The sequence below is a fragment of the Tardiphaga sp. 866_E4_N1_4 genome (assembly GCF_052076075.1).
In the GTDB taxonomy this organism is placed as follows: Bacteria; Pseudomonadota; Alphaproteobacteria; order Rhizobiales; family Xanthobacteraceae; genus Tardiphaga; species Tardiphaga robiniae.
This window is the reverse complement of sequence record NZ_CP197242.1, coordinates 3,270,640-3,327,744: the sequence shown is the minus strand read 5'-3', so window position 1 is coordinate 3,327,744 and position 57,105 is coordinate 3,270,640. Positions and strand designations below refer to the sequence as shown.

General features: G+C 58.7%; 53 protein-coding genes and 4 pseudogenes (2 of these 57 cut by a window edge). 37 read left to right on the top strand and 20 right to left on the bottom strand.

The annotated features are described in order from the left end of the window. The 3 genes from AB8B20_RS16230 to AB8B20_RS16220 form a co-directional block, all read left to right on the top strand. A protein-coding gene (locus tag AB8B20_RS16230; RefSeq protein ID WP_439074645.1) for an NAD(P)H-quinone oxidoreductase crosses the window boundary here: on the top strand, window positions 1-584 show its 3' portion. The gene continues 418 nt to the left of window position 1, outside the view; only the last 584 of its 1,002 coding nucleotides appear in the window; its start codon lies beyond the left edge, outside the window; the stop codon is at window positions 582-584. 86 nt (window positions 585-670) lie between these two features. After that, on the top strand, window positions 671-2,041 hold the full coding sequence (locus tag AB8B20_RS16225; protein WP_439074646.1) for a carotenoid oxygenase family protein: 1,371 nt from the start codon (window positions 671-673) through the stop codon (window positions 2,039-2,041). A 17-nt stretch (window positions 2,042-2,058) separates the two neighbouring features. After that, complete coding sequence (locus AB8B20_RS16220) at window positions 2,059-3,072, top strand: NADP-dependent oxidoreductase (RefSeq protein WP_439074647.1); 1,014 nt, start codon at window positions 2,059-2,061, stop codon at window positions 3,070-3,072. Between the two features lie 219 nt (window positions 3,073-3,291). On the opposite strand, the gene AB8B20_RS16215 is transcribed toward AB8B20_RS16220, so the two are convergent. Next, window positions 3,292-3,516 carry a winged helix-turn-helix transcriptional regulator gene (locus tag AB8B20_RS16215; RefSeq protein ID WP_439074648.1) on the bottom strand — a complete coding sequence of 75 codons (225 nt, stop codon included), beginning with the start codon at window positions 3,514-3,516 and terminating at the stop codon, window positions 3,292-3,294. Between the two features lie 293 nt (window positions 3,517-3,809). Between AB8B20_RS16215 and AB8B20_RS16210 the strand changes: the two genes are divergently transcribed. Beyond that, entirely contained in the window at window positions 3,810-4,658 is an 849-nt protein-coding gene (locus AB8B20_RS16210; RefSeq protein ID WP_439074649.1) for an NAD(P)H-binding protein, read from the top strand. A 168-nt stretch (window positions 4,659-4,826) separates the two neighbouring features. On the opposite strand, the gene AB8B20_RS16205 is transcribed toward AB8B20_RS16210, so the two are convergent. The 4 genes from AB8B20_RS16205 to AB8B20_RS16190 all read right to left on the bottom strand — a co-directional run bounded on the left by AB8B20_RS16205 (window position 4,827) and on the right by AB8B20_RS16190 (window position 7,612). Beyond that, window positions 4,827-5,111, bottom strand: a complete 285-nt coding sequence (locus AB8B20_RS16205; RefSeq protein ID WP_439074650.1) for a hypothetical protein — start codon at window positions 5,109-5,111, stop codon at window positions 4,827-4,829. A 12-nt stretch (window positions 5,112-5,123) separates the two neighbouring features. Then, the gene (locus tag AB8B20_RS16200; protein WP_439074651.1) at window positions 5,124-6,350 is read right to left on the bottom strand and encodes an FAD-dependent monooxygenase; all 1,227 of its coding nucleotides are present in this window, start codon (window positions 6,348-6,350) and stop codon (window positions 5,124-5,126) included. A 247-nt stretch (window positions 6,351-6,597) separates the two neighbouring features. Then, window positions 6,598-6,969: an FAD-dependent monooxygenase gene (locus AB8B20_RS16195; RefSeq protein ID WP_439074652.1), complete on the bottom strand. Its 372-nt coding sequence runs from the start codon at window positions 6,967-6,969 to the stop codon at window positions 6,598-6,600. A 52-nt stretch (window positions 6,970-7,021) separates the two neighbouring features. Further along, a complete protein-coding gene (locus AB8B20_RS16190; protein ID WP_439074653.1) occupies window positions 7,022-7,612 on the bottom strand; it encodes a hypothetical protein in 591 nt (196 codons plus the stop codon). A gap of 243 nt (window positions 7,613-7,855) precedes the next feature. Between AB8B20_RS16190 and AB8B20_RS16185 the strand changes: the two are divergent. Then, window positions 7,856-8,110: pseudogene (locus tag AB8B20_RS16185) on the top strand (helix-turn-helix domain-containing protein); the annotation flags it as partial. Window positions 8,111-8,122: 12 nt separating this feature from the next. Then, window positions 8,123-8,332: pseudogene (locus tag AB8B20_RS16180) on the top strand (MmyB family transcriptional regulator); the annotation flags it as partial. Window positions 8,333-8,355: 23 nt separating this feature from the next. Here AB8B20_RS16180 and AB8B20_RS16175 read toward each other — a convergent pair. The 4 genes and pseudogenes from AB8B20_RS16175 to AB8B20_RS16160 all read right to left on the bottom strand — a co-directional run bounded on the left by AB8B20_RS16175 (window position 8,356) and on the right by AB8B20_RS16160 (window position 11,394). Further along, on the bottom strand, window positions 8,356-8,754 hold the full coding sequence (locus AB8B20_RS16175; RefSeq protein WP_439074654.1) for a hypothetical protein: 399 nt from the start codon (window positions 8,752-8,754) through the stop codon (window positions 8,356-8,358). Between the two features lie 587 nt (window positions 8,755-9,341). Further along, window positions 9,342-9,962 carry a MarR family winged helix-turn-helix transcriptional regulator gene (locus AB8B20_RS16170; RefSeq protein WP_439074655.1) on the bottom strand — a complete coding sequence of 207 codons (621 nt, stop codon included), beginning with the start codon at window positions 9,960-9,962 and terminating at the stop codon, window positions 9,342-9,344. A 221-nt stretch (window positions 9,963-10,183) separates the two neighbouring features. Beyond that, window positions 10,184-11,200: pseudogene (locus AB8B20_RS16165) on the bottom strand (IS630 family transposase); the annotation flags it as partial. After that, window positions 11,146-11,394 (bottom strand): hypothetical protein, encoded by a 249-nt coding sequence (locus AB8B20_RS16160; RefSeq protein WP_439074656.1) that lies wholly within the window; start codon window positions 11,392-11,394, stop codon window positions 11,146-11,148. The pseudogene AB8B20_RS16165 and the gene AB8B20_RS16160, both read right to left, overlap by 55 nt. Window positions 11,395-12,050: 656 nt before the next feature. Between AB8B20_RS16160 and AB8B20_RS16155 the strand changes: the two genes are divergently transcribed. The 11 genes and pseudogenes from AB8B20_RS16155 to AB8B20_RS16105 all read left to right on the top strand — a co-directional run bounded on the left by AB8B20_RS16155 (window position 12,051) and on the right by AB8B20_RS16105 (window position 27,768). Then, window positions 12,051-13,028 (top strand): TAXI family TRAP transporter solute-binding subunit, encoded by a 978-nt coding sequence (locus AB8B20_RS16155; RefSeq protein ID WP_439074657.1) that lies wholly within the window; start codon window positions 12,051-12,053, stop codon window positions 13,026-13,028. Between the two features lie 1,114 nt (window positions 13,029-14,142). Continuing rightward, complete coding sequence (locus AB8B20_RS16150) at window positions 14,143-15,279, top strand: ABC transporter substrate-binding protein (protein ID WP_439074658.1); 1,137 nt, start codon at window positions 14,143-14,145, stop codon at window positions 15,277-15,279. 1,075 nt (window positions 15,280-16,354) lie between these two features. Then, the gene (locus AB8B20_RS16145; RefSeq protein ID WP_439074659.1) at window positions 16,355-17,227 is read left to right on the top strand and encodes a branched-chain amino acid ABC transporter permease; all 873 of its coding nucleotides are present in this window, start codon (window positions 16,355-16,357) and stop codon (window positions 17,225-17,227) included. Next, window positions 17,224-18,213: a branched-chain amino acid ABC transporter permease gene (locus AB8B20_RS16140; protein WP_439074660.1), complete on the top strand. Its 990-nt coding sequence runs from the start codon at window positions 17,224-17,226 to the stop codon at window positions 18,211-18,213. Before AB8B20_RS16145 ends, AB8B20_RS16140 begins: the two co-directional genes overlap by 4 nt. Continuing rightward, window positions 18,204-18,992 (top strand): ABC transporter ATP-binding protein, encoded by a 789-nt coding sequence (locus AB8B20_RS16135; protein WP_439074661.1) that lies wholly within the window; start codon window positions 18,204-18,206, stop codon window positions 18,990-18,992. The genes AB8B20_RS16140 and AB8B20_RS16135 overlap by 10 nt, the downstream gene beginning before the upstream one ends. Then, entirely contained in the window at window positions 18,979-19,704 is a 726-nt protein-coding gene (locus AB8B20_RS16130) for an ABC transporter ATP-binding protein (protein WP_439074662.1), read from the top strand. The genes AB8B20_RS16135 and AB8B20_RS16130 overlap by 14 nt, the downstream gene beginning before the upstream one ends. 2,820 nt (window positions 19,705-22,524) lie before the next feature. Further along, window positions 22,525-22,746: pseudogene (locus tag AB8B20_RS16125) on the top strand (IS21 family transposase); the annotation flags it as partial. 331 nt (window positions 22,747-23,077) lie between these two features. After that, window positions 23,078-24,781, top strand: a complete 1,704-nt coding sequence (locus AB8B20_RS16120; RefSeq protein ID WP_439074663.1) for a thiamine pyrophosphate-binding protein — start codon at window positions 23,078-23,080, stop codon at window positions 24,779-24,781. A 28-nt stretch (window positions 24,782-24,809) separates the two neighbouring features. Next, on the top strand, window positions 24,810-25,766 hold the full coding sequence (locus AB8B20_RS16115; protein WP_439074664.1) for a Bug family tripartite tricarboxylate transporter substrate binding protein: 957 nt from the start codon (window positions 24,810-24,812) through the stop codon (window positions 25,764-25,766). A gap of 1 nt (window position 25,767) precedes the next feature. Beyond that, window positions 25,768-27,135, top strand: a complete 1,368-nt coding sequence (locus tag AB8B20_RS16110; RefSeq protein ID WP_439074665.1) for an FAD-dependent oxidoreductase — start codon at window positions 25,768-25,770, stop codon at window positions 27,133-27,135. Window positions 27,136-27,306: 171 nt separating this feature from the next. Beyond that, window positions 27,307-27,768: a cupin domain-containing protein gene (locus tag AB8B20_RS16105; protein ID WP_439074666.1), complete on the top strand. Its 462-nt coding sequence runs from the start codon at window positions 27,307-27,309 to the stop codon at window positions 27,766-27,768. A gap of 851 nt (window positions 27,769-28,619) precedes the next feature. Here the strand turns inward: AB8B20_RS16105 and AB8B20_RS16100 are convergent. The 10 genes from AB8B20_RS16100 to AB8B20_RS16055 form a co-directional block, all read right to left on the bottom strand. Next, window positions 28,620-28,913 (bottom strand): helix-turn-helix domain-containing protein, encoded by a 294-nt coding sequence (locus AB8B20_RS16100; protein WP_439075041.1) that lies wholly within the window; start codon window positions 28,911-28,913, stop codon window positions 28,620-28,622. A 96-nt stretch (window positions 28,914-29,009) separates the two neighbouring features. After that, on the bottom strand, window positions 29,010-29,318 hold the full coding sequence (locus AB8B20_RS16095; protein WP_439074667.1) for a DUF1330 domain-containing protein: 309 nt from the start codon (window positions 29,316-29,318) through the stop codon (window positions 29,010-29,012). A gap of 28 nt (window positions 29,319-29,346) precedes the next feature. Further along, window positions 29,347-30,276, bottom strand: a complete 930-nt coding sequence (locus AB8B20_RS16090; protein WP_439074668.1) for a Bug family tripartite tricarboxylate transporter substrate binding protein — start codon at window positions 30,274-30,276, stop codon at window positions 29,347-29,349. 183 nt (window positions 30,277-30,459) lie between these two features. Next, entirely contained in the window at window positions 30,460-32,139 is a 1,680-nt protein-coding gene (locus AB8B20_RS16085; protein WP_439074669.1) for a methyl-accepting chemotaxis protein, read from the bottom strand. A 203-nt stretch (window positions 32,140-32,342) separates the two neighbouring features. Then, entirely contained in the window at window positions 32,343-32,612 is a 270-nt protein-coding gene (locus tag AB8B20_RS16080) for a hypothetical protein (RefSeq protein WP_439074670.1), read from the bottom strand. A 214-nt stretch (window positions 32,613-32,826) separates the two neighbouring features. Next, window positions 32,827-33,339 carry a flavin reductase family protein gene (locus tag AB8B20_RS16075; protein ID WP_439075043.1) on the bottom strand — a complete coding sequence of 171 codons (513 nt, stop codon included), beginning with the start codon at window positions 33,337-33,339 and terminating at the stop codon, window positions 32,827-32,829. Window positions 33,340-33,344: 5 nt separating this feature from the next. Further along, complete coding sequence (locus AB8B20_RS16070; protein WP_439074671.1) at window positions 33,345-34,823, bottom strand: 4-hydroxyphenylacetate 3-hydroxylase family protein; 1,479 nt, start codon at window positions 34,821-34,823, stop codon at window positions 33,345-33,347. Window positions 34,824-34,908: 85 nt separating this feature from the next. Continuing rightward, window positions 34,909-35,454: a MarR family winged helix-turn-helix transcriptional regulator gene (locus AB8B20_RS16065; protein ID WP_439074672.1), complete on the bottom strand. Its 546-nt coding sequence runs from the start codon at window positions 35,452-35,454 to the stop codon at window positions 34,909-34,911. A gap of 137 nt (window positions 35,455-35,591) precedes the next feature. Beyond that, entirely contained in the window at window positions 35,592-36,359 is a 768-nt protein-coding gene (locus tag AB8B20_RS16060) for a maleate cis-trans isomerase family protein (protein WP_439074673.1), read from the bottom strand. Between the two features lies 1 nt (window position 36,360). Beyond that, entirely contained in the window at window positions 36,361-37,047 is a 687-nt protein-coding gene (locus tag AB8B20_RS16055) for an isochorismatase family protein (protein WP_439074674.1), read from the bottom strand. Window positions 37,048-37,178: 131 nt separating this feature from the next. Between AB8B20_RS16055 and AB8B20_RS16050 the strand changes: the two genes are divergently transcribed. From AB8B20_RS16050 to AB8B20_RS16030, 5 genes are all read left to right on the top strand, one after another. Continuing rightward, a complete protein-coding gene (locus AB8B20_RS16050; protein WP_439074675.1) occupies window positions 37,179-38,168 on the top strand; it encodes a Bug family tripartite tricarboxylate transporter substrate binding protein in 990 nt (329 codons plus the stop codon). An 18-nt stretch (window positions 38,169-38,186) separates the two neighbouring features. Next, entirely contained in the window at window positions 38,187-38,669 is a 483-nt protein-coding gene (locus AB8B20_RS16045; protein WP_439074676.1) for a tripartite tricarboxylate transporter TctB family protein, read from the top strand. Further along, entirely contained in the window at window positions 38,660-40,159 is a 1,500-nt protein-coding gene (locus AB8B20_RS16040; protein ID WP_439074677.1) for a tripartite tricarboxylate transporter permease, read from the top strand. Before AB8B20_RS16045 ends, AB8B20_RS16040 begins: the two co-directional genes overlap by 10 nt. Before the next feature lie 39 nt (window positions 40,160-40,198). Then, window positions 40,199-41,101: a polysaccharide deacetylase family protein gene (locus tag AB8B20_RS16035; RefSeq protein WP_439074678.1), complete on the top strand. Its 903-nt coding sequence runs from the start codon at window positions 40,199-40,201 to the stop codon at window positions 41,099-41,101. Window positions 41,102-42,053: 952 nt separating this feature from the next. Next, the gene (locus AB8B20_RS16030; protein WP_439074679.1) at window positions 42,054-42,323 is read left to right on the top strand and encodes a hypothetical protein; all 270 of its coding nucleotides are present in this window, start codon (window positions 42,054-42,056) and stop codon (window positions 42,321-42,323) included. A 124-nt stretch (window positions 42,324-42,447) separates the two neighbouring features. Here the strand turns inward: AB8B20_RS16030 and AB8B20_RS16025 are convergent, their stop codons facing one another. Next, entirely contained in the window at window positions 42,448-43,818 is a 1,371-nt protein-coding gene (locus AB8B20_RS16025) for a PLP-dependent aminotransferase family protein (protein ID WP_439074680.1), read from the bottom strand. Window positions 43,819-44,136: 318 nt separating this feature from the next. On the opposite strand from AB8B20_RS16025, the gene AB8B20_RS16020 reads away from it, so the two are divergent. The 15 genes from AB8B20_RS16020 to AB8B20_RS15950 all read left to right on the top strand — a co-directional run. Then, entirely contained in the window at window positions 44,137-44,463 is a 327-nt protein-coding gene (locus AB8B20_RS16020; RefSeq protein ID WP_439074681.1) for an NIPSNAP family protein, read from the top strand. A 7-nt stretch (window positions 44,464-44,470) separates the two neighbouring features. Continuing rightward, window positions 44,471-45,355: an FAD binding domain-containing protein gene (locus AB8B20_RS16015; protein WP_439074682.1), complete on the top strand. Its 885-nt coding sequence runs from the start codon at window positions 44,471-44,473 to the stop codon at window positions 45,353-45,355. After that, window positions 45,355-45,933: a (2Fe-2S)-binding protein gene (locus tag AB8B20_RS16010; protein WP_439074683.1), complete on the top strand. Its 579-nt coding sequence runs from the start codon at window positions 45,355-45,357 to the stop codon at window positions 45,931-45,933. Before AB8B20_RS16015 ends, AB8B20_RS16010 begins: the two co-directional genes overlap by 1 nt. Then, entirely contained in the window at window positions 45,933-48,341 is a 2,409-nt protein-coding gene (locus AB8B20_RS16005; protein WP_439074684.1) for a xanthine dehydrogenase family protein molybdopterin-binding subunit, read from the top strand. The genes AB8B20_RS16010 and AB8B20_RS16005 overlap by 1 nt, the downstream gene beginning before the upstream one ends. Beyond that, the gene (locus tag AB8B20_RS16000) at window positions 48,338-49,312 is read left to right on the top strand and encodes an amidohydrolase family protein (protein ID WP_439074685.1); all 975 of its coding nucleotides are present in this window, start codon (window positions 48,338-48,340) and stop codon (window positions 49,310-49,312) included. The genes AB8B20_RS16005 and AB8B20_RS16000 overlap by 4 nt, the downstream gene beginning before the upstream one ends. Before the next feature lie 12 nt (window positions 49,313-49,324). Then, a complete protein-coding gene (locus AB8B20_RS15995; RefSeq protein ID WP_439074686.1) occupies window positions 49,325-49,789 on the top strand; it encodes an SRPBCC family protein in 465 nt (154 codons plus the stop codon). Between the two features lie 27 nt (window positions 49,790-49,816). Continuing rightward, on the top strand, window positions 49,817-50,785 hold the full coding sequence (locus AB8B20_RS15990) for an ABC transporter substrate-binding protein (RefSeq protein ID WP_439074687.1): 969 nt from the start codon (window positions 49,817-49,819) through the stop codon (window positions 50,783-50,785). Next, the gene (locus AB8B20_RS15985; protein WP_439074688.1) at window positions 50,782-51,594 is read left to right on the top strand and encodes an ABC transporter permease; all 813 of its coding nucleotides are present in this window, start codon (window positions 50,782-50,784) and stop codon (window positions 51,592-51,594) included. The genes AB8B20_RS15990 and AB8B20_RS15985 overlap by 4 nt, the downstream gene beginning before the upstream one ends. Next, complete coding sequence (locus AB8B20_RS15980; protein ID WP_441253329.1) at window positions 51,591-52,397, top strand: ABC transporter ATP-binding protein; 807 nt, start codon at window positions 51,591-51,593, stop codon at window positions 52,395-52,397. Before AB8B20_RS15985 ends, AB8B20_RS15980 begins: the two co-directional genes overlap by 4 nt. 28 nt (window positions 52,398-52,425) lie before the next feature. Beyond that, a complete protein-coding gene (locus tag AB8B20_RS15975; protein ID WP_439074689.1) occupies window positions 52,426-53,229 on the top strand; it encodes an alpha/beta fold hydrolase in 804 nt (267 codons plus the stop codon). Between the two features lie 545 nt (window positions 53,230-53,774). After that, window positions 53,775-54,305, top strand: a complete 531-nt coding sequence (locus tag AB8B20_RS15970) for a flavin reductase family protein (RefSeq protein ID WP_439074690.1) — start codon at window positions 53,775-53,777, stop codon at window positions 54,303-54,305. A 24-nt stretch (window positions 54,306-54,329) separates the two neighbouring features. After that, window positions 54,330-55,820, top strand: a complete 1,491-nt coding sequence (locus tag AB8B20_RS15965) for a 4-hydroxyphenylacetate 3-hydroxylase family protein (protein ID WP_439074691.1) — start codon at window positions 54,330-54,332, stop codon at window positions 55,818-55,820. Between the two features lie 23 nt (window positions 55,821-55,843). Then, window positions 55,844-56,224: a cupin gene (locus tag AB8B20_RS15960; protein ID WP_439074692.1), complete on the top strand. Its 381-nt coding sequence runs from the start codon at window positions 55,844-55,846 to the stop codon at window positions 56,222-56,224. Window position 56,225: 1 nt separating this feature from the next. Further along, window positions 56,226-56,813 carry a UbiX family flavin prenyltransferase gene (locus AB8B20_RS15955; protein WP_439075047.1) on the top strand — a complete coding sequence of 196 codons (588 nt, stop codon included), beginning with the start codon at window positions 56,226-56,228 and terminating at the stop codon, window positions 56,811-56,813. 37 nt (window positions 56,814-56,850) lie between these two features. Then, window positions 56,851-57,105, top strand: the 5' portion of a protein-coding gene (locus AB8B20_RS15950; protein ID WP_439074693.1) for a TIGR02444 family protein. The gene runs 27 nt beyond the window's last position; 255 of the gene's 282 nt are visible here — the first part of the coding sequence; it begins with the start codon at window positions 56,851-56,853; its stop codon lies beyond the right edge, outside the window.

Below are 57,105 nucleotides of genomic sequence, written 5' to 3'. Positions count from 1 at the left end.
AACGGGGAAATCTCAGGGCGGGCGAGACCCTCCTGGTGCATGGCGGATCGTCGGGGATCGGGACAATGGCCATTCAACTGGGAAAGGCGTTCGGCGCCACCGTGCTGACGACGGTCGGCAGCGAAGAGAAGGCCGAAGCCTGCCGCAACCTCGGAGCGGATCTTGCAATCAACTACAGGAACCAGGACTTCGTTAGAGAGGTCGCAAGCTTCACTTCGGGCAGGGGTGCAAACGTCATCCTGGATATGGTAGGCGGCGACTATATTGAACGCAATTACAGTGCTGCGGCGGTGGATGGCCGCATCGTCCAGATCGCCTTCATGCGCGCGCCCCGTACCGAGGTGAATTTCCTTCTGTTGATGGCCAAACGGCTCGTTCACACGGGATCTTTTCTCCGGCCGCGCTCGGTGGACGACAAGGCGCTGATGGTCCGGGCGATCATCGACCAGGTTCTGCCCCTCCTTCGTTCGGGAGAGATCAAGCCCGTCATCGACAGCACGTTCCCGTTCACGCGCGCCGCCGACGCGCATCGCAGGATGGAGACCGGCGACCATGTCGGAAAACTCGTGCTGACATTCGGGTAAGGCCGGAATGTGATACGGAATCACTTGACTCCCACCTGAAGATCCATCCAATGTAATTCGAAATTACATTGGATGGGGAGCGCGCGATGCTGGATACGCCGAGTGTGGACTGTGGCGCCAACCACGGAGAAAACCCCTATCTCGAGGGCAATTATGCTCCGGTCGAAGTGGAGACGACCAGTTTCGACCTGCCGACGAAGGGATCGATCCCTGAGGAATTGAGCGGCCGGCTGCTGCGCATCGGCCCCAATCCCATCACTGCAGTCGATCCGCAGAAGTATCATTGGTTTCAGGGGACTGGCATGGTGCACGGCGTGCGCCTGCGCAACGGCAGAGCCGAGTGGTATCGCAGCCGGTATGTTCTCTCCGATCCCGTAGCCAAATCGCTGGGCAGACATACGTTCCTCGGGCCGAAGAATGGCGAACGCGATTTCAGCCCGAATACGCATGTCATGAAGATTGGGGCCCATGTTCACGCGTTGGTCGAGGCAGGCAGTCTGCCGGTTGAGCTCAATTACGAGCTGGAAAGCGTAAGCCGTTCGAACCTGAACGGTACGTTGAAGAACGGATTTGCCGCTCATTCAAAGCTCGATCCGGCTACGGGAGAACTGCATGCGATGTGCTACCAGCCCGGTCTTCAGGCTGTGAGCTACGTGGTCGTGGATCGCGAGGGCCGCGCCCGCACGATCGCCGAGATACCGGCGCCGGATTGTCCGATGGTCCACGATATGGCCATCACTCCGACCACGGCGGTTTTTCTCGATCTGCCCGTTCGCTTCGATTTGAAGGCGGCGATGGCCGGATCGGCCGTGCCGTTCGGCTGGAACGAAAACCGTCCACCGCGCGTGGGCCTGGTCCCGCGGAACGGAGATTCCAGCAAGGTTCAATGGTATGAAGTGCCGCTGTGCTACGTATTCCACGTCCTGAATGCCTACGATGCCGACGATCGCGTCATCGTTGACGTGGTGCGCCATGAGCGCGTGTTCGACAGCGAGCGCCGCGGTCCGCTGGAACCGACGGTTTCTCGCCTGGTGCGATGGGAATTTAACCGGTCGAACGGGCGTTTCTCGGAATCGGTGCTTGAGGAGCGTGGTTGCGAGTTTCCACGTATCAACGACGCGCGGTCCGGATTGCCGTATCGCTATGGCTACACCGCTTCCGTCGAGGGCCTGCGGATTGGACCGACCTACAAGCACGATGTCACGAAAGCGCGCACCGAAGTTCACGATCACGGGCCGGGACGCGTCGGTCTCGAGCCTATCTTCGTACCGCGTGGCAACACAAGAGCGGAAGACGACGGCTGGATTCTCAATTACGTCTACGATGCGAACCGGCAAAAGTCGGACGTCGTGATCATCGAGGCCGGAGACTTTGCGGGTAAGCCACTCGCGACGATCGAATTGCCTGTGCGAGTTCCGTTCGGATTCCACGGCAACTGGATCCCGGATTCATTCTGATTAAAGGCGCCATCACCTTGACCGGTCTTCTTCATTCGCGCGAGATACGTTTCAAATCGCGGCCTTCCGGCCTTCCGGCAGCCGAGAATTTCGAGCTCTGCGAGGCCTCCGCGCCGCCGCCTCGGCAAGGGCAGATCCAGGTTCTAAACCTCTGGATGTCCGTGGATCCCTATATGCGGTGGCGCATGACCACGCGAAAAAGCTATCTGCCGCCATTCGAACTTGGTGCGCCCTTGCAAGGCGGCGCCATTGGGCGGGTCGTCGCTTCGGAAGCGGAAGGTTTCGTTCCGGGCGATCTGGTTCAGACCATGCGCGGGTGGCGGGAGGCGTTCACCACTGCCGCCGACGCACCGGACATCCGCAAGCTGCACAGCCTCGACCTGCCGCCTGAGATGTTTCTTCACGTACTCGGGTTGACTGGTCTTACTGCCTATGTGGGAATCCACGAGATCGCGCGCGTCCAGGCCGGTGAAACGGTGTTCGTGTCTGCGGCAGCGGGCGCCGTTGGATCCGTGGCGTGCCAGATAGCCCGGATCGCGGGAGCGACGGTCATAGGCTCGGCCGGCGGCAAGCAGAAATGCGACTTCCTGCGGAACATCGGCGTTGACCACGTCATCGACTACAAGGTGGAAACGGATCTAAAGGGTTCTTTGGCGCGCCTCGCTCCAGATGGCATCGATGTCTACTTCGACAATGTCGGCGGAAAACATCTCGAAGCGGCGATCGACTCCTCGAAGACATTCGGGCGCCTCGCCCTTTGCGGCATGATCTCCGGTTATAACTCCGGCGATCAGAACGGCATATCCAACCTCCATCTGGCAGTGTCGCGGAGCTTGCGCCTCGAGGGCTTCATCGTGTCCAACCATTTTGACCTGCTACCGCAGTTTTCGCGGGAGATGACCTCATGGATCAAGTCCGGTTCGGTAAAGTGGAGGCAAACCGTCGATGTCGGCATTGCGGCCGCTCCGTCCGCATTCATCAAGCTGTTCACGGGTGAGAACTTCGGGAAGATGCTGGTAAAGCTCGCCTGAGCCTGAGCCGCAGGCAGGTTCCAGGGCGGATTCGCGCCACAGGCGCGTCGCCGCGAGATCGCTCCTCCTTCCCAAGGCATGATCCGGGGTAGGTGCGAAACGGCTCCGTAGGGATGACACACAAGCAAGAGATCGTGCACGATTGACGTGCGCGAGCAGAAATTCGTTTCACGTTTCTACCCACGACATCTTTGAAATAGGGAATTCAGTGGGAGCTCCTTAGGCGGCACCCTTGTGGGTGTCGTAGGCACGTCGCGCGGCCTCCATCTCGGGGCGCTTCGCCGTGGCCCATCGTGCCAGGAGGGCCAACGGTTCGGTGAGCGACTGTCCGAGCTCAGTCAGCGCATAGTCGACCCGCGGCGGGACAGTGGCATAGGCGGTGCGGCTGACGAGTCCCTCGCGTTCCAACCCGCGCAGGGTGAGCGTCAGCATTCGATGTGACACGCCCGGAATGGCACGCATGACTCGTTAAAGCGCAGAGATGGTCGCTCGGACAGATGTCCGACTACCACGACCGCCCATTTGTCGCCAACGCGATCGATTACCTGCGCAAGTCCCTGGCACTCGTCGGGCGGCGAAGATAATGGTTTCTTTTCCATTGCGGTCATACTCGATTTTCCATTCCAGCCGCGTGCACATTTGTGTGCGTCAAGCACATTTCGATGCGTTCTTGTGGAAGCCAGCGGGCCCGATCACATCGTCAGGCAGAAGATGTACGTCGGAGAATGGAGAATACAATGAGGATTGGCATCAGCGGAGCCAGCGGCCAGGTCGGCCATGGAGCGTTGGCAGCGCTTCAGGATCTTGGCGGTCATGACATCGTGGCGATCACCCGCGAGCCGGGCCGGGTGCCCGTCCCCATGGAAGCTCGCCTCGGAGACTACGACCGCCCAGAGACCCTGGCGAACGCCTATGCCGGCCTCGATCGCCTGCTGATCATCCCTGGTGCGGACCTGCGGCCGGGTGTACGCAGCGCGCAGGTTGTGGCAGCCGTGGAGGCCGCGGTGGCAGCGGGTGTGGGTCATGTTTTCCAGCTGTCGGCGACTGCCACGCGCGAGAAAGCCGAACCTGCAATGGGCGCGGCCTATTGGGCCGGCGAGCGCCATCTCCTCACCAGTGCCGCCAAGGCGTGGACAATCCTCCGGATGAACTACTTCGCCGAGACCTTCGCCGAGCAGGCCGGCATGGCGGCGGGCACCGGTCATATCCCCGGCTTCGCCGAGAATCGCGTCGCCTTCGTGTCACGCGACGACGTGGCTGCTGCGTGCGCCGGAGCCTTGGCGGGCCGGGGGGAGGTCGGGGCAACCTACAACCTGACCGGGCCGGATCGCGTGACCGGTGCCGAGCGCGCGGCGCTGCTCGCCGAGTTCACCGGCCACCCGATCGACTATCTGGTTCTTACCGAAGCGCATCTGCGCGATGCCATGCGCGCCGCCGGGCTCCCATCCTTCGTCATCGACGCTGTCGCCTCGATGCAGGTGGCTCAGGCGGAGGGCGTTTACGACATCGTCACTGGCGACGTGGAGAGGCTTGCCGGCCATGCTCCAAGATCGCTGAGCGATGTGCTTGCTGGCCTCGAATTCTAGCGTCAGAATAGCGGGGCAGACGCTTGACCATGGACGGAGTCTCCATAGCCCCAGCCCGCGGCTGATAGCGCCGTGGATCCTGAACGGGTCCACCCGCTACCATGCCGAGGTCAACGGCACGCGCATCCACTATGTGTGATCGGAGGCGCTGGGCCCGCGGTCTTGCTCCTACATGGCTTTCGCTGCGGCTGAGCGGTGTGGCGCGATGTCACGCCAATGCTGGTGGCCCCCCGCCGTCGAGCCCCACGGAGAGACGCTCGGGAAGTTGCCAGCGTAACTGTGATACGGGCCCGTCAGGTCCCTGGTCTCAGCCTCCACAACCCAACTGGTCGCCTGCTCGACAGTGGTCCCTTCGCTCTCGAAGGTTTGCATCAACGGCGCATCGGCCGCTTCCGCTTCGCGATGAAGACGTTGCAGAACTTCTGCGGTGAGGCCGCTGCTGAGTGAAGCCATGTTTCGGCTTCCTTAGAGAACGCCCGCCTGCGGCGATGACCCGCTCAGGTGCTCATAGCTCTTGAGATCGAACGGGATGGCCTGCTCCCCGAAGTCGGGAAGGCTGTCCGGATTGATCATCTGGTCATCGCCTTCAGGCTCGGGCAGGTCCGTTTGCGTTGCCAGTTCCTGATTACGAAGCACGTAATCGCGCAACTCGCGCTCGTAGCTTCGCAAACCCGCCAGCGGCTCGTCCCGGTGCATGGCAAGCTCCCCTGCCAGGACATAGGCGGCGATCATCGCGACGGAGGTGCCCTGACCCGTGGCCAGCGAGACGGCGTAGCCCGCATCGCCGAGCAGCACGACCCGCCCATCGGACCAACGGTCCATGCGAATCTGGTTGATCGAGTCGAAGTAGAAGTCGGATGAGTCTTGCATGTATTTCAGTATCTGCGGAAATACCCAGCCCAGCCCGGCGAGCCGGTCGGCCAGCAACCGCTTCTGCGCGTCGATGTCGCGGTAATCGTAATCGATCGGCTCGTCCGCCTTGAAGCCGAGATAGGTTCTTGTGGGATCGTCCTTCGCCAGGGCCAGCAGACCGCCGCCGTTCCCGTCATGCTGGCAGAATGTCTGCCAGTGATCGAGACCGAGGAAGTTCGGGATCGCGCAGACGGCGATATAGGAGCCGAGATAGCGGATGAACCGCTCGTCGGGGCCGAAGACGAGCCGCCGTACATTCGATCGCACCCCGTCAGCCCCGATGACCAGATCGAAGCGTCGCGGCGGTGCGTTGATGAAAGCGACATCGACGCCGGTTTCGTCCTGCTTCAGAGACGCGATCGAATTTTCGAAGATATACTCCACCCGATCGCCGACGGCTTCGAAGAGCACCTCGACGAGATGATCGCGCAGGATCTCGACGTCGGAGCTGTCGAACCGCGTGCCGGTCAGGGTCCGCTCCGTGCTGCGGAAGATCTCTTTGCCCGAAGGGTCGACCAGCGACACCCCGGTCAGCCTCGTGCGCCGCTCGCGGATCGTGGTGAGAATGTCCATTCGATCGGCGACCTCGAGGGCCGCTGCGCCGCGAACATCGAGGGCCTGGCCGCCTGCGCGCAGATGGGGCGCCTGCTCGACGACCGTGACTCTGAACCCGTAACGCGACAGCCAATAGGCGATGCTCAGCCCGGAAACGCTGGCGCCGGAAACGAGAACGCTTAACTCATTCTCCATCGTGGTGATCATCCTGGCTTGGCCGTCCACGCCCACCGTCTCCATCGGGACGCGCCCACAGCGCGCGATGTGTCAGCGTCGGAGCCAAGATAAGAAATCCGTCGGTCGACCACATCCCGCAAACGGGACAATAAATTGCGATTTCTAGTCATCGCCCCGTGCGGAGACATTTGCCCGAGGCGGACGCGGTGCCGCGTCGTTTACGCTGCACTGTTTGCGAACCCTAGAAGGCGCGACATGGCACGATGGCGCGGCGTTCGCCCCCTGCTGTGGCAGGCTACGATAAGCTATACGCGGGCAAAGTCAGCGCGCTGTGGATTTGACGGGAACTGTCCTTCTCAAGAACCTTGCCTCCCGCCTCGGCCGCCATCTTCTGAAACATCTCGTTGCGGGCGTCAATCTCCTCCTGGGTGTCCGGGATCATGATCCGCTTGCTTTCATCGACCAGGGCCTGGTTCATCTCGACGAAGGGCCGCACCAGTTTCTCATAGGCCTCGAAGCCAGAGGTGTAGTCCGCATTGGTCGCGATCTCGCCGGCCAGGACATAGGCGCCGACCAGCGCCATGCTCGATCCCTGGCCCGACATGAAGGAGGTGGCGTGCGCCGCATCTCCGGCAAGCACGACGCGCCCTTTCGACCAAGCGGGCATGTAGATCTGCTGACCGAGTCGAAGAACAGGTCCTTGGCCTTTCGCATCGCCTCTACCATCTGAGGCACGATCCACCCGTCAACCCCTTCGAACATGCGGCGGTCAGACTGCGCTTGTCCTCGTCGTTGAGACTCTTGCGAAACGGTGAGGTCGGATATTTGAAGACCAGAAATGCGTAGGCTGGACCGCCGTCATTGGTCGCATAAATGACCGCATTCTTTCCCGGAAGCGTATAGGCCAGCGCGCCGCGATCGAGGCCGAAGGTGTTCGGCATCGTGAATCCCGCGAAGCAGAAACCGATATATCGCTCGAATTGGGCCTCGTGGCCGAAGACGAGCGATCGGGTGTTCGAATGTAGGCCGTCCGCGCCGACGACGACGTCATAGGTCGCGCTGTCTCCGCTGGCAAATGTGATGTTTACGCCTCCGCCGTGCTCCTCCAGCGCAGCGATGGAGTCGTTGAACTTGTAGTTCGTCGTCTCCTTCGTTGCGGCATACAAGGTCGTGGCGATGTCCCCGCGGCGGATCTCGATATCCCTGCCCCTCACGCCTCCCGTGATCGCTTCCAGATCGATCTTCGCGAGCACCGTGCCGTGCGCATCAATGAAGCCGATGCTCTGCGAGTCGACGTGCGCCGCGCGCATCTGCGCGTACCCTCTGAAAACAGCCTTATTGTATGCGGCATCCTTGCCCTTATGCCTTCATATGAGCGGAATTAGGCGCTCAGTGTTTGCGCAAGAAGACCTAGGTTTATCCTAGGACAGGGCAATACCACCCAGGAGATCATGTGAGCGGGAATAAGCCATTGGGGGAGTTTTTGCGGTCGCGTCGACACCGTCTTGATCCGACGGCGCTAGGACGTCTCGTCCGCGCCCCGGCGTCGGACGCCAGGCTTGCGGCGGGAGGAGGTCGCCGACCGCGCAGGGATCAGTTGCGAATGGTACGTCAAGCAGGAGCAGGGCCGGGAGGTCTCGGCGTCGGGCGAGACGATCGCCGCGCTTGCGAAGGCGCTCATGCTCGATGAAGACGAAGCGGCGCATCTGCGCCGGCTCGCCGCTCAGGAAGCCGCGCCGTGCTTCGTTCGTGAGACGGTGCCAGAAACCATCGCAACGATCGTGCCCGGCCTGCCCGAACCGGCCTAAGTCACAGGCGCCCGCTGGGATGTACTCTGCTGGAATGGCCCGGCCGACCAACTCTTCGGGTTTTCGGGCATGCCCGAGGCCGACCGGAACATCCTCCGGTACATGCTTACGAGCCGAGACGCGGGCGAGCTATTCGGCGATAGCTGGGCACAGGAGGCGCAGCGGATGATCGCGATGTTTCGAACGACATACGATCAGCGCAGGGGCGACCCTTTGTTCGAGGAGATGGTGTCGGTTCGACGCCTTCAGTGTTTGGCTGCGAGGGCCTCGCTCAGACGTTTGTCAAGGTCGGCCTTGCGGACCTCGATCGGGAGCTTGAAAACGTTGCCGTCCGATAGGACATATCTGTCCTCAACGGAACTCAGTTCGGATATGTTGCAGTCCTCGAAAGAACAGCGGGTGAAAGCGAGGTTCTCGGTCTCGTCGTCGATCAGGATTGTGCACTTTACGAACTCGCACTCATCGTACCGCACGAAGACGAACCCAGCCCGCGTCTTCGAGATGCGGTCCTTCCAACGATGGGGAACGACGGTGCCCACCTTCCCGAGCATCAACCTGAACCACGTGATTGTTCTGTTTCCGCCTCCGGACATCGCGATGGCCGATCTCCGCGAAATGGCGGAGCTTCTGGGATCGCCCGACATCAGCGAGCTCTACGATCGCAATTCCGGAACGGCTTCGATTTCGATAAAGACGCTGCTGTCTATGAAACTGCCCCGTTCGAACGCTTCCAGGATGCGAAAGGTGGCGTAGTGATCGCTACGATCGACCGGCACTCGGGACGATCTAGGATGTTGCAGAGGTAGCCTGGAGGCCGGACAACTTCAGTTTTCAACGACCTCGGAGCCCGTACTTTACAAAGTGATCCGGTCTAACTGCTGCGACTTAAGCAGGTGTCGCGTTTATTCGATCGCCGGGAAATCTGAGCAGCATGTCGCGGGGGCAAACTGTCCTCAATGAAGACACCCGGTTGCGGGATTACGTGACCCTGATCTGTCAACGCTTCGCCGAGGCCCTGCCCATCCTGTCGCCGGATGTCGCCGCGCACGAAGTGCGGGTATCGTTATGCATTTCGACAAGACATGGGTTGTGGCTAAAGCCATGGCGCACGTAACGACGAAATCCTGACCGCTTCGCGGAAAACACGTTTTTCACGAGCTGATCGCGTTCTTAGTCTTTGATAAGATTCTACAACTATTCCGCTGCAAAACCTGCAGTGAGACGCGCTTGCTCACGTGTCGCGAGCGGCCTCAATAAGTTCGGTCAGATGTTCGTTCATGGCTTTGAGTTGTGTGAGCAACTGCCTGGCGTTGGACTCTCCGAAGTCAAAAAGCGAGCGTTGAGTTTCGAGTAGTTCGGGAAGAATCCGGTCCACCATGGAGATGCCGCGCCTGGTCATTTTGATCTGCAGGCTGCGCCGGTCCGAAGGTTCAGGTGTCCGGACAACCAGATTTAGTTTCTCGAGGCTGTCGCAACGGCTGGTCATCCCGGCTCCGCTGAGCAGGAGCGACGCGGAAAGTTGTTTCGGCGTCAGACTATACGGCGGCCCGGAGCGGCGGAGTGTTGCCAAAACGTCCAACATTCCCCGTGTTAAGCCGAAACGCTCCGCAAGCCGATCGATCTGGCTGCTCGCGAGGTCGTGGCTACGCGTCAGCGCGACAAAGAGCGACATTGGGCGAAAATCGAGGTCTGGCCTTTCTTGCTCCCATCGAGAGATAATCGCCGCGACGCCCTCTCCGGTCATGTGTTTGTTCTTCCCAGCACCGCCCATGTGGGCGGGCTGGTCGGTTGGTGGCTTCTTGCGCGGCATTCCGCCAAGATCCGGCGTGCCGAGCTTCTTCGTCTTGGTCATTCGGTTTCCTACTCATCGCTTTAGCGATTTTTGTCGGTAAGCTGCATTTAGGCGATCAGCAATATGATTAAGCTGCGTCCCACATAGTAGTCCAATTGGAATTCTAACTCTAATGTATGCTAAAACATCGATAACCAACTATTCGTAGACGAAGCAGATTATTGAAGCGGGCAAAAAACCTTTCGTGCTACCTAGCAGTCTATTGAGGAAATAGACAATCGTCAGGCGAGAAGGCGGGGAAAGGCGAGAGCAATTTTGCGCGAGCTTTGTCCGGTTGTGATTCCAATTAATGCGGGCGTCGCGGCGTTCCGTCGTCGTTCCCAGGCGCGATTTCGCGGCGGAGCAGTCCGGGTCGTCGATCCTGCGGTCGAGGCACCGACCGTGCAGCACGCCAATCTCGATCTCGACCATGTTGAGCCAACTGGCATGCTCGGGGGTGTAGTGGAGCTCTAGGCGGTAGAAGTCGCCGGGCTTCGGCGGACGCAAAGGCCTCATAGAGGGCGCCGGCGGAGTGGGTTGACAGGTTATCCTGCAGAGCTGGATGCACGCGGCATCGGATAATGGACATTGACGAGTTCGCGCATGCAGTAAGCGTACTTTTCGGCGTGCGCCGCTTGGTGACTTTGACCTTGCGCCAGGGTCTGTTCACGTCGATGCAGACGACGAAGGTATTGGCGGTGCCGTTGAGGCAATACTCGTAATCTTAGCGTTCGAGTTGGCCTGGCTCGACCGGGATCGGCTGGCGAACATCGCCGTTGAGCTGGACCGGGCTGGGTCGAAGCAGACCATCGGCCGGTCGGGGGCAGGCGTCTCGGCAAACAGGCAAGCACGTCTTCCTTGCGGGCGACGTATTCGCCATCGACCTTTGGAATGCATCAAATATCTTTGCGCAGTGATTTAAGGCCGTTTTCGGCCAACCGCCGGCGTACCATCTCGCCTGACATACTCGCGTGATCGGCAAGCTTCACCATCGCCCGGCCAAAAGCTCCAGGGTCCAGTGGAGGATTGGCGCAAGCTGTTGCCGCCATCAACGCCTCCTCCTTGCCGGTGAGCTCGCGCTCTGCCCCCGGACGCGGCTCCTCGCTCAGCGCCCGCTCCAGATTGCCTTCACGAAGCGCCGCTTGGTCCGGTACACGGTGAAATCGCTCACCGTTACCGTGGGCAATTTCCTCGTCGCTGCAGCCTACATCAGCCGCCAGTAAAATCTGGGCACGCCTAAATTTGCGGGCGGCCCGCTTGCTATGTTGAGCAAGGGCGAGACGCCGCGCGGAGCCGCAGCGTTCATGGGTTCACCGAAAAGCAACGTAAATACCTGAGTTTCATCTACACCTATGCGCTCATGTTTAGACACCCGGCCGCCGAGGCCGACATGCAGCGCCTCTTTCAGGTCGTCCCACCTTCGGTCAATCAGATGATCCTCACGCTCGAACAAACGGCCTCATCCGCCATCAACCCGGCGTCCCCCCGAGGATCTACATCCTCTTGGCTCCGGAAGGCCTACCCATCCTGACTGGGCTCACTATCAAACAGTCATAACCACTGTGACGCTGTCCAGACCAGATAGGAAACAGGGTTGTAGGCAAGGTAACGTCTCGCAGTGGCCTTGATGAGAACATCAAGGCTGCATCGCCGGCTGTGTGGCGGGACGATTGACACGCGGTGACGAAACTGTCTACAAATAGTTCTACGTCGAAATATACGATGTAGAATAAACATGGCGGCTAGTCTCAGGTGATACAAGGGAAGGCGCATGATACGGCACGTATTCATTTAGATGGTGGCGCGAGGGGCAAAGCCGATCCAGACAAGATTAGAGCTGCGCTTGAAAAGTCCTGCCTTAAGATCGTTTAGAGCACCGTGACCTTCAACGAGAAGCCGCAAGCTTACAACAACGCCGTCATTGGCGAAAATCGCAAGACGGCTCCAGCGTAGTCAAGGCGCCGGCAGTAAACGACGAAGCCTTCTGCATTCAGATATAGTGCCGGGGGCAATATGAAGTGATCAACGTGCTAGTTCGCTTCTCACTCGAGAGCGTCGATGTGCGTAAAATTTAGCGCCGAAAGAGTCCTTTTACGAACGAGGTTCCGCATGCTACGGCCCGTACGGTTGTCCTTTCTTCTTCTTTCTTTTCTTCTTGGAGCCGCCTCATCGGTCGCGGCGCAGACTAATCGTTTAAACTGGGCGGCCGGATCTCCCGGCGGAGCTTGGCACACGCAGTCTACCGGCGTCACCGCGTTGATCACAGAAAAGAACCCCGACATTACGTTTGAGCTGTTCCCAGGCGGTGGCAAGGACAATCCGACCCGAATTCAATCTGGCGACAGCCAGATTGGAATCGGAATTGACTTTCTGAGCCGCGCCGCAAAGCGCGGCGAATTACCTTACAGCCGTACTCATGACATGCTCAGAACGCTAGGTTCGACCGGAATCGAACAGCAATTCATGATCTATGTTTCGGCCGACGAGACTCGGTCGTTGAGCGAGTTGCTCCAAGATCCTAAGGTCTCGTATGGGGTCACACCGCAGGCCACGACGGAATATTTGACATTTGTCCGTGCTCTTGAATTTTATCGGAGTTCGCCGGACCATATCGCCGCAAACGGCGGACGGGTCACGATCGGTACGTATGGTGACCTAATTCAGGCCTTCAAGGACGGCCAATTCCAGGTTTTTTGGACCGCGGGTGAGATACCTTCCGGCGTCGCGCGCCAGATCGCCGATGGCTCGCGACGGGTCAAACTACTTGCGTTCCCGGATGATCTGCGAACTCATCTGCGCGACCGTTTTGGCTACGGAGAAGGTATTCTGAAGGCAGGGACTTATCCTGGCCTCCAAGATCGCGACCTGCCCGTCACAACAGACAAAAATCTCTATATCGTTTCGGCGCAACTACCGGACGAACTGGCTTACCGGATCACGAAGACAATCATCGAAAACCGAACGCGTTTGCAGGGCATTTATCCACCGTTAGGTTCCTATGATCCAGGCTCGGCTTGGAATGTCGACGCAGTTCCGCTGCACCCAGGCGCGGAGAAAGCATTCAGGGACGCGGGCTTCAAGAAGTGACGCAACAGCCCCAATCGAGGTAACGGTCAAATTGCGACAAATCGATTAGTAGCTCGTAATTTTCGCGCGAGCGCTTCGGCAAAAGTGCTCGTAAAAGAACCGGCGAGCACGTGTGCAACGACAGAGGCTGGAGGACAACGCTTCGCGATGGCCTCCAGCTTGTCTTGACGATCTCGTTGTCAAGCAGCAACACATCCCCACAAGCAGCGGCTTCGATGTCTGCCGCCGGTGGCTTGGATGGCTGCATCAACTTCAGCGCCATAAGTCAATAAAAGGGTGCAGACGGCGCCTCGCAGTGCTCACATCCGGCATGCTTTTCGGTAAGTCGGCAGTCCTGCACGCGGTACACCTATGACCCGCCCGACGCGGCGCTATGCGTGCGGTGAGTCGAAATCCCTATTACCAGAATTTTTGTGGCAAGGAGATCCCAGCATCAGCTTATGTTCGACCGCTCGCCGCTGGCGCGCTGGCACAACCGACATCGATAACTTCAAAAGTTCTTCCCGGCTTGGGCTCAGCTCATTAGCGTCCAGCGCGACATAAAAGCCGCGCCCATGCCCAATCGTTGTCGCTGCGGCAGCGAGTACATGATAGTGCGGCCCAAAGCCTTAGTGAAGAAAAGGCGCCGGTGCACCGGCGGGAATGTACGGCTCGACCGTCTCGTCCCGTAGCCTGCGGCTCCGGTGATAATGACTGCTGCTCTCTCGCCTTGCCGGCGAATAACATCGAGCAACGATGAGGTGCGTAGATCCGAGGCGGAAACCAGATGAAGCTACTTTCGTAATTCTGTCTTCTGTTCTTCAGATGGATCGTGCCCGCCCAGTATGTTGATAATGGCGATCATTGCCACGTTGGAATTCACTTGTCTGGCATGTAGATCGGACCGTTTCGAAGTCGCGACCCAGATAGGCGGAGAGTTGGGCCGCTCGTGAATAGTGCCGCTAAGAAGCTGCCGATCGAACCTTTGAGTGACGGCTGTCAGCCGTTCGCTCTCCGCGGTAGCTACGCGACCGCGCCGTCTCGATGTTGACAGCACTCCTCCCTTGGTCCTAGATTGAGAATAGTTCGGCAACGAATAATTTGCTTTCAAATAATAATAGACGAGGAGGTTATCTTGGTTTGGTCTTTAAATAGTTCCTTCTTCGCTGTATGTGCCGCTGCGCTGGCGTTCGCAGGGCCGGCTCAAGCTGCCGAGCCTGTTAAGATTGGAGTTATCTCGCCGGTAACCGGACCTGTGGCGCTGGATGGAGAGTCGTTCCGAAACGGTGCAGCGCTGGCCGTCCGGCAGATTAACGCCGCCAGCGAAGCGGGCAGCGCAAGGCTTGAATTGTTGATCGAGGACGGGGAATGTAAGCCCAGCGTCTCTGTAAGCGCAGCGCAGAAGTTGCTTGTCCGCGATAAAGTGCCGGTCTTGCTTGGCGCACATTGTAGCGCGGCGACGGCTGCCGTGCTTCCCATTGCTGAGCGTCAAAAAGTCCCGTTTGTAACTGGGATTTCGAGTGCTCCGAGCTTGACGCAAACTCGACACGAGTTCTTCTTCCGTCTCCCGCCGACCGAGGAGATGACGGCAAAGGCTGCAGTCCCGTTTTACCTCAAGCGGCTCGGTCTCAGGTCAATCGCATTCTTGGCGTTGAATGACGAGTGGGGGCGTCAGGCCGCTGAAGTGAACGGCTCCCTTCTGGAGTCAAATGGCGTCAAGGTGGTCTCTACGGACTATTTCTTGCCAGGAGAGTCGGAATTCGGCGCAGCATTGACGACCATTAAAGCCAAGGCCCCTGATGCGATCTTCGTGGCGGCAAATGCTCGCGAAGGAATCTTAATTGCAAAGAAGGTCGAGGAACTTGGTCTCACTCAGAAGCGCCTCGGAGTAGGAGCTTGGCCTACGAACACATTCATTGAGCGCGCTGGCCAATCTGGAATGGGCTGGACAGTCATCTCCCAGTACGTCCCCGATATCGCGACGGATAGGAACCGAACGTTTGTCGAAGCATACGAGCAAGTCTATCATGTGCCGCCGGATAAATACGCGGTCTCCGGCTTTGATGCAGTAACCGTGATCGCAGATGCCATTCGCAGGGCCGGCCGGGCGGACCCATCGGCAATCCGCCAAGCGCTCGAGAAATCCGACGTACAGGTCGTCCAGGGACGCGTCAGTTTCGATGACAAGCACCAGGCCTATACCAACGCAGTTCTCAGCGAGAACAAGGACAAGCGATCCATCGTTCTCTCTATTGTACCGACAAGTCCTTAAACCCTCAGATTGCGACCGCGGTCGTGCGGGAGAGGAGATGATTAGGATGAAGGGCAACTTTCGCATAGCAGGTCTTGGTGGAGCAACGCTTGGGTGGATTGCTGCAGCGATCGGCATTTGACGTAACACGCTTGCGAAAGCGCTCGCCTTCCAACGTATTGTATCCACCTGACGGCGAATGTGATGATGAACGAGGAGTGAGCTTAAGTGTGTTCTCCGAAATCAAAGCTGGACCGTTGGGCTCCAAAAGCTCAGGCAGCATCTTGTAAACCAGTGAGACGCCCTTGCGTGTTATTTGAATCAGCAGGCCACGTCGGCTCCTTAGCTCTGGCACACGTGTTACAAGCTTGAGCTTTTTGATTTTGTCCAGTTGCTCGTCATACCAGCACCGCTCAGCAATAGTGAAGCCGAGAGCTGCTTGGAAGTCAGTCTGAACCGAAGGGCGGGCTGGAGCGGCGCAAAGTCGTCATGATGCCGCGCATCAATCCGTTTCGCTCTACCAACCGGTCGATATGGCCGCTAAACTTTAGCTATGAGCAAGCGCCGCGAATAATGTCATCGGACCAAAGACAAGGTCGGGTCTCTCGCGTTCCCTTGCGAGACAATCGTCGAGACCCCATCGTGAATGGCGTCAGGGACGGGATTAGCGCTGCCCGTTGACGTATTTGTCCCGTCGCCACGCGAACTCCGTCCTGTTGTTCCTTTCGGAGTTTGTTGCCTACGCGATTGCGATTTCAACGATTTTCCCAGTCGATCATCGTCCAGCCGTTCGGTAGTCCTCATCGTTCAATAACCATTCCGGTCTAGCGTCATCCGACTACTACTTCGTAATCGACAATTGACACTACCTCAGCGCTATACTACCGTCCAAATAGTTCGAGATCGAATAATTGACTAGCGAACTATACGGAGGGGGTATGAAAGTTGGTTTCAGTCGGCCTGACAAGGGCGTCGAAGCCCTCTTGAAGGAACATAGAAGGCCTCAGCTGGCACCGCTCCGCGCAGCCCAATCAGCGCAGGCCCAAGCAAGACCAATTCGGTGGAAGCGCTGCGGCTCGTTGGCGGGTGTCGGCAGATGAATCTTTTCGATCAGCTGCTCACCAACGGGATCGTGATCGGCGGCACTTACGCCCTCATCGCGATCGGGCTAACGCTCATTTTTGGCATGATGCGCGTGGTGAATTTCGCTCACGGGGAATTTTACATGCTGGGCGGCTACATTGCCGTCTGGGCAGCCGCTACTCTGAACCTCAGCCTTTTTATCGTAATTCCGCTCGCCATGTTGAGCGTAGCCATCGTTGGCTTCGCGTTCGAGTGGCTGTTGCTTCGGCGGCTGCGGGGCGCCGACCTGCTAAGCACAGCTATTCTTACGTTGGGTCTCTCCATTGCCATGCAGAACATCGTCCTGCAAATCTGGGGACCGAAGCCTGCGCAGATTCCAGATCCATTCTCCGGACGTGTACTGTCGATATGGGGAATTGAGGTGACCGCGCTTCGAGTGTTCACTCTCCTAACGGCCGCTCTCATCATCCTGATCCTTGCGGTGGTGATGAAGTACAGCAAGGTTGGGCGTACGATGCGTGCGACATTCCAAGCTCGTGAGTCTGCTGCATTGCAAGGCATCGATGTCAATCGAGTATTCGGCCTCGTTTTTGCCATTGGTGTGGGGTTAGCGGCCGCAGCCGGGGCAATGCTAAGCGCCGTGTTTGTCGTTTCGACGGACATGGGAAGTTTGGCCAACTTGAAATCTTTCGCGGTCGTCATCCTTGGCGGTTTGGGTAACATTCCGGGGGCGATCGTGGGCGGCTTTCTGCTCGGCATAGCCGAGAGTCTCGCTGCTGGATATATCTCGACCGGTTACAAGGACGGAGTGAGTTTCTTAATCCTTATTCTTGCGCTCCTCGTGCGGCCGCACGGACTGTTCGGACGAGAGGAGATTGACGGATGAGCATACCGGCCGGCGTATTGAAACCAATTGGGAGCCGTGCCCGTGGCACTGTCATGAAAGCACTCGGATTATCAGCTTTGCTGATGACTGCATTTTTCTTTCCGTTCTTGGCGGATGATTACGTTCTTCATCTCGCGATTTTAACGGGAATTGCAATTATCCTTGCTTCGAGCCTTAACCTGATCACAGGATATGCAGGCAAACTATCGCTCGGGCATGCGGCGTTCTACGGAATTGGAGCCTACGCCTCGACTCTTGCAAACCAGAGGCTGGGAATTCCGGTCTTAGTCGCAATGGGATTGGCCGGTCCCATGACGGCTGCGATAGCACTCGTCACGGGGCCGGTGATGCTGCGCTTGCGCGGAGCCCATTTCATTATAGTGACTCTGAGCTTTGCCATCGTCGTCCAGCTCGTTTTTATAAACTGGATCTGGCTGACGAACGGTCCGACGGGAATCTTTGGAATTGACTATCCGACGTTTGGCAGTTTCGCTTTGTCAGACAAGCAGTCATATTTCTACCTTGTGGCGGCCTGCGACGTACTTACCCTCTTGATGCTGTGGTGCATCGTGCATTCGCGCCTAGGGAGGGCATTGATCGCCCTTAGAGAAAACGAGCAGCTTGCCGCGTCAATCGGAATTTCGTCGCCTCACTACTCGCTGCTTGCGCTTGTGCTGGCTGCCGGCTTGGCCGGCTGGGCCGGCGCGCTCTACGCGCATTATGTCGGTGTGATTACGCCAGACCTGCTGGGCTTCGATGTCATGGTTTCCATGCTCGTGATGGTTGTTGTCGGCGGTAAGGGCACATTACTCGGTCCAGTGCTAGGGGCTGCGCTCGTAACGTTTCTCCCCGAACAGTTACGCGTTCTCAGCGATTACAGGCTGACTATTTTTGGCATTCTTCTCATGGCTTGCGTGATGGCCCTGCCTGACGGGATTGCCTCGCTTGGATCTCTCCTGCAACGAAAGCTTGGAAAATGGGTGTAGCAACCAGCAACGCAATCCTCCGTGTTGACAAGCTTCGCAAGGTTTTTGGTGGATTGGTCGCGATCGGCGACGTCGATCTCCACGTGAGCAATGGCGAAATTGTCGGCCTGATCGGACCGAATGGCGCTGGCAAGACAACGCTGTTCAGGATGATTACTGGCTTTATGAAACCAACGGCCGGGGACATCTTGTTTGATGGCGAGAACCTGTCGAAAGCTCCAGCACATGAGCGCGCTAGACGTGGCATCGTATGCACGTTTCAACGGACCGCAATCTTCTCCGGCGTGAGTGTTCTGGAGGCCACCAGAATGGGCCAGTACCGGGTGACCCGGGCAGATGTTTTTGATGCGCTATTGAGGACGCGCCGCCATCGGCTTGAGGAGGCCGAGACGACGGCGCGGGCGATGGCTATTCTGGAGTTGCTTGGCCTCGCGGATAGGGCCCACGCAATTGCTGGTTCGCTGTCATATGGGCAGCAGCGTCTAGTGGAACTGGCTGTTGCCCTGGGTGCTGAGCCGCGGCTTCTGCTGCTTGACGAGCCTGCTGCGGGCCTAAACGCCAGTGAGTCGCAAGCACTTGTTCAGGTGCTTCGAACGCTACGGTCTCGCGGTATGTCCATCATGCTTGTCGAACATGATATGGGTGTCGTTATGGAAACCTGCGACCGCATCGTCGTGATTGCTTCTGGAATCAAAATCGCAGAAGGCGCGCCGGCCGACGTACGCTCCAACAAGCGCGTCATCGAAGCGTACTTGGGGGGGCACGATGCTGCGGCTTGAAAATGTTTGCGCATCCTATGGCCGCACACCCATTCTTGAAGCGATAGATCTTGAGGTTAGGGAGGCCGAATTCGTCACTCTCGTCGGCGCCAACGGCGCCGGAAAAACGACAATGCTGCGTGCGATTTCTGGAACGATCCCCATGAGGAGCGGCCGCTTTACGTTTCGTGGCCGTGACATCAGTGATGCTCGACCTGGCACGATTGTCCGTGCCGGATTGACCCATTCGCCGGAAGGGAGAGGCGTGTTTCCGATGATGACGGTCTACGAGAATCTACAGGTCGGAGGGCATCTTCTAACATCGGCCCGGCAGGTCCGGAGTGGAATAGAAAAAATCTTTGAGTATTTTCCGCGCCTGTTCGAACGCCGCGATCAGCTGGCAGGCCATTTGTCAGGCGGTGAGCAGCAAATGCTGGCCATCGGCCGGGCTCTGATGCCAAGCCCAAAACTGCTGCTCCTCGACGAGCCGTCTCTCGGGCTCTCGCCGATGCTAGTCAACCAGGTGGTCTCGATTGTTAGCAAGCTTCACGCCGAGGGGCTCGCCGTGCTTTTGGTTGAGCAGAATGCACGGCTTGCGTTGTCGTTGGCGGATAAAGGTTGCGTCCTCGAGAGCGGCCGGATCGTGCTGCGAGGCAAGGGCTCTGATCTCCTCAACGATCGTACAATTGTGGATGCTTATCTGGGGGGCAACAAGGGCGCTCGGGATGGATAGTTATTTGCGATCACATTGATGAACGGTTCAGCGCTGTTTCAACGTGACTGCCAGTTCGAATCCTGATCTCGGTGAGCAGATCTATGCTGCTTGTCATCTCGGGGAAAGGGCCGTCGCAATCCTTGCGAGCGAGATCGTTATGACGGGCAATGGCATAGTTGTCGCGGGGCAAAGCAGGTGCCAAGGCTCCAACCGATTAGAATGTTCTCTACGGTCAACAACGGTTCACTAGGCTCGTTGCCGCCGCCCGCCGCCCGCCGCCCGCCGTCTCGTCATCGATATCGGGAATTTGGTGCTCCTTGTTCGACGGTAAATGGCTTTAGGCCGCTAAAGAACAGTCATAAATCAGCAGCCCGATCCAGATCACGAAGGCGAACAGGCTCGCGAAATAGATGGCGCGAGCTTGCCGAAGCCCTGCTGCGAAAAGTCTGACGGGCCGTTCAAAGTCATAAAAATTCAAATGCAGCAACTAGGGCTCGATATCGACCGTACATGTGCCGCATGACAATTGCTCTCGTTAAGAGCGCCGCATACATTTAGCTAAAATGAACCGATCAAAGATATTGAGTAAACTGAACAAGCATGCCGAGCGGAAAATTCGAAGCGGTACGGCGCGCCAGAAGGCGCGGCGCGGTTGCAGCTCATCAAGAAGAAGTAGACGATATAAAAGCGAAGGGTCGCGGCGATCTGAACGAAGACCAGCGTGTCCAGTGTGATTGAAGGCCTTATAGGTGGCCAGCCGGCTGGAGGGTGCAAGCTGAACCCGTAGGTCAGGTGCCCATTGTTCCATATCCCTTAACCTTGCGCCTGCACTTGCTGGGCGCTAAGTGCTTTTTCACCGATAATAACCCGCGATAACAACGCCGATGCAAGCGACTCTAAAATCTTAGTCCGAAGAAGCTCGTCTTTTGCGGGAGCGGGCAGAAGCTCTGCCTCTCGGAGAGGAGCGCGAAAGTCTGCTCGCGCATGCGGATCGGTTGGAAACAGCAGTCGAGATGACGAGTGTCCTTTCCGTCCGCCGACCTTTTCGCAACATTTGATGCTGACACCTATTTCGTCGTGATTGGGAGTATGTTCATGACCCCGAAGCTGCGCATAGGTGACGTGTGCAAGCTAACCGAGTTGGGACGGTTGCGAAATCCTAAGACACGCTGGACCACCGCGATCGTTGTAAGCGTCATCGGAAACGGTAGGTCATACAGGATTCTTCCCGCCGGCCGGAAAGATGCCGTCCGTATGCATGGAAGCTATTTGGAGCTGGGATCTAAGCGTACATCGCCCATGCTGGGCGCCGCGCTCGAGCGCCCGACTTAGATCTTACGGGAAGTGATTTATCGTTTGTCGTTGCGGAGAACGTACGGCCTAAGTCAGCTGGCTTCGCTTGTTCCTCACGTTCGCAGACGTAGGGACAGGAGGGAGCGGACCGGGGCAAAGCTTGTCAGGGTTACCTTCCGTCTGACAACTTGTGAAAGCCGTTGGTTTCTAACGGCGTCCAGTCTCTCGATTTGCAATTCGACATGTCTGAAACGACCACCGAGTGGTAAACCGATCGCAAAACGTAACCCCCCTTCGGCGAACCAGAGGAATGATCGAGCTACAGAAGGCTGGCCTCCTCAATGCCCATGCCCCCGGCCGCATTCAGCCTTCGAATCTCCCGGTGCCTAGGTCTCACCGGGCTGAGATGAACTGCCAGCAGCAATTAATGCGCACGGGGATTCTGCGCCTAATGTTGGTATCAGGCGCGGTTATGCATGCGGCGTCCGGGCAGGTCTGTAACATGTCAACCGTCACGAGACCGTCCGGCCCGATCCAGGTTCCTCGCGAACAAAGAGACGTCGATCTTGATTCCTGAAGGCTCGTGAGACGCTTTTTCCCGTTGCCGAACCAGCTCTGCTACGTGCGCGAGCGGTACCTCCATCGATTAAGCTCCATGCTGATGAGGCCGGCGCAATGGAGGCTTTGATCGCGATCGACGGCTCGCGGCCTTCGTTTGCCCTGCTCTGCGGCGCTGTCGCCTTTGGGACCCAACCCCGGGCAAATGGAAACCCCCTCTCCAGGCAATCGAACAGGTCGTATCGGAATGCTCGGCAAGCGTGGGGAGGGTCGAGAATGGATCGGATTAGGAAGTAAAGTTAGGCACCGGAGTGCTGATAGATGCCGATGCGGGCCTGGTGCTCACTGCATGGCATGTTCTTCGCAACATGAAGACTTTGATGGGCCACACGAAAGCCGGGGGGGGATCCGGTTCGATGATTGTCCAGTCATCGAATTCTGTGGAGAGGCTTCCGCGACGGTACGTCCCCGGTTGAAGATATTAGGTGGCGCTGCGGTCGGCGATGCAGCTCGATTCGTCGACGCGGCGGTCTTAAATATCGTCCAATTCAAATTGGAAGGTGTGTTAGCTCCTGGCGAGACGGTTTCGGATTCACTCTCACAAGCATCCGTACGTCGCGCCTCGACCAACTAGGCGGGTCATGCCGGCACGTTCTGCATCGGATGCCCGGGGCGTGCGCCGGTGGGCAGCTACGTCGAGTCAATCGGCAGCCAGGTCGACTGATTTTCATCGTGGATGGGTGGCGTGTATGGAGTGAAGCGCCTCCCGATTGATCCTGAGCCAACCCCATCCCGAAAGCGACGTACTTGCCGACAGGCGGTTTGGACATGACGCGATCACAAGGGCGACAATTCGTCGGCGACGGCGAACTCCCACTCGACATCGGACAGGTCCTGCTCAAAGAGGAAGCCGAACGACGCGAATCCAACGTCCGCGCCGCGACTACCTTCCAGAATCTACGGGAATGCGAGCGCGCAATTCCCAAGTGGCCGAGGGTTCAGGTCGAGAACCACGTCCGCTTGTCCGCGAGCGCTTCTTCACACCGCGGCTGCGGTTCAAAACACTGGACGAGATGAACGCCTGGCTGCTGGACGAGTGCATCGCCTACTAAAGCACACCGTCATCCAGAACTGACTGAGTAGACGATCTGGGGAGGGGGCAAAGCCGAACGGCCAAGGCTCGTTCACTATGCGGGCCGGTTAGACGGATTGTAATGTCTGCTCACCGAGATCGGTTGTGCGAAGTCAGAACATCCGATTAGGCACATTTTTTCTATCTGCGTGACCTCACGGCTCTCTGGTAGGTCACCCGTTGAGCGCCTAACGCCAGCCACCCTCGCCACTGCCATTCAACTAATTCAATTAATGACTCAATGCTTGGATTGTCCCACAATCGCCGTAGTTTTTAGCCGAAAGTTATGCATCAATTTGAAACTTGACATAATCCAATTTGGCCGTAATAACGTCGCGAACGCTAAAAGGGCCATCAACGTGGGTATATGGTCGTGATGCCGCAGCAACGTATCTTCGCAGGTCGATCATGATCGGACGGCTAGGCACGCGTACCGGTGGCCAGATACTGGTGGATCAGCTTTTGATCCATGGTGTCGACACGGCATTCTGCGTCCCGGGCGAGAGCTACCTAGCTGTATTGGATGCCTTTCACGATGAAAGAGAAAGACTTCGCCTTGTCATCTGCCGGCACGAGGGTGGGGCTGCCTATATGGCGGATGCCCACGGCAAGCTGACGGGTCGGCCAGGTATCTGCTTTGTGAGTCGTGGGCCAGGCGCCACCAACGCAAGCATAGGTGTCCACTCGGCGTTTCAGGATTCTACGCCGATGATCGTTTTCATCGGCCAAGTGCCTCGCGGCGACAGCGAGCGCGAGGCTTTCCAGGAGATTGATTACCGTCAAATGTATGGGCCGCTCACTAAATGGGTGGCCCAGATCGACGATCCCAAGCGCATTCCCGAATTCGTGGCACATGCCTTCGCTTTGGCGACCTCAGGTCGCCCCGGCCCCGTTGTCTTGGCTCTGCCGGAAGACATGCTACGCGAGCCTGCGCAAGTTCTCGACGCGCAACCTTATAAAGCCGTCCAGGCCTCTCCGGCATCAGCTGATCTCGTGCGGCTGCGCGAGATGCTCGCGAGCGCCAAAAAACCCTTCGTATTGCTCGGCGGCGCGACCTGGACCAATGACGCGGTTGCCGACATTGAGATCTTCGCCGAGGCCCACCGGCTCCCAGTAGGGACGTCCTTCCGTAGTCAGGACTGCTTCGACAATCGCCATTCCGGTTACGCGGGTGACGTTGGCATCGCGCCTAATCCGACACTGGCAGCGCGTCTGCGTGAGACCGACCTGCTCCTCGTGATCGGCCCGCGGCTGGGGGAGATGACGACGGGCGGATATCATTTGTTGGAAGTGCCGAGGCCAAAACAGAAGCTTGTTCATGTTCATGCGGGTGCTGAGGAACTAGGCCGCGTTTATCAGCCTGACCTGCCAATTGTTGCGGGCATGCCGCAAATCTCCGCCGCCTTGCGAGACATGCTGCCTGTCGATTCAAACGCTTGGGCGAGCCGCACGGCTGCGATGCGCAAGGAATATTTGGCTTATGGCGTGCCCGTCGTTTGCCCGGGCACACTTCAGCTCGCAGAAATCGTCACCGCTTTGCGAGGCCAACTGCCTCCGGACACGATCGTCACCAACGGCGCCGGCAATTACGCAGGCTGGGTGCATCGCTACTGGCGGTACTTCCAGCGCGGAACACAGCTGGCGCCTTCCAGCGGATCAATGGGCTACGGCGTTCCAGCTGCAGTCGCCGCAGCACTAATCCATCCCGACCGGACGGTGCTCTCCTTCTCGGGCGACGGTTGCTTCCTCATGAACGGGCAGGAAATCGCGACTGCGATCCAATACCGCGCCGCACCAATCTTCTTTGTCGTCAACAACGGCATGTATGGATCGATACGCATGCACCAGGAGCGCCATTATCCGGGTCGCGTCAGCGGCAGCGTTCTTGAGAACCCCGATTTTGCCGCTCTTGCGCGCGCCTACGGCGCGCATGGGGAGATGATCGAGCGGACCGAGGATTTTGCGGCGGCCTTTGAGCGGGCGCGAAACGCGGGGCGCGCCGCGCTAATCGAACTGCGTGTCGATCCCGAGGCGATTACGACAAGCAGAACGCTGAGTGAGATTGGTGAAGGGGCGCGCGCGGCAGCCATCGCGCAGACGAGTTTGTGCTAAAAAAAATCAGAACGGGGAGTGGCTTCACATGAGAATACTCATCGCATTCGTTGCATTATTGTGCTCGGTGGCTGACGCTTCAGCGCAGGCGTGGCCCACCAAGGTGGTGCAGGTTATCGTGCCACTACCAGCAGGTAGTGCCGCAGATATCGCGGGGCGCGCGATCGCCGAAAAGCTGTCGCAGCAACTCGGCCAGCGGTTCGTGGTGGATAATCGGCCGGGCGCAAGCGGCAGCATCGGGCTGGCAGCCGTCGCGAGGGCCAATCCGGATGGTTATACGATAACGGTGGCATCGTCCTCGTGGTCCGTGATTCCCGCCACGATGACCAACCTTTCTTTCGATCCGTTGGCGGACCTCGCCGGTGTCACGATCATCGCGAAAATCCCTAATATGTTAGTGATGAGGTCTGATGCAAAGATTGAGTCGGTGGGCGAGCTAATAGCTGCAGCCAAAGCGCGTCCAGGCAAATTCTCCTATGCCACTGTGGGCTTGGGCAGCGCGTCGCACCTGAACGCTGCTCGCTTCCAACTGGCCGCCGGAATCGACACCGTTGCAGTGCCGTATAAAGGCTCAGCTCAGGCGCTCACAGACCTGATCGGTGGCAGCGTTGATTACTGTTTCTGTCCAGTGAGCACCGTGTTGCCTTTCGTGAAGGAAGGTAAACTTGTTGCACTCGCCGCCGGCTCGGCGCAACGCTCATCCGCTTTACCAAATGTGCCGACGACTGAGGAAGCTGGAGTGCCAAACTCTGCGTACGAATTCTGGGTTGGTATCGGCGTGCGCCGAGGCACACCACGCGACATCGTCGATCGATTACATGGAGAGATTGTAAAGGCACTCAACACGCCCGACATCAAAACGCTGTGGGCTTCGCTGGGCCAGGACTTTCAAATAATCGAGCCTGAGAAATTTGATGAGTACTTGCGCGGGGAGGCGACGTCGAACGCTTCCCTTGTCAAGGCTGCGAACATATCGGTGAACTAACATGTACGATCTCGTTATCATTGGTCATGGAGCCGCCGGCCTCGCGGCCGCGGTTGCGGCAGCAGAGAGTGCTCCGAACGCAAGAATCGCTGTTCTCGAGCGCGCGTCGGAAGGCGTAAGTGGCGGGAACACCCGGTGGAGCCCATCTAACATGCGGATGAAGTCCGTAAGCGAGATGTTGCCGGGATTCGAAGACGATATGATGGCGGTCAGCGGCGGGCGCGGCGACCGAGCCTATTTCCGCAGGCTCGCTGCTGACGCGCCAGCCACTCTCACCTGGGTGGAACGCCACGGCGTGAAGTTTCAAACGATGGACTACTTCCTGAGCGCTTGGCCGACGCGCATTCAGCCAGTCGGGAAAGGTGCGGCCATTGTGGAGGGGCTGGCGCAATCCGCAAAAGCAATGGGTGTCGAATTTCACTATGAGTGCCGCGTCAGTCGATTGCTGTTCGACTCTCATCAAGCAGTTGCGGGGGTAGAGGCCTCCGATGGCCGGCGCTTTCCCGCGCGTGCGGTCGTTCTCGCAAGCGGCGGCTTTCAAGGAAATCCAGAAATGCTGCGCGAGCATTTCGGCCCGGGTGGAGAGTCTCTGCGCCCGATCTCGCCAGGGTCTGCCGCCAACGAGGGCGAGGGAATACGCATGGCACTCGAGGCGGGGGCGCTTGCCGCGGGAGATTGGAATGGCATGCACATTGAGCCTGTGGATCCGCGCAGCCAACGGGCTGCCGCCCTCGTACTTGTGTACCCCTACGGAATCATTGTCGATGGAAATGGCCGCCGCTTTTTCGACGAAGGTAGCGGCCTCGTACCGGATACTTGGGAACAACTGTCGCGCGCTATCCATTTCGACACGCCGGGCCGCGCGGCTTGGATAATCCTCGACTCCCGTCTCTTCGATGTTGAGGGCTACGAGGGGGCAATTCGCTCTGAGATACCACCTCTGAAGTCGGATACCATCTCTGGCCTGGCGTTGCTCGCAGGGATTCCTCCGCAGGCTTTGGAGGACACGATTTCCAAGTACAACGCCGCATGCACAGGTGACCACTCGCGGTTCAAAGCGGGCCGCGTCGATGGTCTTTCCAGCTCTACGAACCTCGCGCCGCCGAAATCAAATTGGGCGCGCTCGCTCAACACTCCGCCGTTCCTGGCTTTTCCGCTTGTGGGGGCGATTGTCTATACGTTCGGCGGCTTGGCCACCGATGTCGAGGCACGTGTGCTTAGCGAGCAGGGCCCAATCCCCGGTCTATACGCGGCAGGCGAGATCACCGGCCATTTCCATAGCACGGCACCAAACGCAGTGGCGACGATGCGCGCGCTCGTATTCGGGCGGATCGCTGGTCTCAATGCGATGGAGAAGTACTCGGGATGATCCATGAAGCACTGGAGCAACGAGAGGTACGGCACATGGCAGCATCGTCGCATTGAACCGCGTCAAGCAAATCGACATTTACTGTTCGCTCGACCGGTCTTCGCCCGTCCTCGACCGGCAGAGCTTCGGGTCTCCGCGCGCCAACAGGCATCGCTCATCAGGAAAACGTTCATGAATCGCATTACTGTCGCCGTATCGGTCTCGGCCGCTTTCATCGCTGGCGCCGCCACCATGCATCTGCTGCCGGAGGCCATCACGCATGCGTGGGCTGCCGAAAACATCACGGCGCAGGTAATCCACGTGCCGGAGATGGTGGGCGATGCGCTCGGCCCGGCATCGCAAACCGGCTACCGCTCCAAAGTCTTCATGACCGCCGATGGCGCGACGGTCTCGATTCAGGATGGCAATGTGCCGAAGCACATGCATCCCAACACCAACGAGATCCAATATGTGCTCGAAGGCACCGGCACGATCTGGCTCGGCGACAAGGAAGTACAGGTCAAGCCTGGCGATCTTGTGATCATCCCGAAGGGCACCGCCCATGCGGGGACCAAGCCGGACGGCCGCCCGTTCAAATCCATCGCCATTAAGACCCCGCCGCAGGCACCTGACGACACCAAGATGCTGCCGTAAGCAGAAATGCTGCGTAAGTCTCATCCGGGGGCGCTCTCTCGCGCCCCCGGATGACGTTGACCCGCGCATCACTCAATACCGGCTATTTGACTGTCGACAAAGCGAAGCCGTTTTCGCGAAAACCCGCGCGTGGGCCCCTGAAGTCCTGCTCATCCAACGTGAAGGCGTGTACTGGTCGTAGTGGTTGCCATGGTCGTGGATCGCCGCGATGCTCCTAGGAGGCGGGGGGCGCTGCATCAATGCTGCAATAGCCTCGCCATGCCGCGAAACGTCTAGTAGCCGGCTCCCAGCACATCGCTTCTGCGGACTCTAGCCGCAAGACGGTCGACGAAGGTTTGGTAATCGGCAACGTGCTGAAGGCGATCATTGCGAAGAAGCTGCCGAACCCGCGGCCGCGATCGCCTATGCGACCGATGACGCGGTGTCGAAGTCGGTCGTACCGCCGTGTTGCCGGCGCTGTTCGCCGAACAGAAGATTCCGCTGAAGGGCTCGGTCGACCTCCAGTACAAGGCGTTCGACCTACCGCCGCAGGTATCGCAATTGGCGCAGATGAAGGCACGTGATCGGCTTCGGCGCGCTGCCAGAGGCGATGATCAACCTCGCCAAAGAACTGAAGCGCCACAGAAACCCAGGCGGGTGCGGATGGCACTGGGTGCAATTCCGCTGGGGGTAACCGCAGCAGATGCTTGATAGTGATGAAGTTGCCGAAAAAATCTGCCCATCGCTCGGCTAAACTGACTGACCTCCAAGCCCAACACCTCGCTTTGGCGGGGTTAGTTCCGTCGAGCGCTTCGATCCACGCCAAGCTGGACGCACGTGCATGCCGTAGAGGAGCAGGTCCAACAAATGATCTATGCGCACCGCCGGTGCGCTGTCGTTTCACGGGTAATACCGGCTTGTTGACCAAGCCGAGCAGGCGCTGCCCTTCCGCGGTGATAGCAGTACAGCCAGGCGTTCCGTGCTGGATTACAGTCCCAAGCGAAGAAGCTAGGCTTCGTTAGACGCTGGTGTTTATCGCAAGCTCTCCACGAAACTGGCGCATCGCGTCGCTGATTGCTGGCGGCAGCTAGAAGCCCCTCCCGCGTCGGAAAGCGGCGATACAGAGTGCATATTCCCACCTTCGCTCGCCTAGCTACCTCATCCAGCGCAGCTGCGACAGCGCGTCTTCAATGAGCTCATCTAAGGAATTTGGCGTAGCAATAGCTCTTCATTCTTCAGCAGAGCCCTTCTCGATCTAGCAACTAACTTGTGACGAAACGGCCGATGTCATCCGTGCCGATCACGTAGACGCGTGATGTCGACGATTCATCTCGAATCAGCAGAAGTGCCTGATAGGCGTCCGAGTTCCGCCATCTCCGCGCGTGCTCAATATCAGGGAATTGCAAGATCACGATCCGCTCACTCGGTATCTCGCCGGCCATCGCTTCCGGTCGGCCCCTGGCGAGAAAAACGCCGCCAAACGGCGTCAGCGTGGCAGGCATGCTTTCGGCATATATTCGATAACGCTTGACGTCGATGATCTTGATCTCGTTCACCACATAGGCCGGCATAGGGTGTCCCATCGGTTCGGGCAGTGGGTTAAGCCGTCATCGCGCGTAATGCGGACGATCCGGAGCGTTGCGGGACAACGTCACCTATTCGATGATGGCGCCGCTGACCTTGATGGGCATCTCCCATTTGGCGATTTCGCTCTTCAGGAATTGGCCGAGACAGGCCGGCGCTGCTTGCTTTCCCAGGGCAGTGACCAGGCCCGCGGCCTCGAGCATCTCGGAAATATTTGGCGCCGCGAGGGCTTCGGTGGTCGCCTGATTGAGCTTGTTGACGATGTTGTCGGGCGTGCCCTTCGGCAGAAAGAATGCGTTGCAGGTATAGGCATCGATATCGTAGCCGCTCTCGATGGCCGTCGGCACCTCCGGTAGTAGGGGGGGAACGCTGCTTCGACAGCACGTCGATCGGCTCCACCGTGTTGGCGTCGGTCTGAGCCTTTGCGGTAGTGGTGATGTCGCAGAGATAGTCGATGCGGCCGCTCATCAGGTCCTGCATGGCAGGGTTGGCGCCCTTGTATGGGACGTGCAGCACGTCGATCCCCGTTCCCATGTTGGTCAGCGCGCAGCCGAGATGAATCGCCGAGCCGGTTCCGGCCGAGCCGTATTGCATTTTGTCCTTGTTAGCCTTGGCGCAGGCGACGAATTGCTTCAGGTCTTTAGTCGGCAGGTCATTGCGCGCCACCAGCACCAGCGGCGCCTCAATCACCATGCCGACGGGCGCAAAGTCGGTCACTGAATTGTAGGCCGGCTTCTTGTACAGAGTTTGGTTTTGTGCCTGAGTGCCCACGGTGCCCTGCAAGAAGGTGTAGCCGTCCGGGTCTGCTTTGGCGACACGGCTCGCCCCGTTCATGCCACCGGCCCCGCCAACGTTCTCGACGATGACCGGTCGCCCAAGAATGCGCTGCGCCAGCAAGCGGGCGACGACGTCGTTGGGGTCGCCAGGGGCGAACGGGTTGATCAAGGTGAGCGGCCGGCTCGGCAGTCGGCGCCGCGCGCCGGCGATAGGCCGAGGCCAAGTACAGCGATCAGCGCCAGGCGGACGAGCGTCATGATCTCAACCTTTGACTTTTTGCGATCGCCGCCGGGATCGCTTCGATGCGCGATCCCGGATAGTCATGGAGCGGCCTAGCAGCATCGGCGCGGGCTAGGTGGCCCGTACCGACGTCAGGAAGTTGCGGACCTCGAGTTTCAGCCGGCTGCTTTCCGACGACAGCGACCGCGCTGCCGACAGCACTTGGGAGGAGGCCGATCCGGTTTCCGAAGCGCCGCACTGCACGTCGGTAATATTGGACGATACCTGCTGCGTGCCATGCGCCGCCTGCTGCACATTTCGCGAGATTTCCCGGGTGGCGGCACCCTGTTGTTCCACTGCCGAGGCAATGGTGGAGGCGATCTCCGACATGCGCCCGATCGTGTTGCCTATCTCGCGAATGGCGTCGACGGATTGCTGGGTCGCCGTTTGGATGCCCGAAATCTGCAGGCTGATCTCGCCGGTCGCCTTGGCGGTCTGCTCGGCCAGCAGCTTCACCTCAGAAGCAACTACGGCAAAGCCGCGGCCCGCGTCGCCGGCCCGCGCTGCCTCGATGGTCGCATTGAGCGCCAGCAAATTGGTTTGGTCGGCGATGGTGTTGATCAGTTCGACGACGTCGCCGATCCGCGCGGCCGCCTTGGCAAGCTCGCCGATGCGATCATTGGTGGCCCGCGCCTGGCCGACCGCCTGACTCGCAATATCGGCGGAATCCTGCACTTGGCGGCTGATCTCGTTGACCGAAGCCGACATCTCTTCGGTCGCAGAGGCTACCGACTGCACATTGGTGGAAGCCTCATCCGATGCTTTGGAGACCGCGACGGTCAGTTGCTCGGATCGCTCGGCGGTGCTGGTGAGTGTCGAGGCTGATGCTTCCAACTCGATCGAAGCCGAAGATACAGTCTCGACGATCTCACCGATCAGGTTCTCGAATGCCCGGGTGATGGCATCGACGCGCTCACTGCGCCGGATCTTCTCCTCGGCATCTACCGATGCGGCCTCGTCGGCAGCCTTTTTGGCGATCAGCGCCTGCTTGAACACTTGCAGGCTGTCGGCCATCCCGCCGATCTCGGTAGCTTCGCCCTGATGTGGGACGACTGCGGTGAGGTCGCCGGCGCTCAGCGCCTGCATCGGCGTCACGATGCCGCGAATACCGGCTGAGACGTCGCGCACCATAAGGATCGCCGCGCCGATGCCGACGATCACTGCTATCGCAAGCGACAAGATGACAATCTTCATCGCAGCGCCGTAGCTGCTCGCCGCATGGGCCGCTGCGCCGTCAGCGCCTCTGTTATTAAGATCGATGTCCTGCTGCAGGAATTCGTCGGACTTCACGCTGGCCACTGAAGCTTTGGCTTGCAGCGCACGCGCTTCATTGTCCGCGTTCTTGCGCGAGAGCACCAGCAACTGCTTGACGTCGTCAAGGTATTCCAGCCAGGCCGCCGTCGATGCGGCGAAGAGAGCGCGCTCTTCAGCGGTGCTGATCCGAGGCTCGTAACGCTGGCGCGCGGCAGCCACAATATCGAGCCACTTGACCAGAAGCGCTTCCTGCGTCTGCTTGCCAGCTTCGTTGGTCGCCAGTACATGCGAGCGCACGATGGAGCGATAGGTGATCGAAGCGGCGCGAATTTCGCCGAGCAAACGCACGCTGGGCAGCCAGTGATCGGCTATCTCAATCGTCGATTTGTTGATGTCGCTCATCTGCTTGATACCGAGCCCCCCCATCGCGAACATCGTCAGAAGCAAGAAGGTAACGACGACCGTGATCTTGGTGCGAATAGAATATCGGGCAAGCATGTCGGGGGTCCTGACTAATTTGTCGCCGATCGATTCGGCCCAAAATTGACAGAAACATCTTCCCGAACTTTAGTTAAAGTCGCGTTAGACTCGAACTAAAAAGCCTCATGCGCAACGCTAATGCGACTGTTACAAACGCACATTGTAGTACATTCCGACCACGTCCGTTTGATTGCTACTTTAGCGATGCGTAAGACGACGCTTCATACGAACGAAATAGCTTCCGCCATTTCCAGAATACTTCGTATCTCTACTAGCGCGCGCTCGAGGTCTTCTTCCGTAGCCGGCGCACCTAGACAAAGCCTGATACCAAGCTTTTCGGTCTGCAGACGTTGCAGCGCGCCCGGCGGCGCAAGGGTGATGCCGGCCTGTGCGGCTTGCGTGACCAAGGCATTGAGCGTGCGGCCCGCAGGCAGTGGCAGCCAGATGTGAAAACCCGGAGCATTCGTCGAATGCGGAAGCCATTCCTTCAAAACGCGACGGACGATGGCGTAGGCCGAACCGGTCGGTCAAGCCGGGACCCGATCTTGAAGTGGTTCACGCGCAAGCTGCGGCCCTTCGTGATCCGGTTCTGGAAGTCTAAGTGCCGGCCTTGTTTGAACCAGCTGCGATGCGCGCGAGAGGATCGGCGCTTCTGGTGCGATCCGAAGACGTCGTGAACGGCGACCGGGGCGCCGTGCCCCTGACCTACTTTGGCTTGGTGTCGGCCACGGACGCAAACATCCCGTGGCAAAATACCAGCGGCGCTCCAGTTTCGTGGTGGAAGTGTTCGACCTCTCCGAGAAAGATCACGTGATCTCCACTGTCCACGCAGTTCATCACCTTGCACTCGAACCTGGCAATACAGTTTTCAATATATGGCGCGCCCCAGCGGTTCGTTGAAATCTCGACGCCGTCGAACTTGTCGATCGCAGGTCGCGCAAACTGCTGCGCCAGACCGAGCTGGGTCTCGTCCAACACGTTGACGACGAAATGACCGGACCGAAGGATCGCGTCCTTGCTCGGAGCATCGCGCCGCAGGCTCCAAAGCACGAGCGGAGGATCGAGCGAGACGGATGCGAATGAATTGATGGTTAACCCGACCGGTAACTGTCCCGAGGGCTGCGCAGTAATAACGGCGACGCCGGTCGGGAAGCAGCCGAGTGCCCGCCGAAAAGCCGCTGTGTCGAACGGGACGCGCGATATGCTGTCCGCGGGCATCACCCTTACTCCGCTGCCGTACGTGTGTGAGATTGTGGTCCGTAGCTCGCCATGAGCCGATCGACGATGGCGTCGAAGCGATCCCACGGCGCCATCCTCATGCTATGAGCACGCACAAGGAAGGGGGGGCCGGCATAGAAGTTCTCGTATTGCACATGGCGCGCACCGAATTCGGATGCGAGCAGATCCCAGGCGAGTTTGTAGAGCTTCATACGGTCGAGCGCTGTTTCGCTGTCGGTTGCCCAGTAGGTTTCGAAAATATCGTTGAGTTTTCCGCTTTCAATAATGGAAATGTCAGCCGGCATCTGAAAGATTGCTCCACCCATTAGCTCGCGGACGGTCGCGCAGATCAGGCCGTAGTTATCCTGACACCAGCTCAAAGCTGCGTACATGTAGCGCTGGTTAACTACAACGTAGCCGTTGCCCAGGGGCTGATGATCGGAAACCTGTCCGTGCACGAGGCCGGCAATCGTGGCTTCCATCGCTGCAAGCTTGCCCAGCGTTTCCTGAACGGCGGGGATACCTCGTACGCTTGCGGATTTGGCGATTTTGTTCGCCAAGCCGACGATAAGCTGCAACTTTGACCAGAAGCGCACGTTCGACTGATGATTGCCAAAATAGTGACCACCGGTCTCGATATAGATCGAGCGGCTCAGATCGACATTGCCAATGGTGAAAACGCGTGACCACGGAACGCGCACGTGCTCGCACACCAGCATGCAATCGCTTTCGTCGAATCGCGACGAGAGCGGATAGTCAAACTCGTTGGGCGCGGCGTCTTCCATTGACCGGCGCGACCAGAGCGAAAGTCCGGGTGAATTGACGGGGACAGTGCAGGTGACAGCCTCTTTGATCCGATCGGGCGCAAGGGGTGTCAGATTTCCGATCCAGACCTCGTCGCAGAACGCGCCGCCCGTCGCGAGCGTTTTCATACCGTGGAGGGTAATGCCATCATCATCCATCGCCTCGACATGCAAGGCCGGTGACTTGAAGAAGTGCGCTTTGGCGTCTGTCGAATAGTTTCGGGCGCCTTGCGGTGGGTGGGTCGCGTAACTGACGTAGAGATCGTTGCTGCGGATATAGTGATAGTAATCGAGCAGCCGGGTTTTAAAGCCATGCTCAGGTACATCGAACACCTCCGGGCGGCAGGTCATTCCCGTGATGAAGGAGGCAACGTGATCTGGGGAGCGGCCGAAAAGTCCGTAGCTTGCGTCGGCCCAAAGCTTGTGACCTTTCATACGAAACTGCAGATCTGCACCGCTGCGCGGCTGCAAGTAATAGAAACTGTGTCTATCGCCGTCGGCTTCGAACGAGAGCGCGTTGGTATGCGCGGCATCGCGTTTGAGATCGAAGAGGTGGGCAAAACTCCTTGCGGAGTTGCGAAAACCAGGATGCTCCGTGACATCGTCAACGAGCTTACTGCCGAGATAGATTTTACGGCCGTCCTGAAGCGAACGAAGGTAGTCTTTGCCGGATCGAAGCATGCGTCACCATTTAGTTATTTATGCAAACTAATTAAATGGCATGGCGTCTAGTGTCAAGGCTACGGTAGTCAAGTGATTTGGCGGCTTATGCGCGTAGGGGGGGGCGCCGGCGGCGCCGGTGGCGGGGGACGTTTCCAAGGACTGCCAGCCGTTGTGCTGCTGTGATTTGGTCGAGCACCGCGCTTGCCTTCTCGGCTTGAGCAACCAACATATCCAGCTCATCCAGATAAGCGGTCGCGCTTTTCCCGTCGAGATGTCCGTAAAGGGTATCGTTCACGATGGTCTGAATCGGCGCTATTGCCGCGAGCGACTCACGCCCCTTTGCTGTCAACGAGAGAAAGCTCATGCGCCTGTCGTTTGGGTTCGTGACCTTTTCCAGAAAACCTTGCTGCTCGAGGTCGCTAATTTCAGTGCTGACATAGGCGTCAGTCATATGCATTTCCCGAGCGACCGAGCGCACCGTCCAGTCGGTGTCGGTTTGAAGCCGCCCAAGAGCCTGCATCAAGACGTACTGAAACGATGAGACGCCGATTAACGATGCAAATCCGCCACGGATGCTTTCCAGCATGCCGGATAGAACATAGTGCAAATGAGTAATACGGCGGACGAGAGCATCCGAACCATCAAGCATGAGGGATGTGCAAGAGACAGTCGGAGGGAGTGTAGTTTTCTTCGACACGACTGTTGAGCGTTTTCGAGATGTCAGCTTGGTCTGCTTCGCTTTTCTTGGCACGCCATCCCCTCCGCTTCAGGGCATGGCCGTCCGAATCATCTGCGATCCAGTCGGTCTGCCCAGCCTTTGATTAACATGCTTTGGTCCGCCCAAACAGGCAGCGCTGATTTATGGCCTATCTCGCGGAGAAGAGCCCAAGCGAGACAGAGATTGGACGAGAATACGGGCTTGCCCGACAGGCGTGCGATCTCGGGAATCGCCCTCAGCGTGGGTGCGCCGGTGCCGGTCAGCACGATGGCGTCGGCCGAACTCCAATCCATGCGGCTGACCGCCTCGACGATGGAACTGGTTCGCAACCGGTAGATGCCCAGCGTATCATCGCTGCCGAGATCCACGCCGGCCTTGGCGACCAGCTCGAAGCCGGACTCGAACCAAAACCTTTGCGACTCTTCCTGAAGCCAGCCCGGATAAGGTCCAAACAGGGCAATGCGAGCCACGCCCAGTTCACTGAGAGCTGTGCGGATTGCCTGAGCTGATGAAATGATACGATATCCAAAATGCAGGGAAAGCTTATCGAGCTCTCGGCTTGCCTCTCGTTCGCCCAGCAGATAGGTCGTCGCGGTGCACGCAAAGCCGAAGGCGCCCAGCTTGATCGCTCCGTAGCCATCGAGACTGTCCTTTAGGTTGATGAGGTACTCGCCGAATCGTTTTCGGGAATCCAGCATATTTCCGCGGAGGCGCGTTGTGAGCATTGTCACGTCGGCGGGCAGGAGTGTTGCCATCTCTGGCTCGACGATCGGGTTCGATTGTGGCGGTGCAATGCCGATGATACCGGCGGCCCCGTATTCGAGATCATCCGGCATGTCAGGCTCCAGGCTGAAGGTCAGCAAGCTGTGAACGAAGCACCGCGCTCGGTGATACGTCGGCGTATTTTTGCGACATATCGAAAAGGTTCACTGCATGTGCCGCGGGGCTGCGGTCGTAGACGCACTCTTCGGGAATGGCGACGTGAAAATTGTAAGAAAAGGCGTCGACGACGCTGCCTCTGACGCAGCCCGATGTGGTGCATCCGGTCATGACCAGTGTATCGACATTGAGATCGACGAGATGGCTGACGAGGGTCGTTCCAAAAAATGCGCTCGGATGCTTCTTCGGAATCAGGATGTCGTTCTCAAGAGGTGCGATCTCCTCCACAAACTCATATCCGCGCGATGGAATCGACATGATTGCGGGCACCTTGCTGGCCAGCCTGCCGCCGTCGTTCCGTGTTTTTGGCGCGACGTGGGGGTAGATGACGGGCCATCTCTTGCTGCGGAACAGGGTCAGAAGTTCCTTGATATGGCGAAGGGATTGCCAGGCGACGTCGCCGCATGAAGTTGGAAACTCTTCAACAGCTTGCCAGAAGGGCAGTGGTGTCGTTCCGGTGGTCCGATACTGGACGTCAATGATCAGGAGAGCTGGACGCCTTCCGAGCCCGCCGGGCCTGCCGAAGCCAGCGGCTTCGTAAGCGCGTTGTTCTTCAGTGGAGATAAACGGATCCCACGGTCTCATGATTGTTCCTTGCGCTATCGATTTATATTTTTAGTTTGCAAAAGTAAATATATTGAACTAGCGTTTGGGTCAAGCCGCGCCATCCGAATGAAAACCGACGCGGCGAATAGCCATTCACTGAGAGGCAGACAATGCTGAATTCGAGATGGTTAAGGCTCGCCCGGCTCGCCGCACTGATCGCTGTTGCAATACTTCCATCGCGCGCATTCGGCGCGGACTATCCGACAAAGCTCGTGCGGATCATCGTGCCGTTTCCGCCGGGCGGGGTTTATGATCTCTACAGTCGGATGGCTGCTGAGCATCTGACAAAGGCCTTCGGACAACAATTCATTATTGAAAATAGCTCTGGCGGGCAGGGGGTGCTCGGCTCACAACTGGCAGCGAAAGCAGAGCCGGACGGCTACACGCTGCTGATGGGTGGTCAGGCTACGCATGCCACGAACCCCCACCTGTTCGGCAGCATGAAGTTCAATACGCTCACGGACTTCGAACCGATCGCTATGGTTGCGATACTAGGCAATGTTCTGGTGGTTAATCCCGGCCTTCCGGTGAAGACCGTTCCAGAGTTCGTTGCCTATTCAAAGGCCAATCCGGGAAAAGTGACGTTCAGCCATGCCGGCTCAGGAACGTCGATGAGCATCGCTGGAGAGCTTTTCCAGGAGAAGGCAGGCGTAAAGTTGCTGAGCATTCCCTACCGAGGCTCTGCGCTGGCGGCCAACGCGGTGGTCACTGGCGAAGTTCAATCCATGTTCGCCAATACGATTTCTGTGGTCAGTCAGATAAGGGCCGGCACTGTGCGGCCCCTCGGCGTCACGACTACTGCCCGTCAGGATTTGATCCCTGATGTCGTGCCTATCTCTGAGCAAGGGGTTCCGGGTTACGAAATGCGGTCCTGGTTTGGGCTGTTTGCGCCAGCCAAGACGCCGAAGCCGATCATCTCGAAGATCAACGCCGAGATTCGCAAGATGGTGGAACTGCCTGAGTACAAAAAACGCATTCTCGAAAGCGGTGCTACTTCGGGCGCGTTCACGCCGGAAGAGTTCTCTTCCTTTGTGAAAGCGGACTACGATGCGATCGGCAAGATCGTCAGAGAGGCCGGCCTCAAACCCGAAAGCAACTGATTATATTGGCGTATAAAGATGACAGCTCTCAATAAGGATTTGCTGGCGGGTGCGATGTTCGCAACGCTCGGCTTCGTCGCGATCAAGCTCAGTTTCGGTTACAAGATTGGAACTGCAGGACACATGGGGCCCGGGTATATACCGCTTCTTCTTGGAAGTGGAACGGCGATCTTTGGCGCGATCATCGGCGCGCGAGGTGTCGTCTTTGCGATCCTGCAAGCGAAAGGATCCGACGCTGACTCCAATCCCTGGCATCTGCGGCCGCTGCTTAGCGTTCTAATGGGGATCGTGCTGTTCGGCTTGCTCATAAAGCCGGCCGGGTTGATTGTTGCAAGCTTCGCGCTGCTCGCATGCGGCGGACAAGCGATTAAAGGGCAGCGCGTTACGGAGACGCTTGTCCTGGCAAGCATATTGATCGCTATTGTTACGTTGGTCTTTGTTTACGGTATTGGCGTTCGCATCGATCTGCTGCCAAGTCTTTCGGTGCTGCTGTGGAGCTAGGTCAGAACCTTCTGAGCGGGTTTGTGGCGGCGCTGTCGGCTTACAATCTGCTTTACTGCTTTGTCGGGGTTTTGATCGGGACGCTCATCGGGGTTTTACCCGGGCTTGGTCCGACGGCTACGCTAGCGATCCTATTGCCGATTACCTACCAGTTGCAGGCCGATGCGGCGCTAATCATGCTTGCTGGTATCTACTACGGCGCCCAGTACGGCGGATCGACGACATCCATCCTCATCAACCTCCCAGGTGAAGCGTCGTCGGTCGTCACAGCGCTGGACGGTCATCAGATGGCCCGGCAGGGTCGGGCTGGTACTGCGCTCGCAATATCCGCGATCGGTTCGTTTTTTGCAGGCACGATTGCGACAGTTTTCATCGCCTTACTCAGTCCACCGCTTGCGGCACTCGCGCAAAAGTTCGGCGCTCCGGAATATTTCGCTCTTATGGTGCTCGGGCTGGTCGCTGCAGTCGTGCTGGCTAACGGCTCTATACTGAAATCGATCGCCGCAATTTTTCTGGGCCTCTTCCTGGGCTTGGTCGGGACCGATGTTAGCTCCGATGCCCAGCGGTTTACGTTCGGCTTCCTTCAACTTGCCGATGGCATCGACTTCACGATCATTGCGATGGGAGTATTCGGCATTTCCGAGGTCATTCTCGCGCTCGAAAAGCCGGAAGTGCGCAACCTTATTACCGCTAACTTGAACAGAATATTTCCCAGCCGTGATGACTTGCGCGAGTCGTGGCCGGCCATGCTGCGCGGTACGGGAATTGGATCGATCTTGGGAATTCTACCGGGCGGCGGCGCAATCCTCGCCTCGTTTGCGAGCTACGCGCTCGAGAAACGCGTAGCCAAGGATCCAGGCAAATTTGGCCACGGAGCTATCGCTGGGGTCGCAGGGCCGGAGGCCGCGAACAATGCGGGCGCGCAAATGTCTTTCATTCCCTTACTGACATTGGGCATTCCCGCTAATTCCGTGATGGCGCTGATGCTCGGGTTGATGACCGTGAAGGGTATCATTCCAGGTCCGAAGGTTATTGAGGAGCAGTCGCTGCTGTTCTGGACGATTGTCGCGAGCATGTGGATCGGCAATCTCATGCTGCTGGTAATCAACCTACCGTTGGTCGGCCTCTGGGCCCGGCTCGTGCTAGTCCCTTACAGGCGTCTGTTCCCGGCCATTCTTCTGGTGTGTTGCGTCGGTGTGTTCAGCGTTAATCTCCAGACGTTCGATGTCTTGTTGATGGCGGGGTTTACACTCGTTGGGTACACGTTGCGCAAATTGGATTGCGAGCCCGCGCCGTTGCTGCTGGGGTTCATTCTTGCGCCGTTGCTCGAGGAGAACTTGCGGCGATCCCTCCTGCTTTCCGGCGGCGATCCGTCGATTCTGATTCACAGCAAGATCAGTATCGCTCTGCTCGCTGCGACGGTGATGCTTATCCTTTCACTCCTGCTCCCGACTTTACGTGCAAAGCGAGAGGCGGCTTTCGCCGAATGAGTTCCGCTGTTCGATTCAAACAATGTAGCAGAGAAACCAATGACGAAGTTTGATACAAAAATGGACCGCTATCCTTTCGTTCCGATCCCGAAACGCCCGGTTTATGATTGGCCAAACGGCAAGCGGCTTGCGGTGTATTTCGCGATCAATATCGAGGCATTCGAGTTCGGCCGAAATCCTGGACCGGATTTTACAACCATGCCGACTGCGCCGTTCCACCGCGGTTATGCCTACCGTGACTACGGTAACCGTGTTGGCGCGTGGCGCTTGCTGGATATGTTCGACGAGCTGAACATTCCGCTCTCTGTACTCACCAATGCCGCGGTGTATGACGCGTATCCCGAGCTCGTCGCTGCGTTCCGCAATCGAGGTGACGAGTTCGTCGGTCACGGTCGCACGAACTCCGAGCGTCAGGTAGACATGACGGAAGATCAGGAGCGAGAAATGCTTCGCGAGGTCTGTGCGAGATTCGAGCACGAGGAAGGTTCGGCGCCGAGGGGCTGGCTCGGCCCTTTCATTTCACAGAGTGCTAAGACACCAGAGCTTTTGGTCGAAAACGGCTTCAGGTACATGCTGGATTGGTTCTTCGACGAACAGCCCCAATTATTCCGCACGGACAACGGGCCAATCCTAAGCGTGCCCTATCCTTCGATGGAACTGAATGATCTGCCGGCGATCTTCAATCGCAAGGTCAGCGATGAAGAGTTTGCCTCTCTGCTGATTGATGCATTCGACCAGCAGCTCGAGGATTCAAGAAAGTATCCGCTGGTCTATAGCGTCGCCCTTCATACGTTTGTGATGGGGCAGCCCCATCGTGCGCGGAGATTGCGCCACGCGTTGGAGCACATTGCCAAACAGCGGGACGATATTTGGCTAACGACTGCGGGCGAAATTGCAAAGTACACACTGACGCTTCCGAAAGGTGTATTGATAGAACCATGAGAGGGACGCGATACCTGTATGCACCGAAAGCTTAAACACGGGCGCAGTGGTGATGAAGTCAGCCCAAGATGGCGCGTGAACTGATCACACCAATTCGCTAAATCGGGCGAGGAACCAGCGCATCCCTGTTCAAGGATCGATGCGTTCTGACGTTACTGTAATAGTCGACATAGGGTTTCAGAATCCCCGCGCAGATGCGCCTCGCCCAAGACAATGATGTATCAATTGGCGAACTTGCTTCAATAGGTCCCCCCTAAACGATTCGCGCAGGTTCGCGGAGAGTTTCCGATCCGTTTCATCGAGGACAGGCACGCCGTCTGCAATAGATCCAGGCGTCCCTTCGGATCCTGTGCGAGCGCCATGGAATCAATGAGGTCGAGTAGGTTCTGTGCCCTGGTCCGCGCTTCTGTTCGGAGTCGGCCAAATTGGTGCGCTCCATGATGGGGTCCGGCGAGGCGAGGTTGTCCAAGCTCACAGCACGTGCTGAAACGCACAGGGATCGAAACGGGCTGACCTTCCCCACGTCCTCGGCAGAGCAATAGCTACGCCGGAACGATCCATAGGTCGAGTGCGAGGCCGCCGGCTGGCTGGAGCGGAAGTCCGTGCCTGTGTCGCTCGCCGGAGGCACTCGCTCGCGGGTCCCGCCGTCATTGCATGCCGGCGCCACTATCACTGTCCGCGTTCGGGCGCCTTCTTTCGCGGCACGCGAACCAACACGAGTGAAAAGGACGCTACCGCCGCACACTCCCGGAAAAAGCCCGGTCCACATTGAGAAGGTCGGGGTGACCTCCTTCACGTAGTTGCTCGCTCTGACGGAAAGTGCAGATGCTCTCGCGAGCTGCACAGTTTGAGCGGAGCGAACCGCGGGGTGATACCCCCCATCAACCGAAGTTATTTGACCTGATAGCGTCGCATACAAGAAAGTTCCCTCGCCTCGAAACAAGGGAATGTCATGAGCAGTGTGGATGACGTAGTGTCCTCCGTCAATCTTGTCGGCGCGCCCGGCGGACGCGAGTATGGCAATGGGGCCGTGCTGGGCGTGGCAGTTCCCCAAGCGAATCCAGTGGTCGAGCCCGAGCTGGCGGCGTTGCTGCCAACGGGGTTTTCGATGCTCGTGACACGCTTGCAGGGAAGCCGCAGCGATTCGCGCCAGCGGCTGATCGACTACCTTGCCAATCTGCCGGTAAGCTTGGAAGCTTACGATACTGCTAGTCTTAGTTAAAGTCGTTAGACTCGAACTAAAAAGCCTCATGCGCAACGCTAATGCGACCGTTACAAACGCACATTGTAGTACATTCCGACCACGTCCGTTTGATTGCTACTTTAGCGATGCGTAAGACGACGCTTCATACGAACGAAATAGCTTCCGCCATTTCCAGAATACTTCGTATCTCTACTAGCGCGCGCTCGAGGTCTTCTTCCGTAGCCGGCGCACCTAGACAAAGCCTGATACCAAGCTTTTCGGTCTGCAGACGTTGCAGCGCGCCCGGCGGCGCAAGGGTGATGCCGGCCTGTGCGGCTTGCGTGACCAAGGCATTGAGCGTGCGGCCCGCAGGCAGTGGCAGCCAGATGTGAAAACCCGGAGCATTCGTCGAATGCGGAAGCCATTCCTTCAAAACGCGACGGACGATGGCGTCGCGCACCGCGGCCTTTTCACGCTTCATGCGCGCCTGTCGCGCCAGATCACCCGAGACGATCAGACGCGCGACAACTTCAGCCATCAAGGGCACGGCCATCCAGCCGGTGGCGCGCACCGCATTGATCGAACGGTCCCGGAATGAATCCGGTGCGATCATCGCGGCAATGCGCAGGCCTGGAGCGAGGCATTTGGCGAAGCTGAGCACATAGAAGCTTCGTTCGGGGATCAGGATGGACACCGGCGGCAGCGGTGGCGTTAGCAGATAGGCGTAGGCGTCGTCTTCGACGAGATAGGCATTGTGCCTGCGGACGATGTCGGCGATCGCCTTACGCCGCGTCAGCGGCATCACTGCGCCCGTTGGGGTTTGTAGCGTCGGCATGCAATACAGCACGCGCGCACCGGTATCGGTGAAGGCGCGGTCAAGGCTTTCCGGAACCAGGCCTTCGGCGTCGGTGGCGACACCGTGCAGGTGATAGTTGTTTTGCACCGATAGCGCCAGCATCCCCGAGTACGTAAAGCTCTCGGTCAAGATCGTGTCACCCGGCGCCGCGACCATGCCGACCGCGATCGACAGCGCGTGCTGTCCGCCGTGGGTGATGAATATCTGGTCGGCTTCGGCAGGAACGCCGAGCGACGTTAGCCAGGTCACCATCGCGTCGCGGTGGCGGCGCAACCCCTGATGCGGCAGATATCCCAGGAGGCCGCCGATCTCGCCGGTCAGCAGGATATCGGAGATTGTGGCGGCAATGGCATCGTCCTCGCCCGTGTAAGGCGGAACGTTGAGCGCCAAATTGATCGTAGTTTCCGAGGCTCCCAGCGCATGGCGTCGTTCCGATCGGCGGAGCTGCACGAAGGTGCCGCGCCCTACCTCACCGGAGATCAGCCCGCGCCCTTCGGCTTCGGCATAAGCCTTCGATATGGTGCCAACGCTAATACCGAGCCGCTGAGCCATGTCACGTTGCGGCAAGAGCCGCATGCCCGGCTTAACGCGGCCGGAAGCGATATCTGCATCCAAGGCCTGTACGAAAGCGAGATAACGGGGGCCGTCGATAGGCAAGTCAGGTACCCAGTCGGTCATCACGGCTTTCCACGCCACCTTCCCAGCGACAATGAAGATAGCGAATAGTACAATCTAGAAATTGATGCAACGAATTTAGTGCCATCTTGTGTTTGGGGCTTGCGTTATGGGACAAATTGGCGTCACGCGTGACATTTATATCGAATGATTGGGGTGCAATATCGAATTTCGCGAACAGATCAATTCAATTGCATCATATCAATAACACATAATCGTCCGAATTGATATAGTTTATATTTGACAATGGATCGATCTGGGTTCTAACTTGAGCGGACGGCGAGGCTCACAAGATGCCGCCGCGCCATAATGGAGCGAGTCTTGATCTACGAAATTCGTGTTTACGAAGCTGCCGAAGGCCATGCCGACGCGATGCGACGGCGCTTCCTCGATATTGTCGCGCCAAGGTTTTTTCCGCGGCACGGGATCGAGCTTGTCGGCGCTTTCACCTCCCAGACTGAAGACGGTCGCCTTACTTATATGACGCGCTTTTCTGACGAGAACGCTCGCAAGAAGGCGTGGGCGTCGTTCGGCGACGATCCGGAATGGGCTGCCGTCAAGTCCGCCAGCGAGACTTCCGGGCCACTGCTAAAGAACCAATCGATTTCAGTGCTGTCGCCCGCTGTCGCCAGCTTGCTTCTGAGCTGAGGGCCTCATGAAGTCTGCGCCCTTCGAATACATTCGGCCGCAAACGCTTGCTGAGGCGTGCGCGCTGCTGGCGGAAGATGAAGACGCCCGCGCCATCGCCGGCGGTCAGACGCTGGTGCCTATGTTGGCAATGCGTCTGGCTCGCCCTGCAAAGCTTGTCGATATCATGCGCCTACCCGAACTTGCGGGGATCCGTGCAGGGGCCGGCGCGCTGATGGTTGGCGCTACGACCCGGCAGGTGGTCGCCGAATATGATATGTTAGTTCGCGCCCAGGTGCCAGCCCTGGCTCGCGTTCTGCCTTGGGTCGGCCATCCCCCCACGCGCAACCGCGGGACCATCGGCGGTTCAATCGCCAATGCGGATCCATCTGCCGAAATTCCGCTCGTTGCAGTGACGCTCGGCGCCGAGATCGTGCTGGCTACGCCTGACGGCCCGTCGGAGATCCCGGCCGACGACTTCTTCATTGGTCCTATGCTGACCACGATGGCGCCGGGCGAGTGCGTCAGCGCTGTCAAATTTCCAGTGTGGAGCCACAAGACAATCGGCGTCGGCTTCTTCGAGATCAGTGCGCGGAAGTCGGATTTCGCCTTTGCTTCGGCGCTGGCACAGGTCGCGCTCGACGAGGAAGGTCGCTGCATCGAGATCGCCCTTGGCGTCGGTGGTGTCGGTGACCGCGCGTTACGCCTAAACGTTTCCTCGCTGCTCGGTACCAGGCTGGATGCAGCGGTCGTTTCGGACGCCGTGCACATGGCGGCCGCCGACATGGACGCCTCCAGCGATCTGCACGCCAGCGCCGCCTATCGCCGACGCGTGGCGATCACGCTGAGCAATCGGGCAATCGAACAAGCCACAACCAATGCCAATGCATGCGCGCTGAAGGGAGCGGCGTAATGAAGGTCGAACTTAACGTCAACGGTCGCGTGCGAAGCGCAGAAGTCGAGCCGCGCACTACGCTGCTCGATACGCTGCGCGACAAATTTCTGTTGAACGGCGCGCACGCGGGCTGTGAGCATGGCGTGTGCGGTGCCTGCACTGTACTGATCGACGGTGAGCCGGTGCGCTCGTGCCTAATGTTTGCGGCGCAGGCTGACGGTTATGATATCACCACGGTTGAAGGCCTGGCGCCAGCGCCGGGCGAACTCAGCGTCATTCAGGATGCATTTTGCGAGAGCCACGGTCTGCAATGCGGTTATTGCACGCCGGGCATGATCCTGTCAGCGCACGCGTTGCTCAAGCGCACCTATTCGCCGAGCCGCGACGACATCGTCGAAGCTATCTCCGGCAACATCTGTCGATGCACCGGTTATGGCCAGATCATAGAGGCGGTTCAGTTCGCCGCCGACCGGCTGCGCAAATCAAATGTTCCGCGGCCGCAAAGCCGGCATGGCCATCCGGCTGCCGAGCATGACGCGCCGGCTGAGGGCATTCTAGCAGCGGCCGAAGCCGATGCTCCGACGGAGGCCGTGTGATGAGCGCTAATCCCTCAACCTTCCGTTTTGTCTCCAGTAACCGCCGCGTCCGAGAGGATCGCCGCTTCGTCGCCGGGCAGGGACGCTTTGTCGCCGACATCGCTCTCGAAGGTATGCTGCATGTCGCCGTGCTCCCGTCGCAGCACCCGGCAGCCAAAATCGTTTCGATTGATGCAGCCGCCGCGCTGGCGATGCCGGGGGTGCATTATGTGCTGACCGGCGATGAACTTGCCGGTGCGACGGATCAGCTGATGAATGGTCTCGACACGCCGCACGTCAGACGTTTCCCGCTTGCTGTCGGACAGACTCGGTATGCCGGCGAATGGATTGCGGCGGTCGTTGCCGACAGCCGCGCGCTGGCCGAAGATGCCACCGAGAAGTTGCGTGTGGTGTACGAACCGCTGCCGTTCGTCATCAAGGCCGAAGAAGCCCTGAAGCCTGAGAGTGCGCCGGTCCATGCCGGTCACGGTTCGAACGTGCTTCTAGACAAGCTGTTCGTCTGGGGGGAGGTCAACAAGCATTTTGCCGAAAGCCCGCGCCAGCTTTCCTTCCGGGTGACCTGGGGCCGCAATTCCACTGTACCAATCGAAACCTTCGGGGTTGCCGCTTCCTGGGACCCATGGCGCGAGCTGCTCGACGTCTGGGCCTCGATCCAGATGCCCAAATACCCCGACCAGATCGCGCGCGCCCTGCGGATTTCCGCCAACAACGTTCGCGTCCATCACGACGTCGATGTTGGCGGCAGCTACGGCGTCAAGCGCGGCATCAAGCAATCGGTGCTGGTGGCCTATCTGGCGCGTCGTCTTGGTCGCCCTGTGCGCTTTATCGAGGACCGCCTCGAGAATATGCGCAGCGGTGACGCGCACGGCCCGGAGCGCATCTTCGACGTCGACGTCGCCTTCGATGACAGCGGCATCGTCAAGTCGATGAAGATACGGGCGTTGGACAATGCCGGCGCCTATGCCGGCCGGGCTCCGTTCCAACTCGGCAAACCGATCGGCGCCATTGTCGGTCCGTATAAGATCGAGAGTGTTCAGTATCGGGCGCAGTCGGTGACAACCAACAAGGCGATGCAGGAGGCCGTGCGCGGCTTCGGACAGGCGCCGACCAACTACGCCATCGAAACCGCGATCGACAAGGTCGCGGAGGCGACCGGCTTGCACCGCATGGAAGTGCGCCGCCGCAACTTCATCCGCAAGGAAGAATTTCCCTATCTGATCCCAAGCGGAAGCACCTACGACAGCGGCGACTACCACACCGTGGTCGACAAGGTTTTCAAGCATATCGACTTCGCCGCGATGGAGACCGAGCGCGATCGCTTGCGGGCAATGGGAATGTTGGCCGGCATCGGCTTTGCCGCTTGCCTGGAGCCGTCGGGTGGCAATTCGTCGTTCGAGCCGCTGCTCAACGAAAAGAATACCACGACCACCTGGATGGATTCCTGCCGCATCAATATCGACGGCTTGGGCTTCGTTACCGTGACGATACACACCACGTCGTCGGGGCAGGGCCATGAGACCCTCGTCGGAACCGTGATCGGCGAAGTACTACAGATTGATCCCGACATGATTCGCATTGTCCGGCCGGATACGCTGGCGTGCCTGCCGTCTAATTCGCCGGTCGGCAGCCGCATGGCGATCATGCTGGGCGGTGCTGCATTTCACGCGGCGCAAAAGCTCAAGGCCAAGCTCGCAAAAATCGCGGCGCATCAGTTTCAGGCAAGCGAAGACGACATCAGCTTCGCCATGGGCGTTGCCAGCGACAAGTCCGGTCATTCGCTGAACTGGGCCGAGCTCGTCAACATCGCGCATCGCAATTATCACCTGCTACCGCCCGACATGGAGCCCGGCCTCGAGTCCAGCCATGTCATGCAGGTGCCAACGGGCAACAAGCTCCCCGAGAACGGCCGCGTGCAGATGTATCCGTGTCACTCGTTCGAGTTTCACGTGGTGCTGCTGGCCATCGACCCGGATCTCGGAAAGCCGGAAATCAAGCGTTACGTGATCGGTCATGACTGCGGCACCGTCATCAACCCGCATATCGTCCGGGGCATGACGCTGGGGGGCATCGCCCACGGCCTGGGCGCCACGCTGCTTGAAGAGTTCGTCTACGACGAGCAGGGTCACCTGATCACGCAGAGCTTCATGGACTACCTGCTGCCTTCATCCCACGAGGTGCCGGAAGTCGAAATCGTACACCACTGCACGCCGTCACCGCACACGGTATTTGGGCAGAAGGGCTCCGGCGAAAGCGGTTATCTCGGCGCACCTGCGGCGATATCCAGCGCCATCAACGATGCTGTGGCTGAACTCGGCATTTCTTTCAACAAACTGCCCATCCGAATTTCCGCGATCGGAGACGCCATCGCGGACGCCCAACTCGGCAAACCCCAAGAGCAAGCATCATGATCATCGACTGCCACGCCCATCTCGTTCCTCCCGCTCTGCTCGAGGACATCAAGTCGCAAGCCGGCCAGTTTCCGTCGGTCCGCCTGATCGCGGACGGTGCCAGCCTTGGCTTCTCCTTCGCCGGCGGCAAGCCGACCCGCCCGGTATCGAAGCCGCTGAGCGATCTCGCCGCCCGCCTGAAATGGATGGACGACAACAAGATCGAGCGCCAGGTCGTCGCCGGTTGGCTCGACATGTACGGCAACGACCTGCCGGCGGCGGAAGGTGCCGCCTGGGCGCGATTGATCAACAAGCATCTGCTGCAAACGGCGAAAGAGCAGCCGCGTTTCATTCCGCTGGCGACCGTTCCGCTGCAGGACGGCGCGCTCGCAGCTGAAGTGCTGCGCGAAGCGCATGCGGCCGGCTTCAAGGGCGTCATGATCGGCACGCAGCCGAAAGGGCGCGGAGGCGTGCTCGACGACGCATCGCTGGATCCTTTCTGGGAAGCCGCGAACGAACTCGGCATGGTCGTATCGCCACATCCGGTATTCGAGAGCGGCGACGACCGCGTCCACGATTACGGCATGGCCAACGCGGTGGGCCGCGTCACCGACACGATGATCGCCGTGTCGCGCATGATCTATGCTGGCCACTTCACCCGTTTCCCGAAAATGAAGTTTTTGGCGCTGATCGGCGGCGCCGGTCTGCCCTACATCATGGGCCGGCTGCGGACCAACTATGCGTTGGACAAGAAGCTGGGCGATCCCGACGCCGCGCTGGCGACCATGTACTACGACACCATCGTGCAGGATCCGCGCACGCTGCGTTATCTCGCTGACATTGTCGGCGCCGACCGCATCATGATGGGGTCCGACATGCCTTTCCCGATCGGCGACCTGTCGCCGCTGAAGATCGTGGACGAGTGCAAGTTTTCGGATGCGGAGCGCGCTTCCATCAATGGCGGTCTCGCACAAAAGCTCTTCGGGCTGTGAGGAGAAGACGACATGAAACTTGATATATCGGGCGAAGAAACCATTCAGGCCACGCAGGATCAGCTGTGGTCGGCGCTCAACGACCCACTGGTTTTGACGCGCTGCGTGCCGGGCTGCAAGGCGATGATCGAGACGTCGCCTGACAATTACAAGGTGGAAATGCAATTGCGCGTCGCCGCGGTCGGCGGCTCGTTCGAGGGCGAGATTTCATTGTTCGACAAGGTGCCGCCAACGACCTGCAGCATCAAAGTATCCGGTGCGGGCACGCTTGGCCACGGCAACGGCAGCGCCACCTTTCAGATCATTCCGGAAGGCGCTGCAGCCTGTCGGCTGAAATATCAGGGCGTCGGCGAGATCGGCGGCCTCGTCGCCGGTGTCGGCCAGCGCATCCTGAGCAGCGTGTCGAAACACCTCGTCGGCAAGTTCTTTACCACGCTGCGCAAGGAATTCGAAAGCCCGGTCGCCGGCGCAGCCTGATCAACTAAAATTCGAGGAGGGACGGCCATGAAAAAAATTATTGCAGGTTTCATCTGCCTATTTGTCGGAGTACCGGCCCTTCCCTCGTTCGCGCAGGCGCCCGAGCCTCTGTCGATCGTGGTGTTCGGCGCGCCATCCCTCGGCGCGTTCCTACCGCCAATCATCAAGGCGCAGAAGCTCGATGAGAAGAACGGCCTGGCGATCAAATTCGAAGAGCGCACGCCCGATGCCTATACCGCCCAGTTCAACTCCGGCGAATTCCAGCTGGGTGGAAGTGCAGCGCTCCTGACCGTCGGTTTGGCCGACGTCCGCGGTGTGAAAGTCGCATACCTTTTCAACCTGTTCGATTTCTGGGGGGCAGTCGTCACGTCGCGCGCCGACGTGAAAACGCTGAAGGATCTCGAAGGCAAGGAATTGGCGGCCGCAAAAGGCACGACGAATTATGTGATGTTCGACTGGTTCGCGCGCCAGCTTGGTGCCGATACCGGCAAGTTTGCCGTGGTGAACACCGCTACACCGGGGCTCGTCGGTTATGCGATGGCAGACCGCGCCGCGGCGGTTCATCTTTGGGAGCCCGCCTATACGACGCTGGTGACCAAGAAGCCCGCCGTCCGCACCATCGACATCGGAATCGCCGACAGTTGGAAGAAGTTCACCGGCAGCACGAACATTCCCTATCTGGGCGTTGCGGCCCACGTCGGCTGGATCGAGAAGAACGGAAAACTGATCCCAAAACTGTACGCCGCCTACAAGGAGGCGGCGGAATGGGTGACGGCGAACCCGGATCAGGCAGCCAAGCTGATCTCGCCGAAGGGGACGGCCGAAGACCAAAAGGCGATTGCGGATCTGATCGTGCACAAGGAGCGCCTTGGCTTGAATGTCCAATGGGCTTCGGACGTTCGCACGGAGATCCAGTCCGTCTATTCGGCCGGCAAGGCAATCTCGTTCCTACCGTCCGATCCGTCGGCCGCGACGGTCTATGAGGCAGCAAAATGACGGACGCAGCGCACGCGGCGCCGTCAGCGCAGCGGAATGCTTTGCTCGAATGGATCACGAGCATCGCGATCTCCATTCTGCCATTCATCGTCGTTATCGCGCTGTGGCAATTCGCGTCGCTGTTTTTTCCGCGTGTGCTGTTTCCATCACTGATCGATGTCTTCTGGCGCTGTCTGGAAATTTTCTCGAACGGCGAGGTGTTCTGGAATGTCGCCTCGACGGTCATTCGCATCCTTGCTGGGCTCGCGGGCGCCTTCGTGATCGGCGGGCTTCTGGGTCTCGTCATGGCGCGTTCCCGGCCGATCGACAAATTCCTTTCGCCGATCCTCACCTTGTTCCAGGGCATTCCTGCGCTGTCCTGGGTAGTGTTCGCGATCATCTGGTTTCACGGCACGGAGTTTCGAATCTTCTTCATCATGGTGATGACCACGCTGCCGGCGTTCACATTCCAGGTGATCGGTGCGTTGCGCGGGATGTCCAAGGACCTCACCGAGATGGTCTTCTCGTTTCGGCCGACACGGTTGAAGATGTTCCGGACCATGGTGGCACCGGCAATTCTTCCGGATATCCTGACGGCATGGAAGGTCAACCTCGGCAATGCCTCGCGTGTGGTCGTGGTCGCCGAGCTGGTCGGCGCGAGCGGGGGCGTTGGCTATCAGCTGCTGCAGCAGCAGCAGCTGTTCGACATGGCTGGCGCGCTGGCCTGGACGTTGCAGCTGGTGTTCTTCGTCCTCCTCGTCCAGGGGGCGCTGACGTTGATCGAGACGACTGCTTTCCGCTATCGGGCCGTTTCGGAGCGCGCATTATGACAGACACCATGGACATGACAGGCACAATGCCGATCTCTCTGGCTATTAGACTTGATGAAGGCGCCATATGTCTTTCCGACGTCTCCAAGGTGTTCGGAAGAGAAGGTAGCGTAGGCGCCTATCGGGCTGTTAATCATCTCAACCTCGACGTTGCTCCGGGTCAGATGCTGGCGCTGCTCGGCAAGACCGGCTGCGGCAAGTCGACGATCTTCAACATGGTCGCCGGATTGACCGAGCCGACGTCTGGCGTGGTCCGTGTCGGCGGGCGCGATCCGTTCGCGGATTTTAATTCGTTCCGGGGCAGAATGGCCATCGTCTTCCAGGGCGACAGGTTGTTGCCGTGGCGAACTGCGATCCAGAACGTTGAACTGGGACTGGAGATGCTCGACAATCCACCGGCCGACCGCAAGGATCGGGCTCAGAAGTGGCTGATCCAGCTTGGCCTCGGCGGCCATGAGAATGATTACCCGCATGCTTTGTCCGGCGGCATGCGGCAACGTGTTTCAATTGCCCGAGCCTTTGCCACTGACGCGCAAATTCTGCTCTGCGATGAGCCGTTCTCAGCGCTCGATGAATCGACCGCGGGCAAGCTCAGGGCCGAATTTGTCCGGCTGGTGAAGGAAAACGGAAAGACCGCAGTCTTCATAACGCACTCGATCAGCGAGGCGCTAGAAATCGGGGACCGCATCGTCGTCCTCAAGCGTCCAGCCGTGATTGCCTATGATGTGAGCTTCGATAAGACGACATCGCAGGAAGAGCGTGCGCTCATCCGCGAGCGGATCGGCGCAGTTCTAGCTGCTTGAGCGAAACAAAAACCTCAGGGGACGAGATATGCCGATTTCGACTTCAGGCGTTATGATCGACGTCGACAATGGCGTCCATCTGGCCGTCACTGATTCTGGCGCTCGCCACAAGCCAATTTTGTTGTTGAGCAATTCGCTTGCGACATCGAGCGGCATGTGGTCGGAGGTAGTCAACCTGTTAACGCCGCACATCCGGATTGTTCGCTACGATACGCGGGGCCACGGGGCGTCAGACGCGCCAGGCGATGGGTATACACTCGAACGGCTCGGCCTGGACGCTCTTGCAATCCTCGATGCGCTCGATATTCCGCGGGCTTACATAGGCGGCCTTTCTCTCGGCGGCCTCACCGCGATGTGGCTCGGTATCCATGCAGCCGATCGTGTTTGCGGACTTGTTCTGGCAAACACCGCGGCCAGTTTTCCGCCCGAAGCGATGTGGCGCGAACGAGCGGCCACCGCGCGCTCGTCAGGCCTTTCCGGCTATGTTCAACCCTCCCTGGATCGTTGGGTCACCCAGCAATATCGCGACGAGCATCCAGTACGCACCGCCGAACTCGCGGCGATCATAATGACGACGTCCCCTGCGGGGTATGCTGGTTGTTGCGAAGTGCTGGCCACGGCCGATCTGTTGCCCGATCTCCCACGGATCGCGTGCCCAGTGCACATCATTGCGGGCTCGCAGGATCTTTCAACTCCGCCGACGCGGAGCGAGCAATTGCGTGTAGCGATACCACAGGCCGACCTAACAATCGTTGACGCTGCACATATCTCGGCAATCGAGATTCCACAATCCTTCGTCGATGCCGTCCGCTCCATCGTTCGATATTCCTAAATAGGTCACTGCGCGATGGCCGCATCTGGCGGCTTGTGTCGCAAACGCCAGCTCACGATCGTGATTCCATTGGATAATCGGCGGACTCGGAATTGATGATGGGCACCGAGCAGACCGATCCGGCGTCGCTGTTTTACCCGTACATGCTTGAGCGGGTGCCCGCCTCTCACCTCCGGAGGCCTATCGACAGCTTGTCGACCTATGGAACTAGTTGGCACCATTCCAGCCCGCCCGGCCGGCCATGGATTGATTCTGAATCGCTCGTTAGAGTTTGTTGGTGCCTAATGCTACGGCATTCGCTCCGAATGCCGGTTGTGTGAATGGATGATTTTGGCTTTTAAAAATACAGGCACTTCAGCGGGAAGAGTAAATTCGAATTTCGCCGAGGCAGGACTTTGCGAGATACACCAGTTGCGCAAATTTATACGTTTCGACCAAATGGAAATGTTGCGTTGCAGTACTCAAATTCCAAAAAAACTTCCTTGACACGGTCGCTATTCCAGATAGCTTTATATTAAAGGTAAATCTCGTTCTGGGAGGAGCATATGAGCGCGGTTGGTGGCGTAGATCCTCGCGCTTTCCGCCATGCGCTCGGGCAATTTGCCACCGGCGTCGCGGTAATCACTGCCGAAGGGGCCCAAGGCCAGCCAATCGGGCTGACCATGAGTTCCTTCAATTCGGTTTCGATCGATCCGCCTCTGATTCTTTTCTCCATTGACCGCAAGGCATTTAGCCTGCAGGCGATGGCCGAGGCCAAAGGCTATGCGGTGAATATCCTGGGACGTGACCAGGAGCATCTGTCGAATAAGTTCGCGCGTGCGCTGGGCGACAAATGGGAAGCGGTGGAGCACACGCTGGGCCTTGAGGCGGCGCCGCTGATTGCGGGCGCGCTCGCACATTTCGAATGTGCGCCCTATTCGCAATATGACGGCGGCGATCACGTGATCTTCGTCGGCCGTGTCGTCAAGTTTTCGGCCTATCCGGTCAACGAGCCGCTGGTTTTCTTTCGCGGGGCCTATCGCAGCCTCAAGGATACCGAGCGCAGCCCGGAATGGCCGCTCCCGATGCACTACTAAAATTTGGAAGTTTCGAGGGACAGCATGATCAAGACCGGCGAACAGCATATTGCCAGCCTGCGGGACGGCCGCGAGGTTTACCTCGACGGCGAACTCGTCAAGGACGTCACCACCCATCCAGCCTATCGCGGCGCCGTCGCCTCGGTCGGCAAGATGTTCGATTTTCACAGCGCACCGGAAAATCGCGATCTGATGACCTTCGAGACCGAAACCGGCACCCGCGCCAACCGCATCTGGGAGCTGCCGGGCAGCTATGATGCGCTGGTCAAGCGCCGCAAGGGCCTCGAAGCCTGGACCGAGTTGCATGCCGGCTTCATGGGCCGCGCTCCGGACCATGTCGCCTCCTGCATCGCCGGCATGTTCATGGGCCTCGACGTGTTCGAAGGCTACAATGCCGACCGCGCCAAGGCGCTGGCCGACTATTATCGCTATGCCCGCGACAACGATCTCTATCTCACTTACGTCATCATCAATCCGCAGGCCGACCGCTCCAAGAGCGCGGCGCAGCAGGCCGATCCGTTCCTCTCGGCCGGCGTCGTTTCGCGCGATGAAGGTGGCCTGGTGATCCGTGGCGCCAAGATGCTTGCCACCGGCGGCATCATGGCGAACGAGGTGTTCGTCACCTGCATCCAGCCGTTGCAGCCCGGCGACGAGAAATATGCCGTCTCCTTCGCCATTCCGATGAACACCAAGGGTCTGAAGATCCTGTCGCGCAAGTCTTACGAGGCGTCGGCGACCTCGGTGTTCGACAATCCGCTCGCCAGCCGCTTCGACGAGAACGACGCCGTTCTGTATTTCGACGACGTAAAGGTGCCGTGGGATCGCGTGTTCATCGATCAGGACATCGCGATGTGCCAGAAGCAGTTCCACGCGACGCCGGCGCATTCCTATCAGAACTACCAGGCAATGATCCGCCTGTCGGTGAAGCTGCGCTTCCTGATCGGCATTGCGCATCGTACCGCCGAGACCAATGGCGTCATCGGTTTCCCGCAGGTCAAGGAAATGCTCGGCCAGCTCGCGGCTGAAGTCTCCATGGTTGAAGCCTTCGTGCTCGGCATGGAAGCCAAGGGTGCCCAGCGCGGCGCCTATTTCGTGCCAGATCGCGGTCTGCTCTATGGCGCGCAGGTGATCACCCAGCAGCTTTATTCCAAGGTCATCAACACGCTGCGCGAACTCGCCGGTGGCGGCATGATCATGCTGCCGTCCTCGGTGAAGGATTTTCAGAATCCCGAACTGGCAGCGCTGATCGGCAAGACCCAGCAGTCGCCGGCCGCCGGCGCGGTCGACAAAGTGAAGTTCTACAAACTCGCCTGGGATGCAGTCGGCTCCGAGTTCGCCTCGCGTCACTCGCAATACGAGATGTTCTTTGCGGGTGCCACCTTTGTGACCAAGGGCCATGCGTTCCGCACATATGACTGGGCAGGCTCCACGATGCTGCTCGACAAGATGCTGGCGAGCTATGATCTTGCCGACGAACTCACGACGGGTGGCAAGCCCATCGCCGCCGTTGCCTAACCCGTCACGACAGGACAACCATCATGGCCATTAACAAGATCCACGACGAATTCCGCACCATCGACATGTCTTCGGGCTGGGAAACGCCGCCCGGCTATCCAGCCGGCATCCAGCAGAAGATCCTGTCGGGTGCGCTCGACGAGGCAAACAAGAAGGGCAGCCGCACCCGCCTGCTGCGCTTCGAGCCGGGCGTGTACACAACCGAGCCGTTCGTGCATGAATACTGGGAAGAAGTGTTCCTATTCACCGGCGACCTGATCGTCGGCAACGACAAGCAGGGCAATGGCGGCGAAAGCTTCCAGCCGAACACCTATGCGGTCCGTCCGCCGGGCGTCTTCCATGGCCCGTTCAAGTCGGTCGGCGGCTGCGTGTTGATGGAGATCCACTATTTCGACCCAGCATAAAATCTCGACGCAACGACTGATCGTCGGTATCACTGGAGCTTCCGGCGCCATCTATGGCGTACGTTTGCTCCAAATGCTGCAGCAGACTGATATCGAGACACATCTCGTTCTCAGCAAGTCTGCCAAGCTGACGCTCACGCAAGAACTCGATATAAAGGCAATTGACGTTGCGGCGCTTGCCGATGTGGTTCATGCGGCGGAAAATATCGGGGCGACGATATCAAGCGGATCATTCCGGACAATGGGCATGATCATTGCGCCATGTTCGATGCGAAGCTTGGCCGAGATTGCGACAGGCGCTACTTCATCACTGGTCACCCGGGCAGCAGACGTAGTTCTGAAGGAACGTCGTCGACTTGTCCTTCTTGCGCGGGAGACGCCGCTACATCTAGGTCATCTCAAATCTATGGCCGCAGTCACCGAGATGGGCGCGATCGTGTACCCGCCGGTCCCTGCGTTTTACGCGAAGCCTGTGTCGATCGAGCAAATGGTGGACCAAACCGTTGGTAGGGTTCTCGACCTATTCGATATTGACGCCGATACGGTCCACCGGTGGGAGGGGCTGAGTTCGCCCAAAAGTCGGGAATAGATCCGAAAAAGCGAGCCGTAACTTGGAGTTATCGTTGATGGGGCAGGGGATCGAGTTCTCCGAGGAAAGTTGGCGCTTTGCGTTGAGGCTGTACGAAGCGCCTGGGGTCTCCGAGGCCTGCTTACGCCTTCAAGCCGAGGCGGAAGTGGATGTAATGTTCATGCTCGTGACGTTGTTCGCTGCTTCGCACAAAGGCGTCGTACTGACCTCAAGCGATATTGGGATCCTTGATGAAAACTGTCGGACTTGGCGCGACGAGGTCATAAAGCCACTGCGGCGTGTGCGCACAGTA

What these genes read in the sequence shown, in the direction of transcription:
- AB8B20_RS16015 (WP_439074682.1), top strand. Translation starts at nt 44,471, where the DNA reads ATGAAGTCTGCGCCCTTCGAATACATTCGGCCGCAAACGCTTGCTGAG.
- AB8B20_RS16115 (WP_439074664.1), top strand. Translation starts at nt 24,810, where the DNA reads ATGAGAATACTCATCGCATTCGTTGCATTATTGTGCTCGGTGGCTGAC.
- AB8B20_RS16065 (WP_439074672.1), bottom strand. Translation starts at nt 35,454, where the DNA reads ATGCTTGATGGTTCGGATGCTCTCGTCCGCCGTATTACTCATTTGCAC.
- AB8B20_RS16130 (WP_439074662.1), top strand. Translation starts at nt 18,979, where the DNA reads ATGCTGCGGCTTGAAAATGTTTGCGCATCCTATGGCCGCACACCCATT.
- AB8B20_RS15965 (WP_439074691.1), top strand. Translation starts at nt 54,330, where the DNA reads ATGATCAAGACCGGCGAACAGCATATTGCCAGCCTGCGGGACGGCCGC.
- AB8B20_RS15995 (WP_439074686.1), top strand. Translation starts at nt 49,325, where the DNA reads ATGAAACTTGATATATCGGGCGAAGAAACCATTCAGGCCACGCAGGAT.
- AB8B20_RS16005 (WP_439074684.1), top strand. Translation starts at nt 45,933, where the DNA reads ATGAGCGCTAATCCCTCAACCTTCCGTTTTGTCTCCAGTAACCGCCGC.
- AB8B20_RS16155 (WP_439074657.1), top strand. Translation starts at nt 12,051, where the DNA reads ATGCTACGGCCCGTACGGTTGTCCTTTCTTCTTCTTTCTTTTCTTCTT.
- AB8B20_RS16190 (WP_439074653.1), bottom strand. Translation starts at nt 7,612, where the DNA reads ATGCGCGCGGCGCACGTCGACTCGCAGAGCATCGGCTTCATTGATGCG.
- AB8B20_RS16045 (WP_439074676.1), top strand. Translation starts at nt 38,187, where the DNA reads ATGACAGCTCTCAATAAGGATTTGCTGGCGGGTGCGATGTTCGCAACG.
- AB8B20_RS16025 (WP_439074680.1), bottom strand. Translation starts at nt 43,818, where the DNA reads ATGACCGACTGGGTACCTGACTTGCCTATCGACGGCCCCCGTTATCTC.
- AB8B20_RS16205 (WP_439074650.1), bottom strand. Translation starts at nt 5,111, where the DNA reads ATGGCTTCACTCAGCAGCGGCCTCACCGCAGAAGTTCTGCAACGTCTT.
- AB8B20_RS16085 (WP_439074669.1), bottom strand. Translation starts at nt 32,139, where the DNA reads ATGCTTGCCCGATATTCTATTCGCACCAAGATCACGGTCGTCGTTACC.
- AB8B20_RS16035 (WP_439074678.1), top strand. Translation starts at nt 40,199, where the DNA reads ATGACGAAGTTTGATACAAAAATGGACCGCTATCCTTTCGTTCCGATC.
- AB8B20_RS16105 (WP_439074666.1), top strand. Translation starts at nt 27,307, where the DNA reads ATGAATCGCATTACTGTCGCCGTATCGGTCTCGGCCGCTTTCATCGCT.
- AB8B20_RS16075 (WP_439075043.1), bottom strand. Translation starts at nt 33,339, where the DNA reads ATGCCCGCGGACAGCATATCGCGCGTCCCGTTCGACACAGCGGCTTTT.
- AB8B20_RS16000 (WP_439074685.1), top strand. Translation starts at nt 48,338, where the DNA reads ATGATCATCGACTGCCACGCCCATCTCGTTCCTCCCGCTCTGCTCGAG.
- AB8B20_RS16095 (WP_439074667.1), bottom strand. Translation starts at nt 29,318, where the DNA reads ATGCCGGCCTATGTGGTGAACGAGATCAAGATCATCGACGTCAAGCGT.
- AB8B20_RS16110 (WP_439074665.1), top strand. Translation starts at nt 25,768, where the DNA reads ATGTACGATCTCGTTATCATTGGTCATGGAGCCGCCGGCCTCGCGGCC.
- AB8B20_RS16195 (WP_439074652.1), bottom strand. Translation starts at nt 6,969, where the DNA reads ATGCCCGCTTGGTCGAAAGGGCGCGTCGTGCTTGCCGGAGATGCGGCG.
- AB8B20_RS16055 (WP_439074674.1), bottom strand. Translation starts at nt 37,047, where the DNA reads ATGAGACCGTGGGATCCGTTTATCTCCACTGAAGAACAACGCGCTTAC.
- AB8B20_RS15960 (WP_439074692.1), top strand. Translation starts at nt 55,844, where the DNA reads ATGGCCATTAACAAGATCCACGACGAATTCCGCACCATCGACATGTCT.
- AB8B20_RS15990 (WP_439074687.1), top strand. Translation starts at nt 49,817, where the DNA reads ATGAAAAAAATTATTGCAGGTTTCATCTGCCTATTTGTCGGAGTACCG.
- AB8B20_RS16225 (WP_439074646.1), top strand. Translation starts at nt 671, where the DNA reads ATGCTGGATACGCCGAGTGTGGACTGTGGCGCCAACCACGGAGAAAAC.
- AB8B20_RS16030 (WP_439074679.1), top strand. Translation starts at nt 42,054, where the DNA reads ATGAGCAGTGTGGATGACGTAGTGTCCTCCGTCAATCTTGTCGGCGCG.
- AB8B20_RS16135 (WP_439074661.1), top strand. Translation starts at nt 18,204, where the DNA reads ATGGGTGTAGCAACCAGCAACGCAATCCTCCGTGTTGACAAGCTTCGC.
- AB8B20_RS16010 (WP_439074683.1), top strand. Translation starts at nt 45,355, where the DNA reads ATGAAGGTCGAACTTAACGTCAACGGTCGCGTGCGAAGCGCAGAAGTC.
- AB8B20_RS15985 (WP_439074688.1), top strand. Translation starts at nt 50,782, where the DNA reads ATGACGGACGCAGCGCACGCGGCGCCGTCAGCGCAGCGGAATGCTTTG.
- AB8B20_RS15970 (WP_439074690.1), top strand. Translation starts at nt 53,775, where the DNA reads ATGAGCGCGGTTGGTGGCGTAGATCCTCGCGCTTTCCGCCATGCGCTC.
- AB8B20_RS16140 (WP_439074660.1), top strand. Translation starts at nt 17,224, where the DNA reads ATGAGCATACCGGCCGGCGTATTGAAACCAATTGGGAGCCGTGCCCGT.
- AB8B20_RS16175 (WP_439074654.1), bottom strand. Translation starts at nt 8,754, where the DNA reads ATGTCGGGCGATCCCAGAAGCTCCGCCATTTCGCGGAGATCGGCCATC.
- AB8B20_RS16210 (WP_439074649.1), top strand. Translation starts at nt 3,810, where the DNA reads ATGAGGATTGGCATCAGCGGAGCCAGCGGCCAGGTCGGCCATGGAGCG.
- AB8B20_RS15980 (WP_441253329.1), top strand. Translation starts at nt 51,591, where the DNA reads ATGACAGACACCATGGACATGACAGGCACAATGCCGATCTCTCTGGCT.
- AB8B20_RS16060 (WP_439074673.1), bottom strand. Translation starts at nt 36,359, where the DNA reads ATGCCGGATGATCTCGAATACGGGGCCGCCGGTATCATCGGCATTGCA.
- AB8B20_RS16070 (WP_439074671.1), bottom strand. Translation starts at nt 34,823, where the DNA reads ATGCTTCGATCCGGCAAAGACTACCTTCGTTCGCTTCAGGACGGCCGT.
- AB8B20_RS16050 (WP_439074675.1), top strand. Translation starts at nt 37,179, where the DNA reads ATGCTGAATTCGAGATGGTTAAGGCTCGCCCGGCTCGCCGCACTGATC.
- AB8B20_RS16170 (WP_439074655.1), bottom strand. Translation starts at nt 9,962, where the DNA reads ATGACCAAGACGAAGAAGCTCGGCACGCCGGATCTTGGCGGAATGCCG.
- AB8B20_RS15975 (WP_439074689.1), top strand. Translation starts at nt 52,426, where the DNA reads ATGCCGATTTCGACTTCAGGCGTTATGATCGACGTCGACAATGGCGTC.
- AB8B20_RS16145 (WP_439074659.1), top strand. Translation starts at nt 16,355, where the DNA reads ATGAATCTTTTCGATCAGCTGCTCACCAACGGGATCGTGATCGGCGGC.
- AB8B20_RS16120 (WP_439074663.1), top strand. Translation starts at nt 23,078, where the DNA reads ATGATCGGACGGCTAGGCACGCGTACCGGTGGCCAGATACTGGTGGAT.